The organism is Campylobacter sp. Cr9, assembly GCF_020138295.1.
GTDB lineage: Bacteria > Campylobacterota > Campylobacteria > Campylobacterales > Campylobacteraceae > Campylobacter_E.
Map to the genome: position 1 here is coordinate 1 of NZ_JACGBH010000011.1, position 57,671 is coordinate 57,671.

Sequence of the window (57,671 nt, forward strand, 5' to 3'; positions counted from 1 at the left end):
TACCTTCATATAACGATACACACAATGATGGACAAGCTCATAGCATAACAATTGATGAGAATATATACTATCAATTCAATAATCTAAGTCCATTAGAAAAAATAAATGGCTATGATACAGAGCATGCTCCAGCTATAAAAGGAAGTGCAACTCCTGGAATGGATGTTTTAGTTTATCTAATTAACGACACCACAGGAGAAAAAGTTTATACTCAATTTAAAGTTCCACAAAGCGGTGAGTTTGATATATCACTTGGTGGAGAAGCTGGTAATTCATATCACTATGAAATTTATGAAAGTGTTGAATGCAAGCCAGTAGGAGAGCCAGCTGTAAGCCACTCATTTAATGTAGTAAAACAAAATAGCTTTATAGAATTTGATAAGGGTATTTTAAGTGCTGATGAAGGTCTTAATATTCCTGAGATTAAAAATGAAGCTAATAAAAATGCAGAAAATGAAGTTAAAGTTGATGATATCCTAGATACACAAAAAGATATCTTTAATGAAACAATCAGCCAAGCTGGTAAAGTGCAAGAAGGTTATATTAATATTAGCCTAAGCGCATACGATGTAGCTTCTAAAGAGCTTACACAAATTGATGAATTTAACAAAATTAATCATCACTCTTAATTAACTTAGGGTCTAGCAATAGACTCTAAACTTAAAATTATTAAAATCAATTTCCGAATTCAAATTCTTTTATCTTTTTGATACATTTTGCAGGCACTCCTGCTACCACGCTAAACTCTTCTACATCTTTTGTTACAACCGAACCAGCAGCTATTATAGAGCCTTTGCCTACTTTTACGCCTTGAAGTATGGTTGCATTTCCACACATCATCTTCTATCACTACGCTTTTTAGTATCATATTTGCACGATTTTTGGGCTCTTGCTCGTGATTTATGGTAGCAATCACAACATTATGACCTATTAAGACATTATTTCCTATAAATATCCCGCCTTGGTCTTGAAATTTACACCCGCTATTTATGAAAACATTTTTGCCTATTGTGATATTTTTGCCACAATCTGTATAAAAAGGCGGAAACAACACAAAGCTTTCATCTACATTCTTGCAAATAAGCTTAGAAAAAAGCTTGTTTAGCTCCTTTGGTTCGTGATATTTTGAGTTGATTTTAGCTATGATTTTTAGTGCGGTTTGTGCTTGTTCGTGCATTAGTTTATGCTCACTTGAGTTTGCTTGAATGTATTTCATTTATCTTCCTTTACATAAAACCTTGCGTTTATTTCGCCTTTTCCTAAAAGCTTTTTAAGTTCATCTTCGCTTATATTGATAATCTTGCCAAGCTTAGTAAAGCTCCATGAATTATCATCATAATAAATCACCAAATAATTAGCATTATATAAAATCACATCAAGTGCTTTAGCCTTAAAAAACTTATCGTTTGTGGGAAGTTTCTGACTAAGCTTTCCCACCTTTTCAAACCCACCATAATCACTCATGATTATTTTTTCATCGCCACTTTTTACCAAATCATAAAAAGCCCTTGCAGATGAGTTTTGCTCAAGCTTGATTTTTAGCTCCACATCATTTATCTTTACATAAACAAAACCACTAAACATAAACCAAATTCCTATCAAAACCACACTTCTACAAGCTGTTTTTAAGCACAAAAGCAATCTCATTTGCATCTAATTCCTTATATCCACCATTTAAAATAAAGGTATTTTTCACCACTTCATCTATCAAACTCTCATCTAAAATACCCTTTAAGTTTATACTAAGTCCTAGCTCACACATCCACTCACGCATAGCTTTTAGCCCATTTAAAGCGACCTTTAAATCATCTTCATCATCGCTTACGCCCCAGACATTTATGGCAAATCTTTTAAACTTTGAAACATTATAAGGCAATATATATTCATAATAAGCAAGGCTTATAGCACTTAGGCTTTCTCCATGCGTTGCGTTTGTTACGCCGCCTATTGCTTGACCTATCATATGCACCATCCAATCCCCGCTTTTAGCACAATGAATTAAAGTATTTAGTGCTAAAGTGCTAGCCCATGCTATGTTGCTTCTTGCTTCATAATCATTTGGATTTTTGATAGCTTTTTTGCTAGCAACGATGATTGAACGCATAAGCCCTTCAGCTACATAATCACTCACATTATCAAAATCATCAGAAAAATACTGCTCGCAAATATGATTAAACGCATCATAAATTCCATTTACCATTTGGTATTTACTAAGGGTTAGCGTATATTTTGGATTGATGATTGAAAACTTTGGAAAAACTCTTCTATCTTGAAAAACTTTGCCTATTTTTTGATGAGTTTGCTCGTTTGTAATAACGCTTCCACCATTCATCTCAGAGCCAGTCCCACACATAGTAAGCACACAGCCAAGCGGCACTACATCGCATTTTGGCTCAGATTGATTTATAAAATACTCTTGCCAAAAATCCCCATCATAATTTATACTAGCAGCCAAAGCCTTAGAATAATCACACACCGAGCCACCACCTAAAGCAAGTATAAAATCAGCCTTAAAAGCCCTAGCTATCTTTACTCCCTCTTCAAGCTTTTTTAAAGTTGGATTTGGCATAACATTATCAATATAAGCTATGTTTTTATCTAGTTTTTTTAAAACTTCATTTACTTCATCAAAAATGCCGTTTTTAACTACCGAGCCACAGCCATAAACTAAAACCACATTTTTACCATAGTTTGCAAGCTCTAAAGATAAATTTGCCTTTACTTCATCGCCAAAATATATTTTGGTAGGGTTATGAAATATAAAATTATTTATCATTTTTTTCTCCTTTAAAATGCTTTTGTGATTTTACTTTTAATTTTTAGAAATAGCAAATACTTATAAAGTATAATTAGTTATAAAAATAATTTATATCTAAGGGTTTTTTATGGATATTAAAGTGCTTAAATATTTCGTTGAATCTGCTAGAAAAAACAGCATTAGCAAAGCTGCAAATGAGCTAAACCTAACCCAGCCAACGCTTTCAAGACAGCTAAAGGATCTGGAATTTGAATTAGGATATAAGCTTTTTGTAAGGACAAATTATAATATCGTGCTTACAAAAGAAGGCGAGATTTTATACAAAAGAGCTTGTGATATTTTGGATTTGTTTGATAAGACCAAAAAAGAGTTTGAGAGCCTAAAAGCCTTTAATGGTGGCGATGTTTATATAGGATGTGCTGAAACAATAGGCATTAGCAAGATAGCAAAAGTAGCTAAAAAACTACAAAAACACAATATAAAATTTCATCTTTTTAGTGGAAATTATGAAAGCGTTTTAGAAAAATTAAACAATTCTTTGATTGATTTTGCTGTGATAATTCAAGATTTTAATGTAGATGATTTTAGTTTTGTAGATTTAAAACATAGCGATGATTGGGGGATTTTGGCAAAAAAGAGCTCAAAGCTTTCAAAGTGTGATTTTATAGAGGCTTGGGATTTATTTAATATACCGCTAATTATCTCAAGGCAAGGCTTTACGCAAGAATTACCAGATATTTTAAGACAAAACAAAGATAGGTTAAATGTGGTAGCGACTTATGATTTGCTTTTTAATGCGGCTATGTTTGTAAAGCAGGGTTTAGGCTATGCTTTGTGTATAAATAATCTAATTAATGATGAGCAAATGTGTTTTATACCGCTAAAACCAAAGGTTAGCTCAAATCTAAAACTAATTTATAAAAACGATAAATTATCAAAACCCGCAACAATTTTTTTAAACGAACTTAAAAAATCACTAAAATATAGCAAGTAAGATAAGAAGTATAAAATGAATATTGTTAAGATAAATGACAAAAATGATTTGCTTACAAAACAACTTGTAAAAATCTGGGAAAATTCAGTAAAATCAACTCATGATTTTTGTAACAAAAAGAAATTAAAAACATTAAAACATATGTCCTACAAGCGTTGTGTGAAGTGGAACATTTGCTAGTGATATGATAGGTAAAGGATATGGCAAAAAATTGCTTGATTATGGGATTAGGCATTATTTTATAAATGAATCATGCGTAAATGAGCAAAACCCTTTAGCAAGGGCTTTTTATGAGCATATGGGTTTTGTAATTTATAAAAGAAGTGATTTAAATGAACAAGGAAATCCTTATCCTTTATTGTATATGAAAAGGGCTTAAGGTTTTAACTTTTGTAAATTTCGTTTGTTTGTATTTAGACAAAATAAGTGAAATTTAGATTTTAAATTTTGATTTTGAGTTATTTTGCAAGTAGGTCTGCAAGAATTAAAATATAAAATCCTAAGTGTTTTTATGTTAAGAATTTAAAAGCAAAAAATGGGCTAGATATTTAAATCCTACAGTTAAACATTACTCACTATCCATCTATCTTAAGAATAAGCGATAAGAGTTTTTTAGATATAATTTTCGTTTGTTTATAAAATTTAAGTAGTAATTGATACAATAAATGGTTTAGATATAACTTTTATGGTGTATTGTAGTAATATGGATAAAAAATTAAATGTGATAGATTTATTTTCAGGATGTGGTGGTTTTTCAGAAGGGTTTTTAAAAACAAATCATTTTTTATTTTTAGCCCATGTTGAATGGGAATTGCCAATGGTGCAAACATTGAGAAATAATTTAGTAAAAAGACATAAATATTCTGAAAAACATGCTCTAGAAACTGTTATTCATTTTGATATACAAAAAACTGAAGAACTGATTCATGGAGATTGGTCTAGTGATTTGCTTGATTTTTATGGGAAAACTAACTCTAGCAAAGTTATACAAAAAGGGCTAAATGGTATCTTAGGCGATAAAAAAGTTGATATTATTATCGGTGGTCCTCCTTGTCAAGCATACTCATTAGTAGGAAGAGCTCAAGATAAAAATTCTATGAAAGGTGATTATAGGAATTACCTTTTTGAAAGTTTTGTAAAAATTGTTGATTACTATAAACCAAAGTGTTTTGTTTTTGAAAATGTCCCTGGTATGTTAAGTGCTAAACCAAAAGGTGAGTTAATAATTTATGAAATAATTTCTGCTTTTGAAAAAATAGGATATAAAATTAGGGATTTAGATGGTTTAAAAAAATCTATATTTAACCCTCATGATTTTGGTGTTGCACAAGATAGAAAAAGGGTTATTATTTTTGGCGTATTGCAAGAACATTCTAACAAGATTGATAAATTTTATGAATTATTAGAAACTTATAAAAGTAATGATAAAAAAAATGTTATAGATGTTATTAAAAATCTACCAAAATTTAAACCATTAAAAAAAAGCTATAAACAAGGTAATAAAAATATTTCTCATGAGTTGGTAGGCAAAAAATATATTAATCTGCATAATGCTAGGTACCATAACCAACGAGATATTGAGATATTTAAAGAATGGCTAAAAAATGATATGAACAGTTTTAGCACAGATGAAAAAATACAATTTTATTATGAAAAGACAGGTAAAAAAACTAAACATATTAAATATAGAAACTTATATTGGGACAAGCCGTCACCTACTATTGTTTCACATTTGCAAAAAGATGGTTTGATGTTTATTCACCCTGATATAAACCAATTAAGATCTATTACTGTTTTAGAGGCTGCGTTATTGCAAGATTTTCCTATTGATTATCCTTTTAGCGGCTCTGAGTCTTATTGTTTTAAAATGATAGGAAATGCTGTACCTGTTAATTTATCTAAAAACATTGCTCAAGCTGTTTATGATGTGTTTTATAAAAAACCTATTAAAAATATTTTAATAGCTTGTGAAGAAAGTCAAACAGTATGTAAAGAGTTTAGAAAACTTGGCTTTAATGCTTTTAGTTGTGATATTCAAGAAAGCAGTGGCGGACATCCAGAATGGCATTTTAAAGAAGATATTTTTAAAATTATTGAAAATAAGGGTGGGGTATTAGAAAATGGAAAAACGCATTATATAGATGGAGAGTGGGATTTGATGATAGCTCACCCACCTTGTACTTATTTGGCTGTTAGTGGTGCTAGATGGTATTATCACCCAGATGATAAAGATTTACCATTAGAAGAAAGAAGACCACATCCAAAGTATCCAAATAGAGCAAAAGATAGAAAAGACGCTATTGAGTTTTTTTTAAAATTAGCAAATGCTAACATTAAACATATAGCTGTAGAAAACCCAATAGGTATTATGAGTAGTGAATATAAAAAACCTAGCCAAATAGTTCATCCGTATTTTTTTGGAGATAAGGCATCTAAGGCTACTTGTTTATGGCTTAAAAATTTATCTTTACTAGAGCCAACAAATATGGTTGAAAAGGGTGAATTTATAGAATTAAGCAGTGGAAAAAAGATAGCTAAATGGTATTCCGATGCTTTTACTAAGGCAAAAAGTGAAGATGAAAGAAGAAGGCTTAGAAGCAAGACTTTTCAAGGTATGGCAGAGGCTATGGCAAAACAATGGAGTAAGGATATTGAATGAATATATATTTAAGAAGAATGTTTAAACATGATCAAACTTCAGAAATAAGTGTTATAAGTAATGTTTGTAATAATTTTTTTAACAATAAAAAAGAATTTTATATAAAAGGAAAATATAGTGGATACAAAGCTGAAGTTGAGATAAACACTAAAAATGGTAGAGATCCTAGATTTGGCAAAGAATTTAAACAATTGGTTAGATTAGAATATGAAAGACATGGAAAGAAAGATATAGAAATAGGTGATATTATAGTAATTTATAAAAAAGCAAAAGATGATTATTTATTAGAAGTCATTATTAAAGATTCTCGTGAATATGAAGTGTTAAATACATTTTTTATAGATGGAAAACAACCTGATAGGCATGCTTTGATAGTAACCGATGAAATTGATCAACTACATGATAGCAAACCAATATCAAAACCACACCAAAGAATATTTTTTGGAGCACCAGGAACTGGAAAAAGCTATCTTTTAAATAAAGAAGCTGGGGAATATTTTGGTGATAATTACGAAAGAGTTACATTTCATCCAAATTATTTTTATAGCCATTTTGTAGGTTCTTATAAGCCTTTTCCTAAGATTTTAAAGCTAGAAGATGGAAGTATAAAAAAAGATGAAGATGGCAATATTCAAGAAAGCATAACCTATAAATACATAGAAGGTATCTTGCTAAGAGTACTTTTAAAGGCATTTAAAAACCCAAGTAAAAATTATCTTTTAATTATAGAAGAGATCAATAGAGCTGATGTGGCGGCTGTATTTGGAGATATGTTTCAGTTATTAGATAGAAATGAAAAAGGTTGCAGCGAATACTCAGTAGCAACCTCTAAAGAAATGCAAGAGTTTTTAAAACTTGAGCTTGATGGGTGTTCTGATGATATTAAAATACAATTTGGCGATGAATATGAAAAAATATCATTCCCTAATAATTTTTATATTTGGGCTACTATGAATAGTGCTGATCAAGGTGTAATGCCACTAGATACTGCATTTAAGCGTAGATGGAACTTTGAATATATGGATATCAACTCATCGGTTAATGATGAAAAATTTAAAGAATATTGTTTTAAATCAAGAGATGGATATAAGATAAGGTGGGATGATTTTAGAACAGCGCTAAATGAAAAACTTTTAGAATCAGAAATCCCAGAAGATAAGCTTTTAGGACCTTATTTTGTATCAAAATCGGTTTTAGACATGAAAGACATAAATGAACGCACCAAAATCATCAAAGATAAAGTTTTGATGTATTTGTATGAAGATGTTGTAAAAACTTGTAGAGATGATGTGTTTAGCGAATCTAAGTCTTATTCCATAGTGTGTAATAAATTTAATGAGAGTGTTTTAGAACTTTTTAAACTAAATAGAAAAATAACAGAAGAGCCTATTAAAGCTGATAATGAAGATAATTAATTTACAAGAGTTAAAAAGGTACTCATTTGATGATTTGCTTAGTTTGTTCGGTGTATCAAAAGACAAGCTAAGCGAAATTATTAAAAATCTTTTAGCTTTAGGTGTGGTCAAGTTGGTTGTACAAAATCAACTGCAACAATCTAGCCATAAAAATATATATGCATTTACTTATGTGGGTGTTGTTATGGTGGATAATATATGTTTTGCTGTGTATCCAAAATATTTGCAAAATTATCAAAATGACAATAATCGTAGCATATTAAAAACGCTTATAAAAGTTATTAAAAAATATGAGCATAAAAAACATATTCAAAATTTAGGTAGCTTTGATGAATGTTTTAACTTCAATTTACTTTCTTTTGCGATTAGTTTTATTAAAGATTATGCGACATATGGTTTATATGAGCACAAAAAACAATTTTTTGATCTAAATGGGGATAATGAAATTCATTGGGATAAAACTATGAGTGATACATCGGTGTATTTTTCTAATAATGCTCCTATTTATTTGGATACTTTTAGTATCAATAAAAAAATTAATGAAAGAAATTATTTTACAAGACTGCATGCTGCTATGTTGAGTGAAATTTGCGATAAGCTAGGCGATATTTTGACCTTAGTAGGGTTAAAACATATAAGACTTAGTGATGAAAAGCTTAGTTGCTTTGGTGATACAAACTATATTGTTAAGCAAATTGAACGAGAATTATCTAGACAGTTTGTAACTTATAGGCAAAATACCTTAAAGATGATGAAAAAATATTTATCAAATAGTGATTATGGTATGGGTGGGGAATTTATTTCGTTTGTTGGAACTTCTAGTTTTCATATGGTGTGGGAGGATATTTGTAAAGTGTATTTTGGTGGTAATAAAAAACCAATTGAGCAAAAACCAAAATGGTATATAAATGGAATAGTGTGTGAAAAAGACACTTTAGAGCCCGATATTATTATTGAAAATAAAGATGAAAATACTATAGAAATATATGATGCTAAATATTATGATATAAAGTTTGATGGTAAAACAGTATATCAAAACCCTGGCGTAGGAGATGTGATAAAGCAGTTTTGCTATCAGCTATCTTATGAGAAAACATATAAAGTCATTAAAAATATTTTTGTGTTTCCAAGCGATACTGAAAATAACCAAAATGAAGGCTTTGTGGAGTTTGAGATATTTGAAGGTAAAAAAATACATCTTTTATACCTTTATGACCAAGAAGCATTTGAAAGATATTTAAAATCATAAACAAACGAAATTAATATTTTGAATTATTTAAAAATATGAAAATAAATTCCATAAATTTCGCTTGTTTGGAGTGTGGAATTTATTTTCGTATTTAAGCTTTTTTAGGCTTTTTCTTAGGATTTGGTAGTTCATCATACATTGCTAAAACTATTGTATTTAAAAGCTCGCTATCTTCTTTATCAAACAAAACCATTTTAGTTTTTGCCCCATCGTAGGGTAAAACTAGCGTTGGCTCTTTTATATGATTTAGCACTGATTTTGTGGGTTTTAAAAGTAATTGATTATCAAAAATCCCACCTATGATTTTATCTTTAAAATACAAAGTATATTCGCCAAACATATATTTATAACTTATATCTAACTCTTTAAAAAGCTCCAAAACATACTCCAAATACTCTTTACTACTTGCCATGTAGCCTCCTATTTGTCAAGCTTTTGTGCGATTACACACACATAGCCATCAAAATCTTGCACTACAAATTCTTTTGTGCCGTAAAATGTCTCATAAGTATCTTTTATGATTTTTGCATTTATTTCTTTCATAGCTTTGTAATTTTTATCTAAATCATCAGTTTGCATAAAAAGGGTCAAAGTCGCTTTTAACTCGCCATTAGCAAGGAACGCAAACTCTTCTTTAGCGCTATTTATATCTTGTAGCATTATTTCAGCACCACAGCTTTTCATAGAAGCCCACACCAAGCTGTTTTCATCTTCTATCTTTTGCTCTACGCAAAATCCAAGCCTTTCATAAAATGAAATTGATTTATTTACACTCGTTACAAACAAATTCGGACTTAATTTTTTCATCTTTACTCCTTATAATTTTGTGTATTAAAAGCATTAAATATTTTAATAATTTTTAAAGAATTTGAATTAGGAATTTAATCCTAATTTTTTACATAATAAGTGCAGGTATTTGCATAGATTTTTTTAAGTTCGTGATGATTTGGAACCAAATCAGCATGTCCTGCAAAGAACATTCCGCCTTCATTTAGATTTTTAACAAAATTATCAACTAAACGATATTTATATTCTTCGTTAAAATAAATCATCATATTTCTTGAAAGTATCACATCAAATTTACCTAATTCTAAAAATTTCTTATCAAATACATTCACAACTTCAAATTTAGCATTGGTAAAATATTGACCTTTTAATACATATTCTTCACCTTCTTGCGTGAAGTATTTTTTAATCAAATTATCATTTAGATTATATAAAGAGCGTTTTGAATAAGTTCTTGCTCTTGCTTTTTGAATAATTTCTGCGTTAATATCTATTCCTAATATTGAAATATTATTAATTCCTGCTTCATTTGCTAGCATTAGTATTGAATATACTTCTTCTCCACTTGAGCTTGGAGCACACAAAATCCTTCTTTTGCTAGGTTCTGCTCTTAGAATATAGATTAATTCATTAAGTTGTTTTAATTCTCTATAAAAATAAGTTTCGCATACGGTGATTAAATCAAATAATTCTTGTCTAATAGGTAGATTTAAATCCATTTTGTTAGTTAGGTCTTTAAAATTATCTAAGCCATTGTTTATACAAAATTTTATTAATTTCGGTCTTATTGTTGTTTTTTTAACTTCTAAATCTATTCCACAAACTTGCCTAATCTTTAATAAAAGCATATCAAAATCATAATTATCGTCTTTAAAATCAATTGCCTTTTGTTGGTTATTTTCAATTTCTTTTTTATTTGATAAAAAACTAAACATGATTACCTACCTTTAATAAATGTTACTATTTCTTTTTTTATGTCTTCTATGTCTAGTTGCTTAAGGCTATTATTAAGCTCATAAGCTCTTTTTGGCATACCATAAACTATACAAGATTTCTCGCTTTCTCCTATACATTTAGCACCTTTTTTGTATAGCTCATAAAGTCCTTTAGCACCATCATCTCCAATACCTGTAAGTAAGATTGCTAATATTTCATAATCTTTAGTAAGTTTTACAGCACTATTAAATAATAAATCCACATTAGGGCAAAACGGAAAAACACCATCATTAAATCCTACTCGTAGATTAAAAAATAATTCAGTGTTATACTGACATACATATATTTTTTTATCATCTAAAAAACAAGTTTGTTCTAAAAGAGCTACTTCTGATACGCATTCTTTGTTTAGTTGATTTGCATAACTAGGCAAAAAATTTGCTTGCATATGCTGAGCTATTACTATTGTTGTGTTTTCTAATTCTAAGTCTTGTATTAAGTATTTTATTTGGCTAGGACCGCCTGTGCTAGCTCCTATTAAAATTAGTTTTCGCATTTAAACTTCCTTATAAAATATTGCCAATAAATAGCACCTATTATAAAACAAGAACCAATTAATATCGTAATATAAAATGTGCTTATTTTGTTATCAAATAGCCAACCTGTTAATAATGTTATAAATAATGAAAAACTCATATAAATCATATCAACATATGCAATTACTCTACCATAATATTCTTTATCGCAGTTATTTTGAATAGCTGTATATGTAAATGACCAAATCGTGCTAGTGAAAAATCCTGCAAAAATTAAACCTATAAAAGATACCCAGAAATTAAATTGAAGCAAAGCCCAAGTAATAATTCCTAAGCCTTGTAAAATGAAAAAATAAAACAATCTTTTATTATTTACAATCTTACTTAAGACCAAAGGACCTATTACAAGTGATAAAGCTCTAATCGCATTACTAAGACCAATTATTAGCCCAGCACTCAAAATCTCTTTAAAAAAATAAACTTTATTTAAATAATCATATCCAGCTAAAAAATTAATAAGTGCATCATAAGCAGTAAATCCTATAAAAGCATGTAATAAGATCAAGTGCATTATTTTTTTGTTATTTAAAATATAAAAAAGCCCTTCTTTAGCCATTTTTGTTATGTTTTTGAAATAAAACTTTTCATTTTTTACTTCAATTTTTATAAAGTTTAATAAACTTATTCCTATTAAAAATAAAAAACAATCAAGCAAAAAAGCATTATAAACGCCAAAATAGTGAATAAACACACCAGCTACTGCCATTCCAGTAGTATAAGATATAGCCCAAACTACTGAAAATAATTCATTTGCTAGCTTTAATCTATCTTTATCAAAAATATGTGGCAGTAAGCTCATTTCGGTTTGAAAATAAAGACTAGCAACAGCAAGTCTTATAAAAATTAGTAAAAATAATATAAATATATAACTAGCATCTTTAATAAAAATTAAGAAAAATACAGAAAATAATTCAATGATAATTGAAAGTAACAAGAGTTTTTTTGATTTAAAAGCATCAATTATTATTCCACTAATAGGTGCCATTAAAATAGTAGGCAAGAACGCAAATACAGCAGAAAACGATATAGCCCATTTTTTCATACTTTCGTGATTTATCTCATAACCAAAAATATGCCAATCAAACTTAGAAAAATCAAACTCAATTAGCATAGTATAAACACCAATTTGTGAAAACCACGCACCAAAATAAGTGATAAATTGCACCAAAATAAGAATTTTAAATGTCTTAGAATATTTTAATAATTCAATATAATTTTTCAAGCTATTTCTCCAGCATAACAACAGCCATTGCAATTCCTGCATCATGACTTATACTAAGATGAGCTGATTTTACTCCAAATTTATTAAAAATTTTTTCACTAAATACAATACTAGGTCTATTTTCTTTATTTTTTAATATTTCTATATCATGAAAAGTGCAGTTTTCGCTAATTCCACAGCCTAAAGCTTTGCTTGCTGCTTCTTTTGCTGCATAATATCCTGCTATGGAATTTGGATTATGATTTAGGGTTTTTATTTCGTTTTCAGTAAGGATTTTTTTTAAAAATCTTTCGTTAGATTTTGCTAGGATTTTCTCAACCCTAGCAATATTTACTACATCGCAGCCAATCATCAAGTAATCACAAAATCAGTAAAATAAATGTTTTTAATAAAGCCATCATTTAAAAATTCATTGATTTTATTGATTATTTCTTCTTTTAATCTTTCTTTACCTTTGCCTGTGCTTATTTCTTCTACGCTTTTTGAACTTAAAGTTTCAATTATTTTATCTTTAATAATAGGAATTTTCTTATCAAGTTCAGGTGTTAGAGTTTCTATATTTTGCTCTAGTTCAATTTTGCACTTTAAATATTTAGTCCCACTATCACTTACTAAATTAACCGTAAAAACATCAAGTGGATAAATAACTCCTACATCAGCTGTAACTTCTCCCTTTTTCTTAGCAGGTTTTTTCTCTACTTGTTCAGTTTTTGTTTCTTCAGCCTTTTCTTCATCGCCACTTCCCATTAGTAAAAATATTACTAATCCACCAACAATTAGTACTACTAATAATAAAACAGTTACTAAAATTAATACTAAGCTAGAACCTTTTGACTTTGGTGCTGCTACTTCTTCGTTTTCTGCCATTTATTAACCTTTTTTGATAAATATTTTAAAAAATAATTTTAGCAAAAATTGATTAAACAAGGGATAAGATGAAGAAAATACTTATAATTTTGGTAATAATTATTATTGTTATACTTAGTTTTGTGATTGATATAGATAGTGGTGCTAATCAAAATTTTAGAGTTATTAAGCCTAAAATTATGGATCTTTCTATTAAGGTTGAAGCAGTGGGTAAAGCTTATGCGCCATCGTTAGTAAATGTAGCAACTCTTGCAAATGGTGAAATTAAAGATTTTCGTGTAAAGCTAGGAGATAAGCTTAAAAAAGGTGATATTATTGCTATTTTAGATGATGAAAAGGCTAAAAACGACTTAGCAATAGAAAAGAGCAAATTAACTAGCCTAAAAGATGAATTAGTAGCTGCTGAAGTTTATTTAAACGAGCTTTATACAAAGCTTAAAACTCAAGAGAGTTTATATAATAAAGGTGCAAGCTCAAAGGAAAATTATCTAAGTGCAAAGACTAGCTATTACAATGCAAAAGCAAAACTTAGCTCAATAAAAGCTCAAATAACACAAACAAACGCAAATATTTCTACAATGCAAGAAAGCCTTGATGAAACAATAGTAAAAGCTCCTATAGATGGAACGGTAATTAGCGTATATGCAAGTTTAGGACAGACTATTAACTCAAGACAAAGCTCTCCAACATTAATAAAACTTGCAAATCTTGATGAAATAGAAGTAAGAATGCAAGTATCTCAAAATGACTTAAACCTATTAAAAGTAGGGCAAAAAGTAATTTATACTCCATTAAGTGAAGGCTCAAGCACCAAAGAAGCTATTATAAATAGTATTGATAGTGCTGATGTAAGTGTAATTGATAATGTAAGTTCTAGTGGAGCGGTTTATTATTATGCAAGATACTTTGTAAATAACAATCCTGAATTAAAAATCGGAATAGATGTTCAAAATAATATAGAAATAGATGTAGTAAAAAACGCCTTAACCTTGCCTATAAATTATATTAATAAAGACAATAAAGGCTATTATGTAAATATTAAAGATAACAGCGAAATAGGTTATAAACAAGCTTATATTACCTTAGGTAAGAGTGATAATTTTAATATAGAAATCACAAGTGGTTTAAGTGCTGATGATGAAGTGGTGATTACTAATGATAAAGATAAAAAATCTAAATAAATTTTATGGTAAAACGCAAGTTTTAAAAGATATAAATATTAGTATTCAAAAGGGTGAATTTGTAATATTACTTGGTAAAAGTGGTTCGGGCAAAAGCACCTTGCTTAATATGATAGGCTTAATTGATGAGCCAAATAGTGGCGAATATTCGTTCAATAATACTGATTTATATTCATTAAATAGCGAAGAAAAATCAGCCTTTAGAAGAGATAATTTAGGTTTTATTTTTCAAAGATATAACCTTATGCCATTACAAAGTGTCTTAGAAAATGTAATAATGGGAGCATTATATGCTAAGAAAAATAAAGCAGCAGCAATTAATAAAGCTAAGGCTTTATTAGATAAGCTTGAACTTAGCGAACACATTCACAAAAAAGCAGCTCATTTAAGTGGCGGTCAGCAACAGCGTGTAAGTGTTGCAAGAGCTTTAATAAATGATGCGAATTTTATTTTAGCAGATGAGCCAACGGGAGCGCTTGATAGTGCGAATGGATTAAAACTTATGCAAATTCTAAAAGAATTAAACGATAATGGAGTTGGCATAATATTAGTAACACACGATGAGAGTTTATGTAAATACGCAAGCAGAATAATCAAGATGAAAGACGGCGAAATAATAAGCGATGAAAAATGCAAAGATTTTAATAAAGCTATGCTAAATGATAATAATGAAAATCACGCTAAATTAAAGGATAAAATTATTGCTAGTTTTAGCTTTTTTTCTCAAAATGTAAAGCTTGCATTAAACAACCTTATCACAAATAAATTAAGATCATTTCTAACAATGCTAGGGCTAATCATCGCAACCGCTTCAGTAATTTCAACAATATCGCTTGGAAATGGAGCAAAGGCTGATATTTTAGAAGAGATAAAATCACTTGGAACAAATACTATTATTATTCATAAAGGTTCAAGGTTTGGCGATAGAAACGCAGGTAGGATAAAGGATTTAACATATCAAGATTTAGAGCTTGTTAAAAAACTTGATTATGTAAAAGAAGTAGGAGTTGAAAGCTCTTTAAGTGGCGCTTATGTAACTTATCAAAAAACCGAAGTTGATGTTATAGCTACTGGAGTTTTTGCAAATTTCTTGCAAATTAGCGCTAAAGATATGAAAGAAGGTAGATTTTTTACCGAGCAAGAAGAAAAAGATGCAAAAAATGTATGTGTAATTAGTGAGAATTTAGCAAAAACTTTATTTAAACTAGAAAGTCCGCTTGATAAGATAATTTATCTAAAAGGACAGCCTTTAAGAGTAATTGGAGTGCTTAAAAAAGATAAGCAAGAGCGAGATGGCTTTGATGTTAGAGTATATTTGCCAAACAATACAATAAGCACAAAATTTGATGGGAAAAAATACATAAGACAAATAGTGGTGTTGTTAAATGATGATGTAAATAGCGAATTAGCAGATAGTAGTATAAAGCAGATTTTAGAGATTAAAAAAGGTGTTAATTCAATCCTAACCTTTAATCAAGATGCAATTAAAAAAAGCATTGAAAGCACAACAAATACTTTAGGACTTATGATATTTGGAATAGCATTTATTGCAATGATTGTTGGTGGAATTGGTGTTATGAATATAATGCTAGTAGTTGTAAAAGAACGAACCAAAGAAATAGGCGTAAAGCTAGCAATTGGAGCAAGTCCATCGTATATTAGCACGGGATTTTTGATTGAATCGGTTGTGCTTTGTAGTGTGGCTGCTAGTATTGGTGTGATGATTGCTTTAATGCTTGTTTATGGTATTAATTTGCTTGATGCACCGATTAAGATGATAATTGATAGTGAGGCTATTTTGTTAGGCTTTTTGAGTAGCACTTTAGTTGGTTTATTTTTTGGCTATTTTCCTGCTAAACAAGCTAGTAAATTAATCCCTGCAGTTGCTTTATCAGATGATTAAAATCCTATTTCAAATTCCTTTGGTAATTTTTAGAATTTGAAATAGGAATTAGCTTTATTTAAGTTAAGTAATTTTGTTTAGTAAATTGAATAAAGATTTAAATTAAAAGTTTTAGTATTTTTTAAAATCCTATTTCAAATTCCTGTAAATTTTTTTAGAATTTGAAATAGGAATTAGCTTTATTTTTGTTCGCTGAATTTTGATTGTTTTGCGTTCATAATTCTTACATTAAAGTGCAAATCACTTCCTACAAAATCATCTTTAAATAATCTTTCTTTATTGTTTGTATAAAGCTCGTGGTAATAATAATCAAGCCCAACGCTAGTTGAATACGCTATCCAGTTATATGCTATTTTTTGTCCTAATAAGTCGTTTATATATTCTATTTCTTCATCAATTTCTCCGATTGAGTTAGCGAAATAAAACATTGCTTTTTCGTTTTCTTGACTTAGGTTTAAAAACATTGGATGATAGTTAATTTGTGTGCTAAAGTATTTGCTAGGTCTAACTCCTAAAGCTCTAATTTGTGTTGCTAAAAGAGTAGTTTTAACCAAAGGAATGTTGAAAAATACACTAGAATTATTTAGTTTCCAAGCTTCGTTTAAAACCGAATTTACATTAAGATTTTTCTTCTCTAAAGTCTTAAGAGAAACTAAAGTGCTTTGCTCTTGTATATCTTGAGTTATTTTATTTGCAAGTGGACTTTCATCTTTAAATACTGCTATTTTTCCATTTGAAAAATTGATTAATTTTGCAACTTGTTCTTTATAATCAATACTTCCGAAAGTAAAGTTTGAGCCTACCATATTAAAATCACTGCTTTTTGCTAACGGGTTAAATACCGGGATAGTTGTTATGTTTTTGCTTAAAGTATTTATGCCGTTTTTTTGAAAGCCTGTGATAATTAATGAATAATCTTTTAATTCGTTTAAAATAGGCAATAAATTAGCATCACTTTCATCGCCTGTAAAATAAACTTTCATATAAACATTATCGTTTTGCTTGATTAAATACGCTAGAGCAGGCGAAATTATATTACTTGAATAAGATTTCACTACTTTTTCAGGCATTACGATTGCGATTTTAATCATATTTAATTGATGTTTTTTAGGTAAATCAATATATTCTATTCCGTTTAGTAATTTTGCATAAATATTATTTAATTTTTCATCGTTTGAATCAAATCTTGCAATATAACTAATATAAAGACCTTTATATAATAAGTCTTTTAAGCATTCATCAGAGCATTTTTCTTTTTCAAAATTAATGTAAAAAACTTTAGCTGGGTCTATTTTTACTAATTCTTGTTTTGCAGCTATTAAGTTCATACAAATTAATAGAGCAGTGAGTAGTTTTCTCATACTTCTTCCTTCAATTTTTTTAAGTTATTTATAAATTCTATTTCATAGCTTGGATTCTTTTTAATAAAATAAAAGCTGTAATTTATCAAAATTTTTATTTTTTTACCATTAAGTGTATAAAAAATAATATCTCCAATATTGAAATTTTCTAATTGTAGTATATTTTTTAAATTTTCTCCTAATAAAATTATAATACTAGCTTCACTTTCTATAATTTCGTTTAGTGAATACTGATAGCATTTAGCTAAATTATCCTTTTTATAGTTGTTAGAGCATTTTACTATACTTGAAAAATAAATGTTTTTTATATTTAAATTTAGATTTGATTTTAGTATTAAATCAAGTTCTTTTGCAAAATCTTCGCCTAAGTTGTAATCACTTAGGATAAAAATTTTTGCTTTTTTTGTCTGGTTTTTATAAAAATTTTCTTTTAACTTATATAAATTACATAATTTACAATCATTAATATTATTTATCTTAAAACTTTTATCAATATATAAATCATCGTTATAAAAGGAAAATCCGAATAATTTTAAGTAATTTAAATATGTTTTTTTATCCATAAAATCAATTTTATATAAAAATACTTAAAATTAATTAAGTTATTTGTGATAGAATATGCGTTTAATTTTTTTATTTAAGGAAGAAAAATGCCAAAAAGAACTTATCAACCACACAATACACCTCGTAAGAGAACTCATGGATTTCGTGTAAGAATGAAGACTAAAAATGGTCGCAAAGTAATCAACGCAAGACGCGCTAAAGGTAGAAGAAGATTAGCAATCTAAAAGACTTTTCTAGCATTAATGATTCTAAAGATTTTGCTAGACTTTATAAAAACGGCTCAAAGTGGTTTGCAAAAAACTGCGTGATTTATTATGAGCCTAGTGAGGTTAAAAAACTTGCAGTAATCGCAAGTAAAAAAGTAGGATGTGCAGTTGTAAGAAATAGAACTAAAAGATTATTAAGAGCTCTATTTTTACAACATTATCCTAATTTAAACAGCGGTTATTACATATTTGTAGCAAAAAAAGGTTTTAGTGATTTAAGTTATTTTGAATTAGAAAAGAATATTAAGTGGAGTCTTAAAAGGTTAGGGTGCTTAAGGGAATGAAATGCATAGATATTTAGCTGTTAAGTTAGTTGAATTTTATAGATACTTTTTAAGTCCTTTAAAGCCTAAATCTTGTAGATATTATCCTACTTGCTCTCAATACGCAATTATTCAACTTCAATATAATAATTTTTTTAAAGCTATTTTATTAACATTTCTAAGATTATTAAGGTGTAATCAGTTATTTGTAGGTGGGTTTGATTATCCTACTATAAAGCTTAAAAATAAACCTATAATGATTTTTACAAATCAAAATAAGATACAAAAACTTAAAACTATTTTTGTTCCAAAAGATAAACAATTTTATTATATAGTAAAAGTAATATTCAAATAAAGGACAATTATGTTTGATAATATGACACAACAAAAAAGGCTTATAATAGCGATAGTGTTATCTATGCTATTTTTCATAGGTTATGATTTTTTAATCCCAAAACCAACCCAAACACAAAAACCAGTTCAAAGCGAAGAAATTAGTGTAGCTAACCCTATATCTAATGCTAAGCCATTACAAAGTATGGAAGTAGCAAAAAATGAAAAAATTATAGCTGAAATTATAGGTAAGCACTTTGATGCAAAAATCAATGAAAATGGTGAGATTAGCAATTTTATCTTAAAAGATGAAAGATTTTTAAGCGACAAAAATGAAGCGATTGATTTAATTGATAAGAATGCTAGTTTGTATCCTTTAGCGATTGCGTTTTATGATAGCGAGTTTAATAAAGAGTTTAACAAAATTCCTTTTAGTGCAAATAAAAGCAAATTAAGCGAAGAAGAAGAGCTTGTATTAACCAAAGATGTTAATGGTGTTGTAGTTAGCAAAACTATTAAATTTAAAGAAGATGGTTTTTATCAAGTAAATATTTCTTTTAGTGATAATAAATTAAGAGATTATGTAATAACTCCAGGCGAGCGTCCAAATGTTTTAGCAGATACTTTGACAGTTCATGGGGCTATGATTTATAAAAATGACGATACAAAAACAGACTATGAAGATGGCGATATAAAAGTAAATGATGAAAGAACAGAAAATGATGCTGTTATAGCGGCTTTTTCAGATAGATATTACACAAGTACATTTTATAATTTTGAAAAGCCTTTTAAAGTTGTGTTAAAAAATCATAAAGATTTATCAGTAGGTTATATTGTAGCTAGTGGCAACGAAACTTTTAATGCTTATATAGGGCCAAAAGAGCATAAAATACTTGAGTCAGTAAATGAAAAACTTACAAATGTAGTTGAATATGGTTGGTTTACATTTATTGCTAAGCCTATGTTTGCTTTTTTAAGTTTTATACATTCACATGTAGGTAACTGGGGTTGGTCTATTGTAATTCTTACAATTGTTGTTAGAATTTGTCTTACATATCCGACTTATAAAAGTATGGTTTCAATGCAAAAATTAAAAGTTCTAGCGCCAAAAATTAAAGAAATTCAAGAAAAATACAAAGGCAATCCACAAAAAATGCAAATGCATATGATGGAGCTTTATAAAAAGCATAAAGCAAATCCTTTAGGAGGATGTTTGCCTATCCTAATTCAAATTCCTATATTTTTTGCAATATATAGAGTATTATTAAATGCTATTGAGCTAAAGGCTGCTCCTTGGGCTTTATGGATTAATGACTTAGCTATTCATGATCCATACTATATCTTGCCTATTTATATGGGTGCAACTATGTTCTTACAACAAGTTATAACTCCTATGACTATACAAGATCCAACACAAGCTAAGATTATGAAATTTTTACCATTAATATTTGTAATATTCTTCATTAATTTTCCTGCAGGACTTACATTATATTGGTGCGTAAATAATACATTCTCGTTAGTTCAACAATGGTTTGTAAATAGAATTTTTTCACAAAAAGAAGGAAAGAATGCAAATAATTGATAAAACTTTAGAAGGTGCAATAGATAGAGCAATTAAAGAAACTAATTGCTCTATTAGAGAATTAGAATATGAAATCATTCAGTTGCCAAAGGCTGGTTTTTTAGGATTTTTTAAAAAAGATGCGATTATTGAAGTAAAAGTAAAGAAAAAAATAGAAGCAAGTGTTTTAGAAAATATCAAAAATGATTTAGAAAATATGTTTTGCAATGATTATTTTGATATAAAAGAAATCAAAGTTACTCCAGCTAATGAAAATAGCGTAAATGTTGAATTTATTACTAATTCTTATGAAAGCATAATAGGAAAAGATGCTCATAAATATAAAGCTTTAGATACAATAATCAATCATTTAATTAGTATCAAATATACACTTCATGCAAGAGTTGAGATTTGTGGAGTTTTAGCAAAATTAAGAGAGAATTTAGAAAAGCATTTAATTGAAGTAAAAACTAAAATAAATGAAATCGGAAAAGCACAAACAAGACCACTTGAGACTAGCTTATTAAATCTTGTTTATGAAGAACTATTAAAAGAATTTTCTCATAAAAATATAGTGATAAAAGATAGCTCACAAGGAAGATATATAGCAATTTATGGAGAATTTAAAAAACAATGAATAGCACTATCGTTGCACTTGCTAGTGCTAGTGGAAATGGTGCTATTAGTATTATTAGGCTTAGTGGAGAACAAGCATTACAAATAGCTTCAGGTTTATTAAGCGATAAAAATAGTGATAAACTAAAAAACAATCCTCGTTACGCACATTTTTTTAAATTATTTTATGAAAATGAATTTATAGATGAAGGGATTGTTATATATTTTAAAGCTCCTTTTTCTTTTACTGGAGAAGATTGTGTTGAGTTTCAAATACATGGCGGTTTTACAAATGCACAAAATATATTAATGATTTTAAATAAATTAGGTGCAAGGTTTGCAAGAGCAGGTGAGTTTAGTAAAAGAGCTTGTATGAATAATAAAATGAGTTTAGAAAAAGCTCTTTTAATAAATGAATTAATAGCAGCAAAAAGTGAAAACGCTAGAAAAATTATTTCAAAAAATATTGATGGAGCATTTAAAGAGCTTATTATGAATACTCAAGATGAGCTTATAAAAACATTAGCTTATCTTGAAACTGCCATTGATTATGCTGATGATGATTTGCCATTAGATATTTTAGATAATGCTAAGGCTAAGTTATTAAAAAATGCTAAAGAATTAGAAAATATCGCTGTAAGAAGTGAGAAAAAGCGTGGTTTAATAGAAGGCTTTAATTTAGCAATAATAGGTAAGCCAAATGTAGGTAAAAGCTCATTATTAAATGCATTACTATCATTTAATAGAGCAATTGTAAGTGATATTGCTGGAACTACTAGAGACAGCATTGAAGAATATTTAAATTATCACGGACATTTTATTAAGCTTGTAGATACTGCAGGTATTAGAAAAAGTGATGATTTTATTGAAGAGCTTGGTATTAAAAGAAGTTATGAAGCTATAAATAAGGCTGATATTGTTTTATTTTTAGTTGATGGCTCAAAAGAATGTGATGATGATGAACTAGCTTTATTAGAATATATTAAAAATAGTGATAAAAAATATTTTATAGTTCAAAATAAAAGCGATTTAGAACAAAAAAATTCATTAAACGCTATTAAAATCTCAGCTTTAAATAATGATATTGAAGAGTTAGAAATTAATCTAAAAAATTATTTAAATTCTCAATTAGATAATGAATTAGTCTTAACAAATACTGACTTAATTAGTGCTTTTTATAAGGCAAGTGAGAATATTTATTTTGCTATTGATAATTTTAGCGAGCTTGAGATTTGTGCTTATTATTTAAATGAAAGTTTAAATCAATTAGCAATCTTTGGAAAGAAAACTGGCAGTGATGAATTGTTTGATGCTATGTTTTCAGAGTTTTGCTTAGGAAAGTAAAAGTTTATTAAGATTTTTGTGTAAAATTACAGCACCCTAGACAACGCGGGTTTAATATATTCGGTCTAACAGATTTTTTTATGTGATTAAGTTTAAGCAACCGTGTCTGTGATGCAAGAAATTGTGAATTGCAGCCTTTAATGCTTTTCTTCCACTATTTTTTAGGTTCATAAGACCTTGAAATTTAACGCTTGTTTGGGGATATTTCTTAGGGTTTTTAAATGGATATAGAAATTTTAGAAAAGCTTGAAAAAGAAGATAAAAAATTAGCTAGTTTAAATTCAAGAGTTTTAGCACATTTTATTGATACTATTATTTGCAGTCTTCTTATATATTTTTTAATAGTATTCTTTTTTAACGATAATGATATTGAAAAAATTAGATTCGCTATGCAAAATCAAGATATAGAACAAATTAATATTTTCTTATTAAAGATTATGAAGATGTATATTGTGATTAAGTTTTTTTATCTTTCATTGTTTTTTTATATGTATGGTGCGACTTTAGGAAATCTTATTACAAAAACAAAAATTGTAAATTATGAGCATTTAGATTCTCCTAATTTGTTTGAATCTTTAAATAGGGCTTTAGTTTTTATGATTTGCGAAATTTTTCTTAATGGAGTATTGTTTTTATTAGTATTTACTAATAAAACTAGAAGACATTTAGCAGATTTAGCAAGTAAATCGGTGGTAATAAAAGTTGATTAAAAAAATATCTTTTTTGATATTTACTTCGTTTATCTTAAACGCTGAGTTGGTTGAAATCCAATCAAATGAATTAATTAAAAAAAACAATTTTATCTTTTCAGATGATGATTTAATAATGTTTAAAAAGAACTATTTTGCTAGAGCAAATAGTGGTGTTTATAATCCTGATACTAAAGAATTAGAATTATTTGGAGATGTTTTTTTAATAAATAATAATCAAACTTCACTATCAAGCTATGCTAAGATAAATTTAAGCAATTCTTGTGCTAATTTTGATGATTTTTTTATAAGCAATTCTTTTATAGAAGTATGGATGAAGAGTAAAAATAGTGAATATTTAGACAATCAATTCATTGTAAAAAATGCAAGAATTAGTTCTTGTAATGTAGAAAATCCAGAATGGAGTATAGATTTTAAAGAAGGCAGATACGATGTAAAAACTAAAGATTTAGTTTTAAAAGGAATGATTTTAAGATTTAAAAATGTTCCTATTTTTTATATGCCTTATTTTGCAATAAATACTGATGATAGTAGAAAAACTGGCTTTTTAGTTCCAAAGTTTTCTATTAGAAGTAAAGAATCAATCAATTACGAACAGCCGTTTTTTTGGGCTATAAATCATAGAATGGACTTAGAGCTTAGACCACAAATTAGAACAAATAGGGGTTATGGAATATATTCAAATTTTCGCTTTGTAGATAGCCCTTTTTCAAAAGGTAATTTTGGAGCTGGTTATTTTAAAGAATTTAGCACCTATGCACAAAAAGAAGATTTGAAATTTAACGAACATTTTGGCTTTAATGTTCATTATGAAAGAGATAAGATTTTTAACGAAAACGAAAATAATCAAGAAGGATTATATTTAGATTTTTTAAGATTAAGCGATATTGATTACCTTAATTTATCAAGCTTTCAGGATAATCATGATGATGCTATTATTACTTCAAAATTAAATTATTTTTATACAAATAATAAAGATTATTATGGAGCTTATATTAAGTATTATCAAGATACTTCAAGTATTAATCAAGACTATACTTTACAAGAAATACCAAATCTTCATTATCATAGATTTTATGATTCGCTTTTTAATAATTATATTAATTACAAGGCTGATTTTACTTATAGTAATTTTTATAGAAGAAAAGGAAGCACATTAGATAGATTTCATTTTTATGTTCCTATTGAGTTTAATAAGGGCTTATTTGATGATTATATAAACTTAGTTTTGAGCGAAGAATTTGAATTAGGAATTAACCTTTATAAAAATTACGAAAAAAACAACGATTATAATTTTAATTCAACTCATACAGCATCAATTTATACAAATTTATTTAAAAAATATGATAATTATTTGCATAATATAAATTTTGGTTTTGGTGCTAGTCTTAGAACAGGCTCTAAAGAAATAGAAAATGAGTTTTTTATCCCTAATACTTACGATGATTTAACTTTTAATATTGAATTATCTCAAATACTTTTTGACAATGAAAACAAAAAACTAAAACATAGCTTAAGTTTAAGAACAGAAGATGCTAAGTTTAATATACTAAATAATCAAATCAAGTATTATTTTAATAATAATTTTTATTTAAATAATACAACAGAATATTCATTCAAAAATTCTAGTTTTGATAGATTTTTCTTAGAAGGTGTTTATGTAAGTAATCCATTTAAGATAAGCTCAGGTTTTTATTACAATAAAATTAATGAAATTTTAGTTAATAATAGGCCTTATGATAGATTTTTAACAAGTAAATTTCAATATGAATTTATAACAAACAATACCATTTATTCTCAAGCTTGGTTTAATCTAAATAATAAAAAATTTGAAAATTACAGCATAGGTTTTACTCATAAAAAACGCTGCATTAATTACTCTTTAGAATTTAAAGAAAGCACAAGCGCAAAATTAACCCAAAACGGAGTAAAGTCAGTAAGAGATAGGGGAGTGTATTTGAAATTTAATCTTTATCCTATCGGTGGGGTTAAATATAATTTTTCTTTAAAAGGAGATGAAAGTTATGATTTTTGATAATCCTTTGCAAGCAGCTAATAAATTTAGTGAAAAATTATTAAAGCACAAGGAATTAGAAGGCCACATAATTATAGGTAATAGTATTAAGAATATTCCTTTTATAGAAACTATTGCAAATGAACTTAATTTATATTATGATATGCTTTTTAACAAAGGCATATATGCTCCAAATAATGAATGTCAAATAGCAAAAATTAGTGAAACAAGAGATATAGTTTATATTCAAGAATTAATTGAAGCATTTTCAATAAGTCAAGATTATATTTTATCAATGAGCACTCTGCTTTATGATGAAGCGATTATGGCAAAAATTGCGAAATTTAGAAAATCCTTACCGCTTAGCAATCTTGCAGGAAAGGATATTTTATTACTAGATCAAGGCTCAAACAGCGGACTTACTATTAATGTTTGTCATAAAAGCTTATTAGGTCTTGGGGTAAGAAGTATAAAATACGCAAGCGCTTTAATAGCGTCTAGTTCTTATGAATATTATGTGGATTTATTTGATAAAGTATATTATTTGGAAAAAATTGAGCATTTTATAGATAAGGATTATTACTATAAGCAATCGCTTGATATTTCAAGTGAATATGCGTGTGAAATTTTAGAGATGAGCAATTATTATTTGCCGTATCAAAAGGAGATTAATGAAAAAAATAATTAAAATAAATGATAAAGAATTAGTATTTGATTTAGATTTAGTTGCAAAACAAGCAAACGCAAGCGTATTAATGACCTGTGGAAAAACTGTTATGCTTGCTAGCGTTGCTAGAGAAGATGATGTTGTTAGCGAAGATTTTTTACCTTTAACAGTTAGCTATGTTGAAAAAACTTATGCAGCAGGCAAAATACCAGGTGGCTTTGTAAAAAGAGAAACAAAACCAAGTGATTACGAAACCCTAACTTCAAGAATAATTGATAGAACCCTAAGACCACTTTTTCCAAAAGGATATTTGCACCCAACTCATATTGTAGTAATGCTACTTTCAGCTGAAGCAAATGTAGATATTCAACCACTTGCACTTTATGCAGCTAGTGCGGCTTTATTTTTAAGCGATATTGAAATATCTTATCCTGCAGTTGGTGTAAGGGTTGCAAAAGATGAAAATGGCTTTGTTCTAAATCCTGATTCAAATTCTTTAGAGCTTTCAAGCCTTGATTTATTTGTAAGTGGGCTAAGAGATGAATTATTAATGATAGAGATGAAAGCAAACGAAACTAATAATTCAATGAATGAGATGAGCGAAGCTGAGTTATTAGAAGCACTTGAATTTGCAAAAAGCAATATTTTAAGCATTAGCAATGATTTTTATAACACATTTAAAGAGTATAAAAAAACTTTTGTATTTAATTATAAAGCAGATAGTGAAAATTTAGCTGTATATGAATATTTAGAGCAAAATTACTTAGATGAAGTAAAAAACGCTATTAATAAAATGGCAAAGAGTGAGCGTGCAAGCGAGCTTAAAGCAATCGCTTTAAAAGTAGCTCAAGATGAAGCATTTATTAATAATGAGTGGAGCGAGGCTGAGCTTGATTATGAATTAAATCGCCTTAAAAAACATATAGTAAGAAAGCAGATTTTAACTGAGAAAAGAAGAGCTGATGGAAGAGCTTTAGATGAGGTTCGTCCTATTAGTATTTTAACAAATATATTACCAAATGCTCATGGTTCTTGTCTATTTACAAGAGGTCAAACTCAAGCTTTAGTGGTTTGTACTTTAGGTAGTGATAACGACGCACAAGCAATTGAAATGCTAACTAACAAAAGCACTACTTATGATAAGTTTATGTTTAATTACAATTTCCCAGGATTTTGCGTAGGCGAAGCAAGTGCTTTAAAAGCACCTTCAAGAAGAGAATTAGGTCATGGTAACTTAGCAAAGAGAGCCTTAAGCTCATCAGTTAGCAAAGATTACGCTCATACAATTAGATTAGTTTCAGAAATCTTAGAAAGTAACGGAAGTAGCTCAATGGCAAGTGTTTGCGGTGGCTCACTTGCACTAAGAGCTGCAGCAGTTCCTAGTAAAAAACTTGTAGCTGGAGTTGCAATGGGTCTTATTATTGAAGGTGATGAATATGCAGTATTAACCGATATTATGGGACTTGAAGATCATGATGGGGATATGGATTTTAAAGTAGCTGGAAGTGCTGATGGAATTACAGCAATGCAAATGGATATTAAGCTTGGTGGAGTAAGTACAAAGATTTTAACCGAAGCACTTGAAGCTGCTAGAAAAGGAAGATTACATATCCTAAATCTAATGGAGGAAGCTAATAAAAATATTGTAATTAATGAAGATGTATTGCCAAAACTTGAGATTTTTAGTGTAAGTGCAAACGATATTCCAGAAATCATCGGTCAAGGTGGAAAAACTATAAAAGAAATCATTGAAAAATACGGCGTTAGCATAGATTTAGATAGAGATAAAAACGAAGTAAAAATCAGTGGTCAAGAAGTAAAAGCTGCTAAAGAATATATATTAAACGAAGTTTTAAAGCCTAAATCAAAGGGCAAAAAGCAAGCTGCTAAAATAGAATTTGAAATAGGAACTAAGCTTAATGGAATTGTTAAAAAAATAGCTAATTTTGGTGTATTTGTAACATTACAAGATGGTGTTGATGGACTTTTACATTCTAACAAAATCAAAGGCAAGAGCTTTAATGAAGGCGATACATTAGAAGTAATCGTAAGCGAAATTAAAGACGGCAAAGTAGGACTTAGTTTAGCTAGCGATGAATGAATTATTTGATGGGATATTATTAGGGCTTGGGGTTTGCGTTCCTTTTGGCCCTGTTAATATTCTCATTTTAAGTTATGCTTTAAAAACTTTTAAAAACGCATTTTCTTTAGGCTTAGGTGCATTTGTAGCTGATTTGCTTTATCTTTTTGTTCTTAGTTTTGGTGTTTTAGAATTTATTAAAAACGATTTATTTTTAGATATTTTAAGTGTATTTGGAAGCTTATTTTTAATTTATCTAGCTTATTTAATGCTAAAACCTGTAAAAAATATAGATATAAAAAACAATTTAGAAAAAACTAATGTTTTTCTTAATTTTATTAAAGGATTTTTTATAAACCTTGCAAATCCTTATGTAATAACATTTTGGTTAAGTGTAGCTAGCTTACTAAGCACTAAACAAAATCCTTTTTATTTATTTATAGGACTTAGTTTTAGCATATTTATTTGGATTTTTTCTCTTTCGTTTTTTGTTTATAAATATACTGACTTTTTTAGCGTTAAGGTATTAAGAATTATAAATATATTATCGGCTTTAATTTTAGTATATTTTGCAGTTACGCTTGTTTTAGGGAGGTTCTTATGATTTTTAAAGAGTGTTTAGAAAAAAGATTTTCTTGTAGAGATTTTATTGATTATGAATTAAGCGAAGATGAGCTTATAAAAATAGTTGAATTAGCAAAATTAAGCCCAAGTGCAACGAATATGCAGCCTGCAAAATTAAGCTTTTTTAGTGGCAATGCACTTATAAAACTTAGTGATGATTTGTTTTTTGCGCTTAATAATGGTTTAAAAAGTCAAGATGTGAAATTATATCCTAATACTTGGTTTGAACCTTATAAAAGCAGAAGATTTGAAACTGGACTTAGGCTTTATGAAGCACTAGGTATTAAGCGTGATGACAAACAAAAACGCTTAGAGCAATGGCATAAAAATTATAAATTTTTTAATGCAAAAAATCTTGCAATTTTACATATTGATAAAGGTTTAAGTGAAGGTTCTTTGCTTGATGCTGGTATATTTTTGGCTAATTTTTTAAATGCAGCGACTTCTTTAGGCTATGATACTTGCGTTTTAGGTAGTGTTGCAGAGTATTGCGACACTATTAGAGCAAATGGAGTAGATGGGATTATAATTTGTGCTATTGCAATAGGTAAAAAAAGCGATGATGTGGTAAATAATTTTAGAACCACAAGAGCAAAAAATGAAGAAATAATTAAATTTATAAAGGAGATAAAATGAGTGTAACAATGGATTTTTGTATTTTTTCAATGAGCGATGATAGTAAAAGCGAAGAAATCGCACCTATAATTGAGTATTTACGCAAGAAAAACATAAAGCACAAATTAGGTGCTATGGGAACTAGCGTTGAGACTGATGATTTAAAAAGTGCTTTAAAAATACTAAATAAAGCAAATAAATTAATTGATAAAAATAGGGTTTATTTAGTGGCAAAGTTTGATATTCATAAAAGCAGAAACGATAATTTAAAATATAAAGTAAAATCAGTAAAAAAACGCCTAAAAGCCAAAGAAGATTAATGGAATTTGAATTAGGAATTTGAACTTGGAATTTAGTGTTTTAGAATATTTTATAGGCTTTTTAGCTTCGTTTGTTGGTGGTTTTATTGATGCTATTGTAGGTGGTGGTGGGCTTGTTACTTTGCCTGTTATTTTGGGTTTAGGAGTTCCGCCTAGTTTAGCAATAGCAACTAGCAAACTTCAAGCTAGTATGGCAGCACTTTCGGCTGTTTTTAGCCTAAGAAAAGAAATAAAGTTCAAAGAATTAAAGCTTGGAATTTTAATAACTGCAATTTTTTCTATCATAGGTAGTTATACTTTGCTTTTAATTTCAAATGAAAAAATAATGCCTTTAATTCTAGCTATACTTATTTTAGTTTTTTTATATACTATTTTTAAGCCAAATTTAGGTGCAATTAATAAAAAGGCTGTTTTAACTACTACAAGCTTTTTAATTATTTTTGGGATAGTTTTAGGATTTTATGATGGTTTTATAGGCCCTGGAACGGGTTCGTTTTGGATACTTGCATTTACAACCTTACTTGGATTTAATTTAAAACAAGCTTCAATTAATACAAAAGTATTAAATACCACTAGCAATGTTTGTTCTTTGCTTTTCTTTTTGTGTTTTTATGAAATCTTGATTAAATTAGGGCTTATCATGGGAATAGGTGGAATAATAGGAGCTTATTTGGGTGGTAAATGCCTTTTAAAAATTAATGTTAATTTGGTTAGAAAGGCATTTATATTCATTGTTTTTTGTACGATTTGTAAGCTTATTTATTCAAATTTCTTTTAACATTTTAAAATAAGTTTTAAAATCTTCGCATTCTTTAATTATAAAAAAGCCATATTTTTCATAGACTTTAGGAGTTTTAGTAATTAAAGAAATCACTTTATAGTTTTTGTTTTTAGCAATATTTTCTAAGTAATTTATAAATTCTTTAAGTATTCCACGACCCCTATATTCAGGCAAAACTGCAATGCTATCAAGATAAAATTCATTTGTATCACATTCTTTAATAATTTCATAATTTGAATTATTTTGTTTTAAAAACTCTTTTAAAGCATCATCATTGTATTCCTTATCGCCATAAGCACAGCAAATTGCTATTATTTTATTATCTTTTTCATAGACAAATAGATTTTCTAAGCAAAATCTAGTGTTTTCTTTGCCAAAAAACTCATAAAATTTTTCAATTTTTTTATGATAGTTTCGCTCATTAAAAAAGTTTTCGCTAAATTCGGACATAGCAAGGTCTAAAATCTCACAAGCTTTATAATCATTCATTCTAGCAGGTCTAATCATTAGTTATCCTTGTTTTTGTAAAATCAAGGCTTTATTTTAATATTAAGAGGTAAAGAATGGGAAGAGCGTTTGAATACAGACGAGCGTCAAAAGAAGCTCGCTGGGATAAGATGAGTAAGATATTTCCAAAACTTGCTAAAGCTATTGAAGTAGCTGCTAAAGAGGGTGGAATTGACCCTGAAATGAATGCAAAACTTCGCACAGCAATTGCAACTGCAAAAGCTCAAAATATGCCAAAAGACAATATTGATGCGGCAATAAAAAGAGCAGCAGGAAAAGATGGCAATGATATTAAAAGTCTTCATTATGAAGCAAAAGCAAATTATGGAGTTCAAATAATAGTTGAGGTTGCTACTGATAATACAAATAGAACTGCTGCAAATATTAAAGCGATTTTTAATAAAAACGGAGCAACTCCACTTGTAAATGGAAGTTTGGAGTTTTTATTTTCAAGAAAGAGTGTTTTTATATGCAAAAAACCTGAACTTGATTTAGAAGAATTAGAATTAAGTCTTATTGATTTTGGTTTAGAAGAATTAGAAGATGAAGGCGAAAATATAAGAATTATTGGAGCTTATGATAGCTTTAAAGAGCTTAGCACAGGCATAGATGAGTTAAAATTAGAGCTTGTTAGCGGTAAGCTTGAGTATATTCCAAATAATCCGATTAGCCTTAGTGAAGAGCAAATTACTGAGCTTGAAAAATTACTTGATAAGCTTGAAGATGATGATGATGTTCAAGCTGTTTATACAAATATAGAATAAGGATTAATATGTTAAAAGTATATGAAAATTTAGCAGATTTAGAAAATATTAATGAAGCTATAATTAAGACAAATAAAGGCGAAATGAAACTTACATTATTTAAAGATAGCCCACAAGCAACGCTAAACTTTACTCATTTAGTAAAAAGTGGTTTTTATAATGGACTTAAGTTTCATAGAGTAATTCCTAATTTTGTAATCCAAGGTGGTTGCCCAAATGGAACAGGCACTGGAGGTCCAGGCTGGAATATCAAATGTGAATGCAAAAATCAAGAGCATAAACATCTAAGAGGAACTTTATCAATGGCTCACGCTGGTCCTAATACTGGTGGTTCTCAATTTTTCATTTGCCATTCAGCTCAACCACATTTAGATGGAGTTCATACTATTTTTGGTCAAATTAATGATGATGAGAGTTTAAAAGTGCTAGATAGTATCCGCCAAGGCGATATTATAGAAAGCGTAGAAATCAAGTAATTTTATTTTCCTATTTCATAATTTTTGAAATGGGAAATAATTTTTATAATTCCTATTTCAAATTCTTGAAAATTTAATGTAATTTCTAAGCGAATTTAAAAGGAATTTGAATTCGGAAATTAAGTTTTAAAAATCTTATTTTATATTCCTTTAATCTTAAGAATAAATATCCATCTTTGTAAGTCTAAAAGATTTACAATAGACAAATTCACTCACATTATCCCTAACTCTTAGGCTTTAATTTAAGTATTAAGAATGGTCTTAAAAGTGGTTAGAGTTTTAAGAATTTGAAATAGGAATTTCATTTTTCTTTAATTTTCAATGTAATTTCTAAGTAAATTCAAAAAGAATTTGAATTCGGAATTTCGTTTGTTAAAAAAGATTTTTTGTAGTTTTTATAATTCTTTTCTTAGGGGAAGGGGTAAGGACTTAAATTGCGAAGTCGTTCCTTACCCATTCTCCTAAAACCCCATCCCCCATCCTGACAACGCCACTGCAGGGAAAAATTGCCTAAAATCCATAACCTGCTACACTATCGCTTCGCAGCTCGATGGATTTTTTAACTGCAATTTTCCACATCTTTATTGTAATTTTGATCTGCAAAATTACTTTGTATTTCCTATTTCAAATTCTTTTAAATTTCTCTTAGAATTTGAAATAGGAATTTAAACAGCCTTAGCAAGATAAAAAGTCTAATTTTTTTTTATAGTTAATAGATTAAAAATCTTAAGAGTAATTACTCTAAAAAGAGTAATTACTAAAACTTATAATTAAAGCCTAAATTTACTTTATAATTTGATTCGTTTGTAAGCGAAATCTTTTTGGCAATATCAGCATTAATATCAAGTTTATTGCTAGGTTTTACTAATAAGCCTAATTTAGCATTTAAACCATAATCTCTAATGCCACTAAAATCACTCTCAAGCATAGAAACAACATTAGCTTTAGGAGATTTATTTAAATCATTATAATAAGCTAATTCAGTTTTTAAGCTAAAGTTTTTGTTTAAATCAACTCCTGCTTTTACACCTGTTTTTAAGCTTACTAATGTTCCTTGATTTGCTGTGATTTGCACATTTTTTGTTTTTACATTATGTTTTTGAAATCTAGTAGCATTTATTTCTAAACTTGGCTCTATATAACTTGTAGTTCCTAATCTATGTCCTGTTTTTATACTTGCTTGCCATAAATTAGTGTAGTAAGTGTTATTAAACTCAAGTTTTTTAGCATCAAATTTATGCTTAAGACTTGCATAAGCTAAAGAATAATCAATAAATACTCCATTATAAAAATTAGTACTAGCATAAGCTCCGATTAGTTTAGTATCTATTTTAGCATTATCTAAACTAAGTCTTGAAGTGTTTGTAAATGCTCCATAACTTACGCTTAATTTGTCTAAGTCAATAAAATTATCAACTCCTACACTTATGCCTTTATTTTTTAGCTTAATGTCATTATAAAAATTATATGAATAATTATTATCTAGCCAAAAACCATGATTTTTATTATCAGTTCTTAGGTAAGTATATCTATCATTTAAAATATCTAAATTGTTCTTTGCTATGAAATAAGGATTATAAATAATGCTATTTAGTTCTTTTTTTGTTGCATTATCAAATACTTCGCTCATAATATAATCTTTATAATTTTTATCTACTGCTTGAGTAGTAGAATAATTTGCGTTTCCTTTGCCATTGATAATATCTATTACTTCGCTTTCGCTAAGTTCTTTGCCCGCAAGCCCAACGCTCCAAATCTCTTTAATACTTGTTCCATCGTCAATTTTATTATAATGAACTACGCTAGGTGATAAAAAGATTGTTGAAATAGGGGTTGTGTAAGTTACTTTAAAAAATTCTTGTTCTACTATTTTAGGACTTGCTACAAGCATGTCAGCTCTACTAGCATTAGGTGCTTTGTTGTTTATGATTGCTACTGGAACATAGCCATTTATTAGTTTACCTATATTTGTGTTTGAAATATTGATTGTATTATTTCCACCACTTGCACCTTCTTTTGCTATGATAGCTCCACTAAAATGCTCGTATAAAGAAGTATTATATCCACCACCTGTGATATAAAAAGTTGAATTAGTAGCATTAAGTTTATTTACTGCTAATTGTCCTACTATGTTTGAATTATTTACGCTTAGACTATCTACTCTAATTCCACCTTTAATAGCTGAATTGTTTATAGTGTAGTTTCCACTTGTGATTTCTGCCTTATCATAAACGCTAGTTGCCTTATCATCATTACCTTTTAAAAAGATTTTTGATGTTACGTTTGAATTTACGATTTCAGCTTGTTTAGCGCTTATTTGATTAGCTTTAACATCAATGTTTTCTATAAGCAATTTATCGCTTACACTTACATTGTTTGTGCTGATTTTATCTTTAGTATTAATATCTTCATTTTTTATATTAATATTACTTGCTGTAAGGTCTTTTAGATTAAATGAGCTATCTGCCATAATTGTGCCGTTTTCTACCTTGATGTTTCCACCAAAAGTATTATCTCCTACATTAAGCACACTATCTTTATTAGTAACTTCAACATCTTTTATAAATGTATTGCCACTTCCTTCAATACTTCCCATGCTAACATTGTCGTTATAAGTAGCACTATCGGTATTTAACTTACCACTTCCACTAACTTCGTGAGAAATATTTGAGTTTTTATCAACTATTATTGTTCCTTCGTTTTTAATAGCTCCTTTTATATTAGAGCCATTTACTATGTTTATACTTGCATCTTTACTATCTATACTTATTCCTTGATTTAAAGTAGCATTATCTAAGATATTGTTTTTACTATTTCCTGTAATAGTTAGGGTGTTTTCAAAGGTTGAGCCAACTGCATTAATACTATCAGCTACAACTTCTCCTTTAAAGGTGCTATTATTATCGCTTAAAAGATTGTTTGTAGTTATATTTCCACTAAATTCTGTATTAGTAGAAGTAAAGTTATTACCTGCACTAAAATTAGCTGAGCTAGTTTGCTTGGTAGTGTTTGTGATAGTTATATCATTGCTTGCTGATACTATTTTATTAGTAGTTATGCTTGAATCATTTAGATTTAAATTTTTTACTTCTTCAATATCACCCGTAATAGCTGAATTAGTAAGTGTTAAATTGTTTCCTACTTTAAAACTACCTTGAATATTAGCTGAACTTATTGCAAAATCATTTCCTATATTAAAATTACCTATTACTTTATTTGATTGAGTATTATTGATAGTAGCGTTATTGGCAATATTTATAAGGCTTGAATTAATATCAGTATTTGCCACATTTAAGTCGTCTGCATTAATATCACCGATTATTTTTGCACCTGTTAGATCAATATTTTTAATTGCGTGTAAATCTCCATTAATTGTAGAATTTTCAATTATAAGCTTTTCAGAATCTAATTTACTATCAATAACGGCATTATTTTTGATAGTAACGCTTGTATGGTTTCTAGTATACGTATCGTTTATACCTTCAGGCATTATTTCTGTATCTGTTCCATATAATTCATTAGCCTTTATATATCCACCATTAATAATGATATCTCTTGCATAAATACCGCTATTAGCTAAGTTATTAACATAATTAACATTGTTTAATTCTAGTGTAGGAATTCTAGTATAAAGGTCGTTATTAAAAATAGCACCTATATTAGTGTCTGTAATTTCTGAATTATTAATAACTAATTTTCCATTAAATTCTGTAGAGGAATTTTGATTTATACTTGAATTGTTGATAATACTATCATTTATTGTTGTGTTTGAATTGTTAGTTATAACTATTTGGTGTTTGTTTGCAGACAATGCTAGGTCGTTTGTGACATTAATATTATTTAAGGTATTAACTCCTTTAAGTATTAAAAATTTATCTTTTGCTATTTTTATATTTGTATTATTAGTTGTAACATTATCAAATGTTATATGATTATTTCTTGCTTGAAATTGTAGTGTTTTATTATCTTTACCCATGATTTGTGAATTAGTAATATCAATTTTATTAGCTATTAAATCACCATATAATTCGCTATTGTTGATATTTACACTCCAGGCTATGTTAGAATTTGAATTAAAAATTGTTTCATTAGCGGTTAATGTTTTTGTATTTAATATACCATCCAATACAGTCTTATCTAATTCGGTATTTTCTGAAACTGTGATGTTTTTATCAACTTTTACTGATTTTAAAGTTAAATTTTTTAAATTCAAATCTTTTTTGATTTCGTAACTTGAGTTATCTATCGTAAGATTATTGTTAACTCCAAATATTATTTCAGAATTTACAATTGAATTATTTTTAATAGTAATGCTAGCATTGTCTTCAAGTGTTACATTTGACCCATTTAATGTAGAATTATCTAAATTAATACTATTAGCAATTGTTAGGTTGTTATCTAGGGTGCTTGATAATAGATTTAAATTCGCTAAACTTAAATCATTCTTACTTTGATAGCTAGAACTATCAATTGTAAGGGTATTATTAGCTCCAAATATTATTTCAGAATTTACAAGTGAATTGTTTTCAATAGCAATACTAGCATTGTCTTTAAGTATTACATTTGTTCCATTAATTATTGTATTATCTAAAATTATATTATTTGAAATATCTAAACTATTATTAGCTGTGCCATCTACAATAGAGTTAGAAATATTTAAATTACTCGCTTGAATACTGCCTAAGATTTTAGAGTTTTCTTGAATAATTAAACTGCCACCTGTTATATTCCCACTTAAAGCAGAAGTCATAAAAATGGTTTCATATTTAAAATCAGAATTATTAACTTTAGAATTCAATATAGTAAAATAGGCTGTTCTTGGGGTATTGTAACCATATTTAACATTATTAAACTCAATATTATCAAAAATTATGCTATCTTGATAACCTGCTGTAGAACTACCTAAATTTATTGCAATATTATCTAAGCTTCCGCCAAGCATTGTTAAATTAGAGCCGTTTTCAATAATTAAACTATGTACCGTATTACCATCACTTGGCTTTTTAAAGCTTACATTATTTAAATATACATCTCCATATATCCAGTATTTAGCATCTTTAAAACTACTGCTAACATTAACATCACTAATATTATGTAGCTCTCCTTTTTTTCCTAAATTAATTACTCCACCTGTGTGGTTAATATCAGTTGGAGTCGTATATGTATCGCTAAGAATAGTTTTATTGCCATTTATTGTTTCAGAAGCATTAGCTAATATTGTTGTATCGTTAGTTAATTGTGTTTGAGCACTTACAACATTAGCACTTAAAAGCATAAAAGCAACTAATGATAGCTTAATCGTTTTATTCATTTTTATCCCCTAAAATTAAATGAAAAAATATGTAAATTATATTGAAAAAACCATATATTAAGATTAATGAATAGTTAATATAACGGGTGTTTATTTCATAAAACTTAAGAAAAATTATTAATTAAAGGTAATGTTATTTTATTTAATTTACTAAGCAAATTCCTAATTCAAATTCTAATAATTTTTAAGGAATTTGAATTAGGAAATAAGATTAATTATTTAACAGCGTTTTCAAGGCTTAATGCAGCATTTAATAGATTTAATTCATCAAATCTTTTTGCTACTAGTTGCACGCTTACATTTAAATTATCATCAGTTTTTGCTACCGGAATGCTAATCCCTGCTAGTTTTGCAAGATTTACTGAAATTGTGAAAATATCTTCTAAATAGCTTTCAACTGAAGTGCTTTTCGCATCAAAAGTTTTTGGTAATGTTGGGCTAACTGGCATTAAGATTAAATCATTATCACTTAAAATTTCGTTATATTTTCTAGTAATTACTTCTCTTACTAATTGAGCTTTTTTATAGTAAGCATCTATGTAGCCACTTGATAAAACGAAAGTTCCAAGAAGTATTCTTTTGCGAACTTCAAAGCCAAAGCCTTCGCTTCTAGTATTTACATAAAGTTCATTTAAGTCTTTAAAATCATCAGCTCTTTTTCCATATCTTATACCATCATAACGACTTAGGTTTGCACTAGCTTCTGCACAAGCTATTATATAATAAGCTGCTACATCGTATTTACTATCAGCTAAATTAACTTCATTTATGCTATGTCCGTGAGCTTTTAGTTTTTCTATTGCTTCATAGGTTTTTGCTTTGATATCTTCTGAGCATGAATCAATATAATTTTTAATAATTGCGATTTTATATTTTTTATTAGCGTCTAATTTATCAAACGTAGAAACAAAATCTACATTAGCACTTGTGCTATCGTATTTGCAATGACCTGCGATTGCATCGTATAAAATACTAGCATCTTTTACATTTTGAGTTAACACTCCAACTTGATCTAAGCTACTTGAATAACTAGCAAGTCCGTATCTACTAACTCTTCCATAACTAGGCTTAAATCCAACACAACCACAAAAAGCAGCAGGTTGGCGAACGCTTCCGCCTGTATCACTTCCAAGTGCAGCTAGAGCTATTTTAGCCCCAACAACTGCAGCGCTACCGCCACTACTTCCACCAGGAACTAAAGAATTATTAAGTGGGTTTAAAGTCTTGCCATAATAACTACTTTTAGTAGTATTTCCCATAGCAAATTCATCCATATTACATCTTCCAAATGGTGCAAAGCCTTTATTTTTCATATTAGTAATTACACTAGCATCATAAGGTGCAACATATCCTTGCATAATTTTTGAGCCATTTGTAACACTCCAGCCCTTTACTTGAATATTGTCTTTAATAGCAACAGGCACGCCCAAATAATCAACATCATCTAAAGGAGTGTTTATTAATTGCTCTACATAAGCTCCTAAATGCTTATTATCTAAAGCTAATTTATTTAATTCTTTTTTTAATTCTATTAATTCATTATCGCTTAATTTTAAAGCTTGTTCTAAAGTTATCATTTCTTTCCTTTATTTACTAAAATTACTCCAATAGCACAAATTATAGCAAGAACTATAATTGTGCTAGCTATTAGCTCAAAGCTAACAGGTTCGCTCATTTTAAAACCTTTTCACATCTAGGACATAAGCTATCATCACTAGTGCTTAAATATTTCCAACATCTAGGGCATTTATGCATACTTGATTTTGTGATTTTGTATTTTTTGCCATCTAGTTCAAAACTTGCCAATGTTTCATCTTTATTTAAGCTTTCTATCTTGCTTAAAGAATAAAAATCAGCTGCATCTTTAAAGCCTAAAATAGTTTCATCATCGGTTGATAAGTTAAGTTCTAATGTGCTTTTTATAACTTTTTCTTTTTTAAGAACATCAATTTGCTCATAAAACTTAACACGAGTTTTTAATAAGTATTCATAATCATATTTACTTTCTTTGATAAAAGCCTTTAAATCAAAGTCTTCTAAATCAAAAATACTTCTAATATTTCCTACTATAAACTTATTTGCGTGTTCGCAAGCTTCGTTTGTAGTATGAGTTAAAACAGGCGCTAATAAAACTAATAATTTTTTAAGTATTAAAGCCATTGCTGTAATTGATGCAGTTCTTTTACTATCATCTTTTGCATCGCAATATAAGCTATCTTTACAAACATCAAGATAAACGCCACTTAAATCAGCACTTAAGAAAGTGCAAAGTGCATTCATACCCTTAGCAAAATCATATTCTAAGAAAGATTTTTTATAAAGTTCAAATACATTATAAGCTTTATTTAAAATCATCTTATCAAGTTCGCTAAAATCATAATTATAAGCTTTTAATTCACTTGTATTTGCTAATAAAAATCTTATTGTATTTCTTATTTTTCTATACTGCTCGCTAGTTTGTTTTAGTATGCTTTCTCCTAATTTAACATCAGTTGAATAATCGCATAATGTAATGTAAAGCCTAAATATTTCTAAGCCGTAATTTTTCGCAATTTGTTCAGGTGCTATAACATTACCTAAACTCTTACTCATTTTTCTACCTTTTTCATCTACGGTAAATCCGTGAGTTAAAACCGCTTTATAAGGTGCTTGTTTGTTTAAAATTACACTTAGTAATAATGAGCTTTGAAACCATCCACGATGTTGGTCGCTTCCTTCTAAATACATATCAGCTTGAGTTGTTTTAATATCGTAATTTCCACTAGCTAAAACAGCATTAAATGTAGAACCACTATCAAACCAAACGTCTAAAATATCGGTAACTTTTTCTAATTCATCTGCTTTATATTTTGAATTAGCAGGTAATAAGTCTTTTATTTCTTTTTGCCACCAAACTCTTACGCCTTCTTTTTCAAATATACTTGCAAGGTGTTCGTAAAGTTCAAAATCCATAATTAAATTCCCTGACTTATCATTAAAGAAAGCCAAAGGCACACCCCAAGAACGTTGTCTTGAAATACACCAATCAGGGCGATTTGCAACCATTGTTCCGATTCTATTTTTTCCTGCTTTTGGATAAAAATTAACATCGTCTAAAGATTTTAAAGCTAATTCTCTTAAAGTCATACCATTGTAAAATTCTTTATCCATAGCTATGAAAAATTGCTTTGTAGCTCTATAAATTATAGGCTTGTGGGTTCTCCAACAAAATGGATATGAGTGAATGAATTTTGAGCTTTTTATTAGGTTTTCGCCTAATAATTCAAGTATTACTTCATTTGCTTTAAATACATGCATTCCAAGTAATTCAGGTTTATTTGGAACTAATCTTTTAATATTTTCATCATAACAACCATCATCGCCAACAGGCATTTCAACTTCTATTCCATATCTAAGACAAGCATAATAATCATCTTCTCCGTGCCCTGGTGCAGTATGAACAAGACCACTACCACCATCCATTAAAACATGATCACCTGTAATGAATTGTGATTTATTATTATTTAGTGGATTTAATGCGTTTGTATTTTCTAAGAAATCTCCTTTAAATTCTAATACAGGTTTGATTTCAAAATCAGCTAAATCATCTAATCTTTTCTTAGCTACGATAAGACCATTTTCGCCTAATACATAAAGCTCATCTTTATTTAATGCTATTGCTTTATTTGCTGGTAATGTCCAAGGAGTAGTAGTCCAAATAACAGCTCTTGCATTATTTAAAACGCTTTCACTTGCTCCAAGTGATTTTAATTTTTCTTTAGCATCATCGTTTAGTGCAAATGCTACGAAAATTGAATAATCTTCTTTATCTTCATACTCAACTTCTGCTTCAGCTAAAGCACTCTTAGCAGCCCAACTCCAATAAACAGGCTTACTTCTTTGAATTAAAAGTCCGTTTTTTGCTACTTCTAAAAGTGTTTTATAAATATTTGCTTCAAACTTAAAATCCATTGTAAGATAAGGCTTTTCAAAATCTCCTATAATTCCTAAATCTTGGAATTCTTTCTTTTGAATAGCTATGAATTCATTAGCATGATCGGTGCATGCGTCGTGAATTTCTTTTATAGTTGGATTTTTATCCTTTAATTTAATTTCAACTTGTTGTTCAATAGGCAAACCATGGCAATCCCAACCCGGAGTATAGCTAATAGAATTATTTGCTAAAAAATATCTAGTTTTATTGATAGTATCTTTTAAGATTTTATTTAAAGCATGACCTATATGTAAATGTCCGTTAGCATAAGGAGGTCCATCGTGTAAAATAAACTTCGGAGCTTTTTTATCTCTTAATTGCTGATATGCAAATGATGAAAATTTTTCAAAACTCTTCTTTTCATTTTCATAAAGATTTGCTCTCATCTCAAAAGTGGTATTAGGTAATAATAATGTATCTTTATAATCCATAATGTGCCCTTGTAATAATTTTTGATTGTTAAAATGCACTTATTTTGCTATACTTTTTTAAATAAAAGGATAAGAAATGAAACATTTATTAATATATTTTACAAAAGATTTGAGTTTTAATAATTCATTTTGCAATTTTGTGGATAGAAAACTACAAGAAAAGAATTTAATAACTAATTCAATAATAAAATTAAATGATGATGATTCTAAACTAAACACGCTTTTAGAAATTGATGCAAAAAAATATGAATTAATCACAATAATTGCAGATGAGCATTCTTTTTCAATGATTAATAAAATACTTGCAACCTTAAAAGAATGTGAATTATTTTTAGTTGATGATGAATTTATTATAGCTGATACTAAGGTTTATCAAAAAAACTCAGTTTTAATTGATTTAAATGGTATTTCAATTAATGTTTTAAAGGCTAGTGCTTTTTATTTGCCTGAGATTTTACATACAGCAAAAGCAAATTATGATTTTTTAATAAGTGATTTGGACTTAGAAAGTGCTGAAATTTTATTAAATACTAGCGTTAAACCTTATGGAGTAAGTCTTAATATATTTTCAATTTTGGATAATTTATTGTATGTAAAAGTTACTACTAATGAATATTCTGATGAAGTAGGGTTTTTAAATTCAATCAAATCATTATTTCCTAAAAAAATACTTTTTACAAACAATATTTATAAACATATAATCACAAAACTAAAAGAAAATAATAAAAAATTTAGCCTTGCAGAAAGCTGCACCGGAGGAATGATAGCAAGCAATTTTACTAAGATTGATGGTGCTAGTGAAGTGTATGAAGGAAGTGTGGTAACTTATTCAAATAAGAGCAAAAAAGCTTGGCTTAATGTAGATGATTTTTATTTAGAAAATGGTGCTGTATATTCTCAAAATTGTTCTTTAGCAATGGCTAATGGGGTTTTAAAACTTACAAAGGCAAATTATGCTATATCTTGCACTGGAGTATTAGGTACAAATGATGATTTAGGAACTAAAAGTGGTGTTGTTTATATAAGTGCTATTAGTGATACAGGGCTAATTTTACATGAAAGATTAGAGCTAAAAGGTGATAGGATTTATATGCAAGAGCAATGCTCTTATGCTTGTGCTTTATTATTATGTAAATTAGAAAAGGATTTATTCTTTGAATGATTTATGTAGTTGGCTTAAAAAACGAAAGTAATATTAAAAGTATTTTTGTAAATGAAATTATTTTTAATGAATTTAGCATAAATGATGATTTTAGTGTAGTTATATTTACAAGCAAAAATGCTGTAAAAGCTTGTGAAATTAATAATATTAATTTAAAAAATAAAAAGATTTTTAGCATAGGTAGTGCGACTACAAATTATTTAAATGAAATAGGTTTAAATGTTTTTTATACAGGTAGTACTGCACACGCAAGTGAGTTTAAATACGAGATTTTGCCTTTAATTAAAGATGAAAAATGTGTTTATTTTAAGGCTTTGCAAATTATTAGTGATTTAGATGAGTTTTTGTATAAAAATAACATTGATTTAAGATGCGTTGTATCGTATTCAAATCATAGATTAAAAGAGCCTTTAGGCAATGATTTTATGCCTTTTAATGAAGAGATTAAAGAAGATGATATTTTGATTTTTTTAGCACCTTCTGGGGTTAGAGATTTTGCTTATTTTTATGATTTTTTTCCAAAAAATATAATAGCAATTGGTAAAAGCACTCAAAAAGCTTTAAGTGATTTAAAAATAAATTCAATTATTCCAGCTTATCCAACTCTTGATGAATGTTTAAAACTAGCTCAAGACTTAAAAAAGCTTTCGTGATTTGCTAATATTAATCTCTTATCATTTAGGCTAAGAAGTTTATTGCTAAAGCCACTTTGAGAAAAAAGCACGAAATAATCAGGCTCAAATCCTAAATATTTTGCTTTTTGCAATAATCTTGAATATGAGCTAAGGCACATTTTTTTGCCTTTAAATTTAACTTCTCCTAATAAGCTTAATTCATAATTATTATAAAAAATATCACACTCATAGTCTTTACCCCAAATACTTTTAATGCCTTTTATATTAAAGTTTTTTTCGCACCATTGTTTAGCGATTTGCTCGTAAATATATGATAAGTAATTATTAAAATTATTTGAAATTATAGAAAATGCTAAATCTTTATCTTTTAGGATAATTTTTTCAAGTGATTTTAAAAAATAAAAATAAAATCTTGCATAGTTTGAATTAAATATTACTTTATTTTGTGCGTAATAGCCTTTAAAAAATAATAAATTATTATTAAGTTCTAGTGTTAAAAATCCACGATTTATAAGAGAATGAAAGCTTTTTCTGGCTTTAAATCTACTTTGGTATTTGTTTATAGAAAACTCAAGGCGAGAATTTTTTGCATAGTGGATTAAGGCTTTGCATTCGCTATCATTTACGCTAAATTCATTAGGGTCGTATGAATTAATTAGCTCTTTTATATAGTAATTAATATCATTTAAGCTAGGTTTAAATTCTTTATCATCAAAAACAGCATAAAACTCTAAAGCTTCATTAGGATATAAATGCGGATACCTTTTGCAAAAGTCTAAAAATTCTATAACTACCCCTTAATTTTTTTGTGCTAATTTTACTTTATTAATTTTTACAAAGGGCAAAAATGCAAATAGAAGAGCTAAAAAGCGACATAATTTTAGATGAAAATACCAAATATTTTGATTATACTGCAAGTGCTTTAGCTTTAAAATCAATTGAACTTAAAATGCAAAATATTTTAAAAACTTACGCAAACACTCACTCAGATAGCGCTAAGAATTCTAAGCTTACAAGCAAATATTATAAAGACGCAAAAAACTATATAAAACAAAGTTTAGGGCTTAGCAAGGATTATAGCTTGATTGCTTGTGGGAGTGGCTCTAGTGCTGCTATTAAAAAATTTCAAGAATTACTTGGTATTTATGTGCCGCCTTTAGTTAAAGAAAAATATTTTAAAAATATAGATAAAAGCACTTTACCATTAGTGATAGTAAGTGCAATGGAGCATCATTCAAATGAACTTAGTTTTAAAGAGGGTTTGTGTGAGTGTATTAGGCTTAATTCAAGGGACTTTAATAGCGATTTATACGAATTGGAGCGAATTTGTAAAAAAAACTCTCATAGAAAATTAATCTTTAGCTTTAATGCAGTAAGTAACATAACAGGCATTAGAGCAAATCTTAATAAAATTAGCGAAATTGCAAAAAAATATAAAGCTATTTTAGCAATTGATGCAAGTGCTGCAATTCCTTATGAAAATATAGAAATACCTTATGATGCTTTATTTTTCTCAGGTCATAAAATGCTTGGTGGAGTAGGAACAAGCGGATTTTTAGCTATTAAAAATGATTATATAGGAAGCATTCCAACTTTTGCAGCAGGTGGAACGGTTGGCTATGTTAGTAGAAGTAATTATGAGTTTTTAAGTGATTTTGAAAGCCTTGAAGAGGGTGGAACTCCTGCTATTTTGCAAGTTATTAAAAGTGAATTAGCTTTTAGAATTCGTGATAATATAGGTATAAAAGTGATTAAAGAAAAAGAAAATGAATTAAAAGAATATTTTTTAAATGCCATTAAAAAAGTTCAATTTAAATACAAAATCACTATTTATGCTATGAATGTAAAAGATAGGCTTCCGATTTTTTCTCTTAATTCTTTAGGAATAAGTCCTTATGATTTGGCTAAGGTTTTAAGCGATGATTTTGGGATTGAGACTAGGGCAGGGTGTGCGTGTGCTGGTCCTTATGCGCATGATTTGATGAATCTAGTTGATAATCAAAACTTTAATGCAAAACCTGGATTTTTAAGAATAAGTCTTCATTATACGCATGATTTTAATGATATTGATTATTTAATAAATGCACTTTGCAAAAGTATTGAGAAATTAAACAAGAATTTGAAATAGGAATTATAAAATGAGTAGAATGATAATGAATATTAAAGGTTTGTCTTCTTTGATGATACCAAGAGTGTTTTTTACAAATAAGTTAAAAAATAAGTTAAGTTTAGTTCAAAACTTAAAGCCAGTAGAATTAGACAATATTAAAAATAGGCTTAATTATTATAATAATATAAATGATTTTTTTGAGGTTTTACCGATAAAAGATATTGAATATGCAAGTTTAAAAGACAACTTGCTTAAAAAAACATCTTATTCTTTTGATTTTTATAAAGTTAGCAAATATTTTTCAAAAGATTTTAAAGTAAATAAATTTTTTTATGATTGTGCGACTGAATTCAAAACAACAATTACAAAATCAAGACCAATAAATAGTTCTAATGTTATTTTAAAACTTGATAGTAGAAGACATTTTTGCTTTTTAAAAGACAATATTGATTTTAAAAATAAATTAGATTTAGCCGTCTTTAGAGGTGCTTGTCTTCAGCAAAACAGAATAGATTTTATGAATAAATTTAAAGATAGCAATAGATTAAATTTAGGAAATGTAATTAAATCTAATGGGGGGGGGTATTTAAGCAAGGAAGAACAGCTTAAGTATAAATTTATTATCTCTCTTGAAGGTTGGGATGTAGCTACAAATTTAAAATGGATTATGAGTTCAAATTCAATTGCAATTACTCCAAGATTAAAATATGAAACTTGGTTTATGGAAGGAAGATTAATTCCGAATGAGCATTTTTTATTAATTAAAGATGATTTTAGTGATATATTTGATGTTATGGATAATGCTTTAAGTAATAATGATTTGGTAAAAAATATAATCAGAAATCAAAATGAGTATATTAAACAATTTTTAGATTTCAAAACCGAAGAACTTATCGGTATTTTAGTTTTAGCAAAATATTTTTATTTTTCTAATCAGCTAAAGCTCGATAATTTTATAGTTGATTTATTTAAAAATTGAAAATATTAAGAAATTAAACAAGAATTTGAAATAGGAATTAGACTTTTAATTTTTGCTTGTAAGGGTTTGGATTTTGATTATTAAAAATCAAAATCCGAATTCAAATTCTTTTAATCTTCTATTATTTCTTTCTCGCCTTTTTTGCGAGCTGCTAAGATTAGCGGAACTCCGCTTAAATCATAATGCTTTCTTAATATATTTTGTAAATAGCGTTTATAAGAAAAGTGAAGTGCCTTTGGTCTATTCATTACAAGTGCGATTTTTGGCGGTGCAACGCTATATTGCGTAGCATAATAAATCTTAACAAGCTTACCTTTATCGTGTGGTAATGGATGAGCCAAGCAAGCTTCTTCTATGATTTGATTTAGCTTAGAAGTTTGGATTTTTTGAATATAGTTTGAATGCACTTTTAATATTAAATCTAAAAGGTTTTTAATGCGTTTTTTACTAAGTGCAGAAACACTAATAATCGGAGCATAAGCTAAGAATTTAAACCTATCAAGTCTTAAATGCTTACAAACTTCATCAAATTCTTTATCACTTTTACCACATAAATCCCATTTATTTAGCACTATTATTACGCCTAAATAATTCTTGCCTAAAAGTCCTGCAATTCTTTCATCAAGTTCGTTAAAGCCTTCAGCAGCATCAAGTACAAGCAGTGCTATATGTGAGTTTTCAAGCATTTTTTCAGTGCGATTTAGAGCGTATTTTTCTATTCCTAAAATCTTACTTCTTCTTCTAATTCCTGCAGTATCAATGAATTCTAGCGTTTTGCCATTATATTCTATGCTTTCATTTACAGGATCAATCGTAGTTCCTGCAACGCTACTTACAACACATCTTTCATCATTTACAAGCGCATTTAAAAGCGAGCTTTTACCTACATTTACACGCCCTAAAATAGAGATTTTTATATGATTTTCATCAATTTCACTTACTTCATTAATGCCTTCTTCATCATACTCGCCTGCTATATTTTCATCTAAGAAATCTTCTAAGCTAAGCTCGCTAGTATCTTCTACTATACTTTCACGCAAATGCGAGCTTAAAAATTCGCTTAATTCTTCAATACCAGTTGCATGTGATACGCTTATATTAAATACATCTTTAAAACCAAAGCGAGTAAATTCATGGCTTCTTTCTTCATCACGCTTGCTATCAACTTTGTTTATAACTAAAGCTGTTGGTTTTTTTAACTTTAATAAATCATAAAAATAAGTCCTATCATCATCATTAGCACCTAATTTACAATCTACCATATAAACAATTATATCAGCGTCTTTTGCTTCTTTTAAGGTGTTTTTCTTTACATTTTGAAATAATTCATCTTTATCATCAAGCCCACCGCTATCAACTAAAATCGCCTTTTTGCCATTTATATCTATTATTTTTCTATTTGTATCTCTTGTCGTGCCACTTACATCTGAAGTGATTGCTAGGCGTTCTTTTGCTAAGCGATTAAAAAGTGAACTTTTGCCAACATTTGGCTTACCGATTAACATAATTTTTTGCATTTATATCCTTTATTTTAAAAACTACTCATTGTAGCTTTTATTGTTTAAGTCCTAGCAAAGTATCAAGCATTTTATCAACTGTTGTAATAATCTTAGCACTAGCACCAAAGCTTGCTTGATATTTCATAAGGTTACTTAATTCTTCGTTCATATCAACGCCGCTTACTGATTGAAATTCTGCTGTAACATTGCTTAAAATTGCTTCATTTGTTTTATGCAATGTATTGTTATTTTGTGCTCTTGATGCAATATCTGTTGTTATATATCTATAAAAACCTTCAAAAGTTGCTTCTGTGCTTTCTCCTTTTGTATCATAAAATTTAATTTTATCATATTGTAATTGAGTGATTGCATTAGCTACGTCGTTGTTTCCATCAGCTCCAGAGCTACTTGCTCTAAGTAGTGTCGGATCATGTCTTAAGCTAGTATCTACATCAATATTACTAGCATCAGTTCCTTCAAAAAACTTACCTAAGCCAAAAATACCAGGAAAATTTGTCCCATGATCTTCAACCCCTACTTTATAGCCATCAAGCTTAGGAATAAGACTAAAAATTCCACTATCTTTAGTCTCATCATAAGAATAATCAGCTGTAAAATAATCATCAAAATCGTTTAAGGTGTTATTGTCATTATTATCATCTGTGTTTGAATTAATTTTTTCAAGCAAACTTGAGCTTCTAGCTCCGCCTGTCATTGAAGTGCTTGTATCAAGTGTGATTGTTTTTCTAGCTACTTCTTTTCCGTTATCATCATATACTATTAAATCAAAAGTTCCTGTTTTTAATCTATTATCAGCATTCATAATAACATCATCACCCTTTAGGTGTGAAACTTCATTTGAAATTATTTGTTTTTGTGCTGCTCTTGAATAGATATTATTTGTTTCTGTTATTAGAGTTTTTGCAAATGAATCCATATTATTTATATAATCTTGCAAAATTCCATCATCAAATCTATTTGTTTGAGTATTAAACTCACGACCTCTTAAATCAAGTTGAGCACCTAATTGACCACCACTTAATTTGGTTGTTAAATCAGCAGTAGTTCCGTCTTGAAGTTCATAATATATTCTTTGAAATGGACTTCCTGCTGCAACACTATCAATCTTTAGTGGATGAAATGTAGTGCCATCAACTATTGAAAAACCTTCAATATTTAAATGATAATCAATGCTACCATCTTTAATATTTGTATCAAATGATGAGTTTTGCTCTAAATTATCTTTAAAAACTTGAGATTTAACAAGTTTTGAAAGTCTTAATTCTAATTCGTCTCTTTTATCTCTTAAATCGTTAGCCATAGAATCACCAGCTGATTCACTTGCTGCTATTTGACCATTGATTGTTGCTATATCTTTTCCTATTCTATTTATTTCTTCGATAGTTAAAACTATATCATCATTAACAGAATTTTGCATTTTAAAAAGGTCATTTCTAGTTGCACTTATATCTTTAGCTAAGGTTTTTGAAACTTGAATTAAGTTAATTTTCATTGCACTATCTGCTGGATGGCTTGCATAATCATTCCAAGCTTTTTGGTATTGTTGCAAGTCATTTAATATACCAACATCTTTTAAGTCAGGAAATCTTTGTGCTACTTCTTCAAGTTTGGTTTTAAAATATTTTGTATTTTCTACATTATTTGTGTTATCTCTTAGTTTTGTGAAAACATACTCATCATGAATTCTTACTATTTTATCTACTTTTGTTCCAAGACCAATATCTCCTGCTCTAACATGCAGAGCATCAGCAGCTGATTGAACTACTCTTTGTCTTGTATAGTATGGATTATTTGCATTTGTAATATTGTGTCCTGTTGTAGATATTTGAACCTGCGCAGCGCCTAGACCACTTACACCGGTGTTTAATGTTGAAAATATACTCATAAAATAACCTTTAAAATATTTTTATAATCTTTAGCAAAATATATTCCATATCGTAAAAATCTCGTTTAACTTTATACTTAATTGAAAAAATAATTAATTTTTTAGGATATTTTTTAATTTCTAGTTTAAAGATTTATGATATGTAAAACTAATTTATTATTAAAAATAAGAATAATTTAAAATAAAAATTTAAAAGTCTAGCAAAATAAAAAGTCTAATTCCTATTTCAAATTCTTTTTAAATTCTAAAGAATTTGAAATAGGAATTTAAACATCTTTAACGAGATTAAAATCTAATTTTTATTTTGAATATCTAAAACAAATTAAGCTAAATATATGTTAAAATGAAAAGAATTTAAAATAGGAATTTGATTTAATATATTTTGTTTTAATAGTAAATATTGAATTTATAATTATGAAGCATTGATATTTACAAGCCAAAAAGGCTTGTAAAATTAATCTTGTCCGTTTCTAACGAATGCAGGTTCGTTAAAATCTCTTGTTTTATAATCAACTTTTATAGTTCCACCACTTACTTTTTGTAATTCTGGTTGAGCTAATTTATAAGTTATTTCTTCTTCGCGTTTTTTGTTTTCCAATTCTATTTGAGCTTTTTGTGCTCTTGATTCGTCAAAACCTGTTGCAATGATAGTAACTTCTACTGCATCAGCAGGTAAATCCTCATCTAATACATGCCCGCAGAATACATTCACATCTTCACTGCTTGAATTAGATATATCTTCCATAGTTTCAACTAATTGGAAGAAAGGAACATTTTCGCCATAGCTAAAGAATACAATCATAGCTTTTGCATCTTTTAAATCTGCAATATAATTGTCTAATAATGGTGAATTAATAGCATTTTCATAAGCTTCTCTTATTGAGTTTTCGCCTTCAGCTCTACCCATACCCATTAGAGCAGTTCCTCTATGGCTCATTACTGAAGTTACGTCAGCAAAGTCTATATTTGTATCACCTTCTACTAATAACATTTTGATAATACCTGTTACAGCATTTACTAAAACATCATTAGCATATTTGTTTGCTTCTCTTGTATTTAGGTTTTTAGGAACTACTAATTTAAGCTTATCATTTTGTATTAAAATAACACAATCGCTTTCTTTCTTTAATTCTTCTAAACCTTTTTCAGCTGCTTTAATTCTAGCTTTTTCATAACTAAATGGAAATGTTGCAACAGAAACTACTAATATACCTAAAGATTTAGCGATTTTAGCAATTACTGGACCAGCACCTGTTCCTGTTCCACCACCTAAACCTTCAGCTATAAATAATAATTCAGTTCCTTCTAATTGTCTTTTTATTTCATCTTCTACTTCTTCAGCTGAAATTCTTCCGATTTCAGGGTTTGCACCTGCTCCACGACCATTTGTTTTCTTAGGTCCTAGTTGTATTTTTATACTAGCTTTTGATCTATTTATATCTTGGATATCAGTGTTTGCAATCATAATATCTACATTAGAAATATCAACTTTTAACGAACTAGCACAAGTTTCTACAATATGGTTAATCATATTGCCACCAGCTCCACCAACCCCTATAACCTTTATCTTTACACCACAATCCATTTCGTTCTCCATAACCTTAAAATCTATATTATCACTTGAAAAATCAAAATCCATTTTTAAAATATCCTTTCTATAAAAATACAAACTTTCTTCCAAATTCTAGCAAAAAATCCTTCAGTTTTTTCATCACTAGGAACAATTTTTAGTGATTCTAAAACTTCATCTTTTTCACTTGTTTCAGGTTCAAGCAATTTTTGTTCCTTTGTGTCTATATTGTTGTAATAAACTTCTTCATTTTTTGTTTCTATGTCAATTTTTGTTGAAAAATCCATTACTTTTTCAAAATTATTATTTTTTTGTCTTGTTAGTAAAACACCAGCCGAGTTAAGCTCATATTTGGTATGAAATCCACTTGCATACATGCATAAACCAAGAAGACAAGTATATTCAGGCATAGTGAAAATTTCATTATCTCCATAAAATACTTTATTTTTTTCTATTAATGTTCTAACTGCTTTGTTATTAAATTTAGGACTTGCTCTTTCTGACATATTGTCAATTTTAAAGCAACCACCTGTTAAAACTACTCTTGAGAAAAACTTCTCATAAGGACTATCATCAATACTTGCATAAATACATTCAAGCATTTCAGTTAATCTCATATTTACACATTTTGAAATAGATTCAACCGAAACTCTATCAAGTGCTTGAGAGCCAGTTTTGTAATATTCTACATGAGTTGTATTTTCTTCATCTTTAAATAATGAAAATTGTAGTTTAATTTTATCTGCTACTTCATTGCTAGCAGTTAAGTATTTAGCTATATCGCTTGTAATATGCCAAGAACCAAACGGAAAATAATACATCCATATAATTGAGTTATAAGCATAAATCGCTATATCACATACTTGCGAACCACAATCAATTATTGCAACGCCATTTTCTTTTTCATCATTATTTAGGCAGTAAATTGCATTTGCGTATATTGAAGATACTAAAACATAATTTTTAATATCAGCATTTGATAAAATTTGTTTTATGTTTTCGTAATCATTTTTATTGATTGTAATTATATTTGCTTCTAATCTAAAACTAGAAGCCATCATACCTAATGGGTCTTCAATATTATCAGTATTATTTGCTCTAAATCTATAAGGTAATATGTGAATTGGAGTTTGATCTATATTTATATCAGCTGATGTTTTTGCTGCATTAATTGCTTTTTCAATATCCTTTAAAGTAATAGCAGAACCATTCGCATCAAGTCTAATATCTGCATATCCTGTAACTGAATTTGTATAAGCACCACTTACTGATACAGCTATTTTATCAATATTAATGCTTAAATTTTCTTTTACTTTACTTACAGCTTTTTTAATGGCATTACTAGCGTCATTTATGCTAGTAATTTTACCTGATTTTATTCCATAGGTTTGAGTGTTTGCAACACTTACTACCTTAATACCTTCTCCATCAAAACTAACAATAGCAACTTTTATTAAGCTAGAACCTAAATCAATGGCTAAAATATTCAAAATTCACTACCTTTATAATAATTTTTAATTTGATAACGCTTTTGTAGTTCTTTTAATAAATCATCAAACATTAAATTAAAATTAATATTTTTTAATTCACTAGCAAACGCAACTTCTTCTTTTTTATCTACATTATTTGTAAGCTTTTGAGATAAAATCTCATATAAAACTACTTTATCGCTTAATATCACATAAGATTTTTTATCTTCTTTTAAGAATAACTCACTAACAAATGTAAAAAATTCTATATCTGTTAAATCGGTATTATTTTTAGAAACTTTAGAGATAAAGCCTATATTTTTACCATTAATTTTATCTTTTTTAATTTCTTCTTGTGCTACTTTTTCTAACATTTCTTTAAATTTATAGTCTTTGTAATCTTCTTCAGCCATAGTTTTCGCTGCTTCAAAATCTAGCTCTTTTGGTTCGTTTATCTTGTTTAATTTCACGATATAGTATTTTTTATCCATAATAAATGGCTTACTAAGCTCATTTTCTTTTAATTCTTTGTTTAGTAAAGCTATTTGTGAATAAGGACTTTCAACGCTTGTTGTTTGGAAGTTAATTTCACCTTTTTTAAGCTTTACATAGTCTAATTTTGCATCTTTTTCTAATAAGCTTAAAGCAAAATCAATTTTTACATTTTCTAAAGCATCTTTAAATTCTTTAATCTTATTATCTTCATCTTTGTAATTAAATTTATTATTTTCCCAATATGCTTTTAATTCATCTTCTTGTATATTGTCAAGTTTTGGCTCTATTGAATAAATTGAGTATTCATAATTTAATTCGCTTTTATAATCGCTTTTGTGTTCTTCCCAATATTTTCTTAACTCATCAAGATTAATTTCTATTTTATTAGCTTTTGCAGATAAATCAATAATTTTTAAATTAATTTCATCTTGCATATTTATACTTGAGTTTAGTATTTCAACCTCTTTTTGATTTGCTGGTATATTAAGTAATTTTAACATTTTAGAAATTTCTAATTTTTCTTTTATTTGTTTTGCAAATTCACTTTCACTTAATCTTAAAGCTTTTAAATATGAAAGATATTTTTCTTTATCAAAGCTTGTGTCTGTTTCACTTTTGTGAAACATTTTATCGCTTGCAATTGTTTTTAAAACCTCATCATCACTAGCATAAAACCCTAAGTCTTGAGCATAATTTAACAATAATTTTTCTCTCATTAAATCAATTAAAGCTTGTTTGTCAAGTCCTAAAGCTAAAGCTTGTTCGTTTGTTAATTCTTCGTTTGATAGCTGACTTTGAATGATATAAAGCTCATTATATTTATCGTTAAATTCTTTATGTGTTATACCTAAATTACCTACTACTGCTACATATTTATTTCTTGAACTATTTAAATCAACACTACCCCAACCAACAGTTCCCGCACCTACGAAAGCGATAACGCTAATCCAAATTGTTACAACTAAATATTTTTTATGACGCTGCATCCAAGTAATCATTATTTATCCTATTTTCAAGTGTTTTAAATGAAAAATCCTATCTTATAAGCATTAACAAAAGTTTAATTTATACAAGAAATTTTAGCTTCTAAATCAATGTCAAAAATTCTTGCAAATAAGGTGTTAAAATCTCTTTCAAAAATGATTAAACCCAAATTACGAATTAATAAAAAATTTAAATTATTTTTATTCAGTTTTTCAAGCAAGGCTTTATTGTTATTTAATATATCATTACTTTCAACGAAGAAATCTTTATTTTTATAAGTTAATTTTGATTTTTTGCAAATGCTTAATATTTCTTTAGAGCATACAATGGCAATAACTTTAGCTTGAGCGAAATTATTATAAATTAGCGAATGTAATTTAGCCATTTTACAAGCGTCTTTATATTTATAATTTTCGTTTAATAAAAGTTTGGTAAAAAAATTATTTTCTTCAGAATATATTAAATTTTTATTTATTATAAAACTATTATCTTCAAATCTTGTAGAAATTGAGCCGTTTAGCCCATATAAAAAATCTTTTTCATACATAATTTTTGCATATTTTGTAATTTCAATAAACATTATTATTCCTTGTTAAAAACTTTTATTTATTATATATGTAATAATAAATTTTAAGGTTATCATTTGCAAATTCATATTCCCGTTTTAAAAGAAGAAGTAATTAAATTATTTAAAGATTTAGATAATGGTTATTATCTTGATGCTACTTTAGGATATGCTGGTCATGCTAGTGCTATTCTTGAAAATAATAATAAATTAAATCTTTTTGCTTGCGATCAAGATGATGAAGCTATAAATTATTCTAAAGAAAAACTTAAAAAATTTAATAAAGATATTCAGATTTTTAAAACTAATTATGAGAATGTTTTTAATTTTATTCAAGATACTAGCAATATTAGAGGGGTTTTAGCAGATATTGGGGTTTCTAGTTTGCAGCTTGATAAAGATGATAGGGGATTTTCTTTTGAATCTAGTGAGTTAGATATGAGAATGAATAAGGACAATTCTTTAGATGCTAAAGAAGTGCTTAATACTTATTCTAAAGATAAATTAAGCAAGATTTTTCAAGAGTATGCAGAATTACCAGAAAAACTTTCAAACGATATAGCTTTAAATATAATCAAAAATAGACCTATAAACTCATGTAAAAATCTAAGTCAAATCATAGGAAATGCCAAATTAAACAATAGAAATGTAAGTTTAAAAACCTTAGTATTTCAAGCAATAAGGATTGAAGTAAATAATGAGCTTGGAGTTCTTAAAAATTTTTTAGAGCAGGTTAAAAATCTTAAAGATTGTTTGGTTTGTATCATAACTTTTCATTCATTAGAAGATAAAATTGTAAAAGATACTTTTAAAAAGTGGGCTAGCAATTGCATATGCGATGAATTTGCAATAAGGTGTGAATGCGGAAATAATCATTCTTTAGGTAAAATAATTACAAAAAAGCCAATAGAACCTAGCAAAGAAGAAATTAAATTAAATTCTAGGTCAAGTTGTGCTAAATTAAGAGCATTTTATTTATCAAAATGAAAAATATTAGAACAAGCACTGAAGAAAAAGAAGAATTATTATTAAACAAACATCAAGATTATTCAATTTTGAGTTTTAATAAAAGAATAGTTTTAGTGTTTTTTATAGCTATGATAATTTCTCTTAGTTTAGTTTGGGTCAGATTACAATTATATGAATCAAGCAAGATTTATGCTCAATTAAAAGATAAAAGAGAAGTTTTAAGCGAAGAAAACAAAGAATTAAAAAGAAAAATAGAAGCATTACAATTTAAAAATAAAATCACTAATTATTTTGAAGTGCAACATGGAACTAAGTAGGTATTATTTAAATCAACAATTTTTAAAATTAAAAGCGTATTTTCATAAGTATGACCCTAGTAATTTTTCATTACTTTATGCCCTAAAGGCTTGTGTTGGCTTAGGAATTTGTCTTTTACTAAGTCATTTTATTATAGATACTCGTTATATTATTTTTAGCGTTTTATCTTGCGTTTTTATATTTTATATGAATAATTTTAATTCAGTTGGAATTAAAAAGATTTTATATTTAGCTGCTTTTACTTTTTTTGGTTGTTTATTTGCTTTAATAGTGCCGTTTTTAATAAAGCTTGGATTTTTTATAGCAATTCCTGCATTTATATGGATATTTTTAGTTATTTTTTCTGGAGCAATATCGCAAGATGCCTTAAAAATAGGTATTTATGTAACCTTATTATTAATGGCTATGTTAATTACTGCAAGTTTAAATAATTTTGATAGTAAAGAAGTCTTTTATGCTACTTTGGTTGGCTCTTGTGTGGCTACTATTTTTAGAACTTTTGCATTTTATACTTATGGTGGATTTACTAGAAGAAGCTTTATAATGTTATTAAATGATTTGATTTATATAAGCGAAAATATCACTAATGATAAATATGAAGTTTGGCAAAATTTATTTGTAACTAGGATTAATGAGTTTAAAAGATTATTTGAGAGTAAATCGGTAAATATTAAAGATTCAAGCCTTATAAGACATCAAGAAATGGCTATGTTTTATTTGTTAAAATGTGAAGAAATAGGGCTTGCATTAGTTTCTCTTAGAACATTTTTTAAACAAAATTCTACAAATACACATATAAAAAATATTCAAAATGAAATAATTTATAATTTAGAAGAATTAAAAAAGATTTTTAAAGATGAAAAG

At 28.0% G+C, this 57,671-nt stretch carries 55 protein-coding genes and 2 pseudogenes (1 of these 57 running past the window's edge); 33 read left to right on the forward strand and 24 right to left on the reverse strand.

The features are described from left to right. Positions 1 to 629: hypothetical protein (locus AVANS14531_RS06340; protein ID WP_336611737.1), on the forward strand; the 629-nt coding region annotated here is incomplete at its 5' end. Positions 630 to 739: 110 nt separating this feature from the next. On the opposite strand, the gene AVANS14531_RS06345 is transcribed toward AVANS14531_RS06340, so the two are convergent. Genes AVANS14531_RS06345 through AVANS14531_RS06355 form a run of 3 tightly spaced genes read right to left on the reverse strand, consistent with a single transcriptional unit; the run spans position 740 to position 2,776 of the window. Beyond that, positions 740 to 1,216 (reverse strand): hypothetical protein, encoded by a 477-nt coding sequence (locus tag AVANS14531_RS06345; protein WP_336611738.1) that lies wholly within the window; start codon positions 1,214 to 1,216, stop codon positions 740 to 742. Further along, positions 1,213 to 1,647, reverse strand: coding sequence for a cyclophilin-like fold protein (locus AVANS14531_RS06350; RefSeq protein WP_336611739.1), 435 nt, complete (start codon positions 1,645 to 1,647; stop codon positions 1,213 to 1,215). The genes AVANS14531_RS06345 and AVANS14531_RS06350 overlap by 4 nt, the downstream gene beginning before the upstream one ends. Continuing rightward, on the reverse strand, positions 1,613 to 2,776 hold the full coding sequence (locus tag AVANS14531_RS06355) for an iron-containing alcohol dehydrogenase (RefSeq protein ID WP_336611740.1): 1,164 nt from the start codon (positions 2,774 to 2,776) through the stop codon (positions 1,613 to 1,615). The genes AVANS14531_RS06350 and AVANS14531_RS06355 overlap by 35 nt, the downstream gene beginning before the upstream one ends. A 109-nt stretch (positions 2,777 to 2,885) precedes the next feature. On the opposite strand from AVANS14531_RS06355, the gene AVANS14531_RS06360 reads away from it, so the two are divergent. The 7 genes and pseudogenes from AVANS14531_RS06360 (at position 2,886) to AVANS14531_RS06390 (ending at position 9,075) form a co-directional block, all read left to right on the forward strand. After that, positions 2,886 to 3,752, forward strand: coding sequence for a LysR family transcriptional regulator (locus tag AVANS14531_RS06360; protein ID WP_336611741.1), 867 nt, complete (start codon positions 2,886 to 2,888; stop codon positions 3,750 to 3,752). A 15-nt stretch (positions 3,753 to 3,767) separates the two neighbouring features. Beyond that, positions 3,768 to 3,932 carry a hypothetical protein gene (locus AVANS14531_RS06365; RefSeq protein WP_336611742.1) on the forward strand — a complete coding sequence of 55 codons (165 nt, stop codon included), beginning with the start codon at positions 3,768 to 3,770 and terminating at the stop codon, positions 3,930 to 3,932. A gap of 4 nt (positions 3,933 to 3,936) precedes the next feature. Next, positions 3,937 to 4,131: a GNAT family N-acetyltransferase gene (locus AVANS14531_RS06370; RefSeq protein ID WP_336611743.1), complete on the forward strand. Its 195-nt coding sequence runs from the start codon at positions 3,937 to 3,939 to the stop codon at positions 4,129 to 4,131. Between the two features lie 324 nt (positions 4,132 to 4,455). Further along, a pseudogene (locus AVANS14531_RS06375) lies at positions 4,456 to 5,661 on the forward strand (DNA cytosine methyltransferase); the annotation flags it as partial. Between the two features lie 18 nt (positions 5,662 to 5,679). Next, positions 5,680 to 6,411 (forward strand): hypothetical protein, encoded by a 732-nt coding sequence (locus AVANS14531_RS06380; protein WP_442862405.1) that lies wholly within the window; start codon positions 5,680 to 5,682, stop codon positions 6,409 to 6,411. Beyond that, positions 6,408 to 7,826 carry an McrB family protein gene (locus tag AVANS14531_RS06385; protein ID WP_336611744.1) on the forward strand — a complete coding sequence of 473 codons (1,419 nt, stop codon included), beginning with the start codon at positions 6,408 to 6,410 and terminating at the stop codon, positions 7,824 to 7,826. The genes AVANS14531_RS06380 and AVANS14531_RS06385 overlap by 4 nt, the downstream gene beginning before the upstream one ends. After that, positions 7,813 to 9,075, forward strand: coding sequence for an LlaJI family restriction endonuclease (locus AVANS14531_RS06390; protein WP_336611745.1), 1,263 nt, complete (start codon positions 7,813 to 7,815; stop codon positions 9,073 to 9,075). The genes AVANS14531_RS06385 and AVANS14531_RS06390 overlap by 14 nt, the downstream gene beginning before the upstream one ends. Before the next feature lie 91 nt (positions 9,076 to 9,166). On the opposite strand, the gene AVANS14531_RS06395 is transcribed toward AVANS14531_RS06390, so the two are convergent. From AVANS14531_RS06395 to fliL, 7 genes are all read right to left on the reverse strand, one after another. Continuing rightward, complete coding sequence (locus tag AVANS14531_RS06395; protein WP_336611746.1) at positions 9,167 to 9,487, reverse strand: TfoX/Sxy family protein; 321 nt, start codon at positions 9,485 to 9,487, stop codon at positions 9,167 to 9,169. Positions 9,488 to 9,495: 8 nt separating this feature from the next. After that, positions 9,496 to 9,882 carry a VOC family protein gene (locus AVANS14531_RS06400; RefSeq protein WP_336611747.1) on the reverse strand — a complete coding sequence of 129 codons (387 nt, stop codon included), beginning with the start codon at positions 9,880 to 9,882 and terminating at the stop codon, positions 9,496 to 9,498. Between the two features lie 80 nt (positions 9,883 to 9,962). Beyond that, positions 9,963 to 10,796: a CheR family methyltransferase gene (locus tag AVANS14531_RS06405; RefSeq protein ID WP_239818175.1), complete on the reverse strand. Its 834-nt coding sequence runs from the start codon at positions 10,794 to 10,796 to the stop codon at positions 9,963 to 9,965. 2 nt (positions 10,797 to 10,798) lie between these two features. Further along, positions 10,799 to 11,353, reverse strand: coding sequence for a CheB methylesterase domain-containing protein (locus tag AVANS14531_RS06410; protein ID WP_239818176.1), 555 nt, complete (start codon positions 11,351 to 11,353; stop codon positions 10,799 to 10,801). Then, the gene (locus AVANS14531_RS06415; RefSeq protein WP_336611748.1) at positions 11,341 to 12,615 is read right to left on the reverse strand and encodes an MFS transporter; all 1,275 of its coding nucleotides are present in this window, start codon (positions 12,613 to 12,615) and stop codon (positions 11,341 to 11,343) included. Before AVANS14531_RS06415 ends, AVANS14531_RS06410 begins: the two co-directional genes overlap by 13 nt. A 1-nt stretch (position 12,616) precedes the next feature. Further along, on the reverse strand, positions 12,617 to 12,967 hold the full coding sequence (acpS, locus tag AVANS14531_RS06420) for a holo-ACP synthase (RefSeq protein WP_336611749.1): 351 nt from the start codon (positions 12,965 to 12,967) through the stop codon (positions 12,617 to 12,619). Continuing rightward, positions 12,967 to 13,482 (reverse strand): flagellar basal body-associated protein FliL, encoded by a 516-nt coding sequence (fliL, locus tag AVANS14531_RS06425; RefSeq protein ID WP_239818179.1) that lies wholly within the window; start codon positions 13,480 to 13,482, stop codon positions 12,967 to 12,969. The genes acpS and fliL overlap by 1 nt, the downstream gene beginning before the upstream one ends. A gap of 68 nt (positions 13,483 to 13,550) precedes the next feature. On the opposite strand from fliL, the gene AVANS14531_RS06430 reads away from it, so the two are divergent. Then, positions 13,551 to 14,663, forward strand: a complete 1,113-nt coding sequence (locus tag AVANS14531_RS06430; protein ID WP_336611750.1) for an efflux RND transporter periplasmic adaptor subunit — start codon at positions 13,551 to 13,553, stop codon at positions 14,661 to 14,663. Continuing rightward, positions 14,638 to 16,566, forward strand: coding sequence for an ABC transporter permease (locus AVANS14531_RS06435; RefSeq protein ID WP_336611751.1), 1,929 nt, complete (start codon positions 14,638 to 14,640; stop codon positions 16,564 to 16,566). Before AVANS14531_RS06430 ends, AVANS14531_RS06435 begins: the two co-directional genes overlap by 26 nt. A gap of 179 nt (positions 16,567 to 16,745) precedes the next feature. Here the strand turns inward: AVANS14531_RS06435 and AVANS14531_RS06440 are convergent, their stop codons facing one another. Both AVANS14531_RS06440 and AVANS14531_RS06445 read right to left on the reverse strand, forming a co-directional pair. Then, positions 16,746 to 17,927 carry a hypothetical protein gene (locus AVANS14531_RS06440; RefSeq protein WP_336611752.1) on the reverse strand — a complete coding sequence of 394 codons (1,182 nt, stop codon included), beginning with the start codon at positions 17,925 to 17,927 and terminating at the stop codon, positions 16,746 to 16,748. After that, entirely contained in the window at positions 17,924 to 18,490 is a 567-nt protein-coding gene (locus AVANS14531_RS06445) for a hypothetical protein (RefSeq protein WP_336611753.1), read from the reverse strand. The genes AVANS14531_RS06440 and AVANS14531_RS06445 overlap by 4 nt, the downstream gene beginning before the upstream one ends. Before the next feature lie 87 nt (positions 18,491 to 18,577). Here AVANS14531_RS06445 and rpmH point away from each other — a divergent pair, with 87 nt between their 5' ends. From rpmH to AVANS14531_RS06515, 14 genes are all read left to right on the forward strand, one after another. Next, entirely contained in the window at positions 18,578 to 18,715 is a 138-nt protein-coding gene (rpmH, locus tag AVANS14531_RS06450; protein WP_214116499.1) for a 50S ribosomal protein L34, read from the forward strand. Positions 18,716 to 18,729: 14 nt separating this feature from the next. Next, the gene (rnpA, locus tag AVANS14531_RS06455) at positions 18,730 to 19,041 is read left to right on the forward strand and encodes a ribonuclease P protein component (protein WP_239818528.1); all 312 of its coding nucleotides are present in this window, start codon (positions 18,730 to 18,732) and stop codon (positions 19,039 to 19,041) included. 1 nt (position 19,042) lies between these two features. Then, positions 19,043 to 19,375: a membrane protein insertion efficiency factor YidD gene (gene yidD, locus AVANS14531_RS06460; protein WP_336611754.1), complete on the forward strand. Its 333-nt coding sequence runs from the start codon at positions 19,043 to 19,045 to the stop codon at positions 19,373 to 19,375. Positions 19,376 to 19,384: 9 nt separating this feature from the next. Continuing rightward, on the forward strand, positions 19,385 to 20,935 hold the full coding sequence (yidC, locus tag AVANS14531_RS06465; protein WP_336611755.1) for a membrane protein insertase YidC: 1,551 nt from the start codon (positions 19,385 to 19,387) through the stop codon (positions 20,933 to 20,935). Next, positions 20,922 to 21,551: a Jag N-terminal domain-containing protein gene (locus AVANS14531_RS06470; RefSeq protein WP_336611756.1), complete on the forward strand. Its 630-nt coding sequence runs from the start codon at positions 20,922 to 20,924 to the stop codon at positions 21,549 to 21,551. The genes yidC and AVANS14531_RS06470 overlap by 14 nt, the downstream gene beginning before the upstream one ends. Continuing rightward, on the forward strand, positions 21,548 to 22,873 hold the full coding sequence (gene mnmE, locus AVANS14531_RS06475) for a tRNA uridine-5-carboxymethylaminomethyl(34) synthesis GTPase MnmE (RefSeq protein WP_336611757.1): 1,326 nt from the start codon (positions 21,548 to 21,550) through the stop codon (positions 22,871 to 22,873). The genes AVANS14531_RS06470 and mnmE overlap by 4 nt, the downstream gene beginning before the upstream one ends. Positions 22,874 to 23,094: 221 nt before the next feature. Continuing rightward, entirely contained in the window at positions 23,095 to 23,583 is a 489-nt protein-coding gene (locus AVANS14531_RS06480; RefSeq protein ID WP_336611758.1) for an RDD family protein, read from the forward strand. Between the two features lie 13 nt (positions 23,584 to 23,596). Then, entirely contained in the window at positions 23,597 to 25,618 is a 2,022-nt protein-coding gene (locus AVANS14531_RS06485) for an LPS-assembly protein LptD (protein ID WP_336611759.1), read from the forward strand. Continuing rightward, positions 25,599 to 26,285, forward strand: a complete 687-nt coding sequence (locus tag AVANS14531_RS06490; protein WP_336611760.1) for a sodium:proton antiporter — start codon at positions 25,599 to 25,601, stop codon at positions 26,283 to 26,285. The genes AVANS14531_RS06485 and AVANS14531_RS06490 overlap by 20 nt, the downstream gene beginning before the upstream one ends. After that, positions 26,269 to 28,365 (forward strand): polyribonucleotide nucleotidyltransferase, encoded by a 2,097-nt coding sequence (locus AVANS14531_RS06495; RefSeq protein WP_336611761.1) that lies wholly within the window; start codon positions 26,269 to 26,271, stop codon positions 28,363 to 28,365. The genes AVANS14531_RS06490 and AVANS14531_RS06495 overlap by 17 nt, the downstream gene beginning before the upstream one ends. Then, complete coding sequence (locus AVANS14531_RS06500; protein WP_336611762.1) at positions 28,358 to 28,948, forward strand: LysE family translocator; 591 nt, start codon at positions 28,358 to 28,360, stop codon at positions 28,946 to 28,948. The genes AVANS14531_RS06495 and AVANS14531_RS06500 overlap by 8 nt, the downstream gene beginning before the upstream one ends. Then, positions 28,945 to 29,604, forward strand: coding sequence for a nitroreductase family protein (locus AVANS14531_RS06505; protein WP_336611763.1), 660 nt, complete (start codon positions 28,945 to 28,947; stop codon positions 29,602 to 29,604). Before AVANS14531_RS06500 ends, AVANS14531_RS06505 begins: the two co-directional genes overlap by 4 nt. Then, positions 29,601 to 29,903 carry a thiamine-binding protein gene (locus tag AVANS14531_RS06510; protein WP_336611764.1) on the forward strand — a complete coding sequence of 101 codons (303 nt, stop codon included), beginning with the start codon at positions 29,601 to 29,603 and terminating at the stop codon, positions 29,901 to 29,903. Before AVANS14531_RS06505 ends, AVANS14531_RS06510 begins: the two co-directional genes overlap by 4 nt. A 25-nt stretch (positions 29,904 to 29,928) precedes the next feature. After that, entirely contained in the window at positions 29,929 to 30,681 is a 753-nt protein-coding gene (locus AVANS14531_RS06515; RefSeq protein ID WP_239818195.1) for a TSUP family transporter, read from the forward strand. Here AVANS14531_RS06515 and AVANS14531_RS06520 read toward each other — a convergent pair. After that, on the reverse strand, positions 30,667 to 31,191 hold the full coding sequence (locus tag AVANS14531_RS06520) for a GNAT family N-acetyltransferase (protein WP_336611765.1): 525 nt from the start codon (positions 31,189 to 31,191) through the stop codon (positions 30,667 to 30,669). The two genes, AVANS14531_RS06515 and AVANS14531_RS06520, sit on opposite strands and share 15 nt — an antisense overlap. A 56-nt stretch (positions 31,192 to 31,247) precedes the next feature. On the opposite strand from AVANS14531_RS06520, the gene AVANS14531_RS06525 reads away from it, so the two are divergent. Both AVANS14531_RS06525 and AVANS14531_RS06530 read left to right on the forward strand, forming a co-directional pair. After that, positions 31,248 to 31,955, forward strand: coding sequence for a YebC/PmpR family DNA-binding transcriptional regulator (locus AVANS14531_RS06525; protein ID WP_239818197.1), 708 nt, complete (start codon positions 31,248 to 31,250; stop codon positions 31,953 to 31,955). Between the two features lie 8 nt (positions 31,956 to 31,963). Then, positions 31,964 to 32,431, forward strand: coding sequence for a peptidylprolyl isomerase (locus AVANS14531_RS06530; protein WP_336611766.1), 468 nt, complete (start codon positions 31,964 to 31,966; stop codon positions 32,429 to 32,431). A gap of 757 nt (positions 32,432 to 33,188) precedes the next feature. On the opposite strand, the gene AVANS14531_RS06535 is transcribed toward AVANS14531_RS06530, so the two are convergent. The 3 genes from AVANS14531_RS06535 to ileS all read right to left on the reverse strand — a co-directional run bounded on the left by AVANS14531_RS06535 (position 33,189) and on the right by ileS (position 42,146). Then, positions 33,189 to 37,742, reverse strand: a complete 4,554-nt coding sequence (locus tag AVANS14531_RS06535; RefSeq protein WP_336611767.1) for an autotransporter outer membrane beta-barrel domain-containing protein — start codon at positions 37,740 to 37,742, stop codon at positions 33,189 to 33,191. Positions 37,743 to 37,957: 215 nt separating this feature from the next. Further along, positions 37,958 to 39,319, reverse strand: a complete 1,362-nt coding sequence (gatA, locus tag AVANS14531_RS06540) for an Asp-tRNA(Asn)/Glu-tRNA(Gln) amidotransferase subunit GatA (RefSeq protein ID WP_336611768.1) — start codon at positions 39,317 to 39,319, stop codon at positions 37,958 to 37,960. Positions 39,320 to 39,413: 94 nt separating this feature from the next. Then, positions 39,414 to 42,146, reverse strand: coding sequence for an isoleucine--tRNA ligase (ileS, locus tag AVANS14531_RS06545; RefSeq protein WP_336611769.1), 2,733 nt, complete (start codon positions 42,144 to 42,146; stop codon positions 39,414 to 39,416). Positions 42,147 to 42,222: 76 nt separating this feature from the next. Here ileS and AVANS14531_RS06550 point away from each other — a divergent pair, with 76 nt between their 5' ends. Together AVANS14531_RS06550 and AVANS14531_RS06555 are read left to right on the forward strand one after the other, a co-directional pair. Further along, positions 42,223 to 43,308: a CinA family protein gene (locus tag AVANS14531_RS06550; RefSeq protein ID WP_336611770.1), complete on the forward strand. Its 1,086-nt coding sequence runs from the start codon at positions 42,223 to 42,225 to the stop codon at positions 43,306 to 43,308. Then, the gene (locus tag AVANS14531_RS06555) at positions 43,305 to 43,961 is read left to right on the forward strand and encodes a uroporphyrinogen-III synthase (protein WP_336611771.1); all 657 of its coding nucleotides are present in this window, start codon (positions 43,305 to 43,307) and stop codon (positions 43,959 to 43,961) included. The genes AVANS14531_RS06550 and AVANS14531_RS06555 overlap by 4 nt, the downstream gene beginning before the upstream one ends. Here AVANS14531_RS06555 and AVANS14531_RS06560 read toward each other — a convergent pair. Beyond that, positions 43,937 to 44,101: a hypothetical protein gene (locus AVANS14531_RS06560; RefSeq protein ID WP_239818204.1), complete on the reverse strand. Its 165-nt coding sequence runs from the start codon at positions 44,099 to 44,101 to the stop codon at positions 43,937 to 43,939. The genes AVANS14531_RS06555 and AVANS14531_RS06560 overlap by 25 nt on opposite strands. Positions 44,102 to 44,119: 18 nt before the next feature. After that, positions 44,120 to 44,731, reverse strand: a pseudogene (locus AVANS14531_RS09265) (hypothetical protein); the annotation flags it as partial. A gap of 59 nt (positions 44,732 to 44,790) precedes the next feature. Here AVANS14531_RS09265 and AVANS14531_RS06565 point away from each other — a divergent pair. Then, positions 44,791 to 46,071 carry an aminotransferase class V-fold PLP-dependent enzyme gene (locus AVANS14531_RS06565; protein ID WP_336611772.1) on the forward strand — a complete coding sequence of 427 codons (1,281 nt, stop codon included), beginning with the start codon at positions 44,791 to 44,793 and terminating at the stop codon, positions 46,069 to 46,071. Between the two features lie 10 nt (positions 46,072 to 46,081). Further along, entirely contained in the window at positions 46,082 to 47,032 is a 951-nt protein-coding gene (locus AVANS14531_RS06570; RefSeq protein ID WP_336611773.1) for a glycosyl transferase family 90, read from the forward strand. Between the two features lie 110 nt (positions 47,033 to 47,142). Here AVANS14531_RS06570 and der read toward each other — a convergent pair whose 3' ends face one another. The 6 genes from der to AVANS14531_RS06600 all read right to left on the reverse strand — a co-directional run bounded on the left by der (position 47,143) and on the right by AVANS14531_RS06600 (position 55,535). Beyond that, positions 47,143 to 48,549 carry a ribosome biogenesis GTPase Der gene (gene der, locus AVANS14531_RS06575; protein WP_336611774.1) on the reverse strand — a complete coding sequence of 469 codons (1,407 nt, stop codon included), beginning with the start codon at positions 48,547 to 48,549 and terminating at the stop codon, positions 47,143 to 47,145. 37 nt (positions 48,550 to 48,586) lie between these two features. Then, positions 48,587 to 50,437, reverse strand: a complete 1,851-nt coding sequence (flgK, locus tag AVANS14531_RS06580) for a flagellar hook-associated protein FlgK (RefSeq protein WP_239818208.1) — start codon at positions 50,435 to 50,437, stop codon at positions 48,587 to 48,589. Positions 50,438 to 50,891: 454 nt separating this feature from the next. Beyond that, positions 50,892 to 52,076, reverse strand: a complete 1,185-nt coding sequence (gene ftsZ, locus AVANS14531_RS06585) for a cell division protein FtsZ (RefSeq protein ID WP_336611775.1) — start codon at positions 52,074 to 52,076, stop codon at positions 50,892 to 50,894. A 2-nt stretch (positions 52,077 to 52,078) separates the two neighbouring features. Beyond that, a complete protein-coding gene (gene ftsA, locus AVANS14531_RS06590; protein ID WP_239818210.1) occupies positions 52,079 to 53,497 on the reverse strand; it encodes a cell division protein FtsA in 1,419 nt (472 codons plus the stop codon). Then, positions 53,494 to 54,969 (reverse strand): peptidylprolyl isomerase, encoded by a 1,476-nt coding sequence (locus AVANS14531_RS06595; protein ID WP_336611776.1) that lies wholly within the window; start codon positions 54,967 to 54,969, stop codon positions 53,494 to 53,496. The genes ftsA and AVANS14531_RS06595 overlap by 4 nt, the downstream gene beginning before the upstream one ends. A gap of 62 nt (positions 54,970 to 55,031) precedes the next feature. Then, complete coding sequence (locus AVANS14531_RS06600; protein ID WP_336611777.1) at positions 55,032 to 55,535, reverse strand: class II aldolase/adducin family protein; 504 nt, start codon at positions 55,533 to 55,535, stop codon at positions 55,032 to 55,034. A gap of 63 nt (positions 55,536 to 55,598) precedes the next feature. Between AVANS14531_RS06600 and rsmH the strand changes: the two genes are divergently transcribed. The 3 genes in view from rsmH to AVANS14531_RS06615 are tightly spaced (each overlapping or abutting the next) and all read left to right on the forward strand, a layout consistent with a single transcriptional unit that may run on beyond the window. After that, entirely contained in the window at positions 55,599 to 56,507 is a 909-nt protein-coding gene (rsmH, locus tag AVANS14531_RS06605; RefSeq protein ID WP_239818213.1) for a 16S rRNA (cytosine(1402)-N(4))-methyltransferase RsmH, read from the forward strand. After that, positions 56,504 to 56,806 (forward strand): hypothetical protein, encoded by a 303-nt coding sequence (locus AVANS14531_RS06610; protein WP_336611778.1) that lies wholly within the window; start codon positions 56,504 to 56,506, stop codon positions 56,804 to 56,806. The genes rsmH and AVANS14531_RS06610 overlap by 4 nt, the downstream gene beginning before the upstream one ends. Continuing rightward, positions 56,793 to 57,671, forward strand: partial view of an FUSC family protein gene (locus AVANS14531_RS06615; RefSeq protein WP_239818215.1) — the 5' end (the start) only. Its footprint extends 1,092 nt past the window's final position; the window shows 879 of its 1,971 coding nt (coding positions 1-879); its start codon is at positions 56,793 to 56,795; the stop codon falls past the right edge of the window. The genes AVANS14531_RS06610 and AVANS14531_RS06615 overlap by 14 nt, the downstream gene beginning before the upstream one ends.

Bases quoted from the DNA above. Each gene is read 5' to 3' on its own strand.
- AVANS14531_RS06345 (WP_336611738.1), bottom strand. From the start codon at position 1,216: ATGAAATACATTCAAGCAAACTCAAGTGAGCATAAACTAATGCACGAA.
- AVANS14531_RS06440 (WP_336611752.1), bottom strand. From the start codon at position 17,927: ATGAGAAAACTACTCACTGCTCTATTAATTTGTATGAACTTAATAGCT.
- mnmE (WP_336611757.1), top strand. From the start codon at position 21,548: ATGAATAGCACTATCGTTGCACTTGCTAGTGCTAGTGGAAATGGTGCT.
- AVANS14531_RS06525 (WP_239818197.1), top strand. From the start codon at position 31,248: ATGGGAAGAGCGTTTGAATACAGACGAGCGTCAAAAGAAGCTCGCTGG.
- AVANS14531_RS06355 (WP_336611740.1), bottom strand. From the start codon at position 2,776: ATGATAAATAATTTTATATTTCATAACCCTACCAAAATATATTTTGGC.
- AVANS14531_RS06555 (WP_336611771.1), top strand. From the start codon at position 43,305: ATGATTTATGTAGTTGGCTTAAAAAACGAAAGTAATATTAAAAGTATT.
- yidD (WP_336611754.1), top strand. From the start codon at position 19,043: ATGCATAGATATTTAGCTGTTAAGTTAGTTGAATTTTATAGATACTTT.
- AVANS14531_RS06400 (WP_336611747.1), bottom strand. From the start codon at position 9,882: ATGAAAAAATTAAGTCCGAATTTGTTTGTAACGAGTGTAAATAAATCA.
- AVANS14531_RS06600 (WP_336611777.1), bottom strand. From the start codon at position 55,535: ATGTTTATTGAAATTACAAAATATGCAAAAATTATGTATGAAAAAGAT.
- AVANS14531_RS06595 (WP_336611776.1), bottom strand. From the start codon at position 54,969: ATGATTACTTGGATGCAGCGTCATAAAAAATATTTAGTTGTAACAATT.
- AVANS14531_RS06550 (WP_336611770.1), top strand. From the start codon at position 42,223: ATGAAACATTTATTAATATATTTTACAAAAGATTTGAGTTTTAATAAT.
- AVANS14531_RS06570 (WP_336611773.1), top strand. From the start codon at position 46,082: ATGAGTAGAATGATAATGAATATTAAAGGTTTGTCTTCTTTGATGATA.
- yidC (WP_336611755.1), top strand. From the start codon at position 19,385: ATGTTTGATAATATGACACAACAAAAAAGGCTTATAATAGCGATAGTG.
- AVANS14531_RS06500 (WP_336611762.1), top strand. From the start codon at position 28,358: ATGAATGAATTATTTGATGGGATATTATTAGGGCTTGGGGTTTGCGTT.
- AVANS14531_RS06470 (WP_336611756.1), top strand. From the start codon at position 20,922: ATGCAAATAATTGATAAAACTTTAGAAGGTGCAATAGATAGAGCAATT.
- AVANS14531_RS06565 (WP_336611772.1), top strand. From the start codon at position 44,791: ATGCAAATAGAAGAGCTAAAAAGCGACATAATTTTAGATGAAAATACC.
- AVANS14531_RS06350 (WP_336611739.1), bottom strand. From the start codon at position 1,647: ATGAGATTGCTTTTGTGCTTAAAAACAGCTTGTAGAAGTGTGGTTTTG.
- fliL (WP_239818179.1), bottom strand. From the start codon at position 13,482: ATGGCAGAAAACGAAGAAGTAGCAGCACCAAAGTCAAAAGGTTCTAGC.
- AVANS14531_RS06410 (WP_239818176.1), bottom strand. From the start codon at position 11,353: ATGCGAAAACTAATTTTAATAGGAGCTAGCACAGGCGGTCCTAGCCAA.
- AVANS14531_RS06560 (WP_239818204.1), bottom strand. From the start codon at position 44,101: ATGTGCCTTAGCTCATATTCAAGATTATTGCAAAAAGCAAAATATTTA.
- AVANS14531_RS06395 (WP_336611746.1), bottom strand. From the start codon at position 9,487: ATGGCAAGTAGTAAAGAGTATTTGGAGTATGTTTTGGAGCTTTTTAAA.
- ileS (WP_336611769.1), bottom strand. From the start codon at position 42,146: ATGGATTATAAAGATACATTATTATTACCTAATACCACTTTTGAGATG.
- AVANS14531_RS06390 (WP_336611745.1), top strand. From the start codon at position 7,813: ATGAAGATAATTAATTTACAAGAGTTAAAAAGGTACTCATTTGATGAT.
- AVANS14531_RS06445 (WP_336611753.1), bottom strand. From the start codon at position 18,490: ATGGATAAAAAAACATATTTAAATTACTTAAAATTATTCGGATTTTCC.
- AVANS14531_RS06530 (WP_336611766.1), top strand. From the start codon at position 31,964: ATGTTAAAAGTATATGAAAATTTAGCAGATTTAGAAAATATTAATGAA.
- der (WP_336611774.1), bottom strand. From the start codon at position 48,549: ATGCAAAAAATTATGTTAATCGGTAAGCCAAATGTTGGCAAAAGTTCA.
- rpmH (WP_214116499.1), top strand. From the start codon at position 18,578: ATGCCAAAAAGAACTTATCAACCACACAATACACCTCGTAAGAGAACT.
- AVANS14531_RS06370 (WP_336611743.1), top strand. From the start codon at position 3,937: ATGATAGGTAAAGGATATGGCAAAAAATTGCTTGATTATGGGATTAGG.
- AVANS14531_RS06535 (WP_336611767.1), bottom strand. From the start codon at position 37,742: ATGAATAAAACGATTAAGCTATCATTAGTTGCTTTTATGCTTTTAAGT.
- AVANS14531_RS06435 (WP_336611751.1), top strand. From the start codon at position 14,638: ATGATAAAGATAAAAAATCTAAATAAATTTTATGGTAAAACGCAAGTT.
- AVANS14531_RS06360 (WP_336611741.1), top strand. From the start codon at position 2,886: ATGGATATTAAAGTGCTTAAATATTTCGTTGAATCTGCTAGAAAAAAC.
- AVANS14531_RS06480 (WP_336611758.1), top strand. From the start codon at position 23,095: ATGGATATAGAAATTTTAGAAAAGCTTGAAAAAGAAGATAAAAAATTA.
- AVANS14531_RS06430 (WP_336611750.1), top strand. From the start codon at position 13,551: ATGAAGAAAATACTTATAATTTTGGTAATAATTATTATTGTTATACTT.
- AVANS14531_RS06610 (WP_336611778.1), top strand. From the start codon at position 56,504: ATGAAAAATATTAGAACAAGCACTGAAGAAAAAGAAGAATTATTATTA.
- AVANS14531_RS06490 (WP_336611760.1), top strand. From the start codon at position 25,599: ATGAAAGTTATGATTTTTGATAATCCTTTGCAAGCAGCTAATAAATTT.
- acpS (WP_336611749.1), bottom strand. From the start codon at position 12,967: ATGATTGGCTGCGATGTAGTAAATATTGCTAGGGTTGAGAAAATCCTA.
- AVANS14531_RS06405 (WP_239818175.1), bottom strand. From the start codon at position 10,796: ATGTTTAGTTTTTTATCAAATAAAAAAGAAATTGAAAATAACCAACAA.
- AVANS14531_RS06385 (WP_336611744.1), top strand. From the start codon at position 6,408: ATGAATATATATTTAAGAAGAATGTTTAAACATGATCAAACTTCAGAA.
- AVANS14531_RS06365 (WP_336611742.1), top strand. From the start codon at position 3,768: ATGAATATTGTTAAGATAAATGACAAAAATGATTTGCTTACAAAACAA.
- flgK (WP_239818208.1), bottom strand. From the start codon at position 50,437: ATGAGTATATTTTCAACATTAAACACCGGTGTAAGTGGTCTAGGCGCT.
- AVANS14531_RS06495 (WP_336611761.1), top strand. From the start codon at position 26,269: ATGAAAAAAATAATTAAAATAAATGATAAAGAATTAGTATTTGATTTA.
- AVANS14531_RS06505 (WP_336611763.1), top strand. From the start codon at position 28,945: ATGATTTTTAAAGAGTGTTTAGAAAAAAGATTTTCTTGTAGAGATTTT.
- gatA (WP_336611768.1), bottom strand. From the start codon at position 39,319: ATGATAACTTTAGAACAAGCTTTAAAATTAAGCGATAATGAATTAATA.
- AVANS14531_RS06510 (WP_336611764.1), top strand. From the start codon at position 29,601: ATGAGTGTAACAATGGATTTTTGTATTTTTTCAATGAGCGATGATAGT.
- ftsZ (WP_336611775.1), bottom strand. From the start codon at position 52,076: ATGGATTTTGATTTTTCAAGTGATAATATAGATTTTAAGGTTATGGAG.
- AVANS14531_RS06520 (WP_336611765.1), bottom strand. From the start codon at position 31,191: ATGATTAGACCTGCTAGAATGAATGATTATAAAGCTTGTGAGATTTTA.